Source organism: Rodentibacter pneumotropicus DSM 21403 (genome assembly GCF_000379905.1).
GTDB classification, from domain to species: Bacteria; Pseudomonadota; Gammaproteobacteria; order Enterobacterales; family Pasteurellaceae; genus Rodentibacter; species Rodentibacter pneumotropicus.
Map to the genome: position 1 here is coordinate 57672 of NZ_KB904041.1, position 57671 is coordinate 115342.

The window sequence follows — 57671 nt, forward strand, 5'->3', positions numbered from 1 at the left end:
TTGGGCAAATTCTTCATCAAGTTCCAATGTATTCATAAATAAATTCAATGCTTTATTATCTTCTGCTTGATGTTTTTCATTAAGTTCTTCCGTTGTCATCACATTCAGTGACCAACCGGTCAATTGGGTGGCTAAACGCACATTTTGACCATTACGTCCGATTGCTTGTGCAAGATTTGCTGCATCAACGGCAATATCCATCGAATGGTTATCTTCATCAACGATGATAGAATTTACATCTGCTGGTGCCATAGCATTAATGACAAATTGTGCCGGATTATCATCCCAAAGTACGATATCGACACGCTCCCCGCCCAATTCATTGGTAATCGCTTGAACACGTGCCCCCCGCATACCTACACATGCACCAACAGGATCAATGCGTTTATCATTGGATTTCACCGCAATTTTTGCACGGGAACCCGGATCACGAGCCGCACCACGAATTTCAATCATCTCTTCACCAATTTCCGGTACTTCAATGCGAAATAATTCAACGAGCATTTCCGGTTTCGCACGTGTAACGAATAATTGTGCGGTTTTGCTTTCAGGAACAATTTTATAAAGTACCCCACGTACTCGGTCTCCCGGTCGGAAGTTTTCACGTGGTAGCATATCTTCTCGAGCAATAACCGCTTCGGCTTTATTGCCTAAATCTAAGATAATATTCTCGCGATTTACTTTTTTTACCGTACCGGTAACGATTTTACCTTCTTCGGAACGAAATTGTTCTATGACCTTTGCACGCTCCGCTTCACGAATCTTCGTACTAATAACTTGGCGTGCGGTTTGCATTGCAATACGGTCAAAAGCAATAGATTCAATTTGATCTTCCACATAATCGCCAAGTTGGATATTAGGATCATCAAATTGAGCCGCCTCTAAAGTAATTTCTTTTGTCGGCACTTTGACTTCATCGACCACCAACCAACGGCGGAAAGTATCAAACTCCCCATTTTTTGGATTAATTGAAACACGAATATCGGTTTCGTATTCGTATTTTTTCTTGGTTGAAAGTGCAATTGCACTTTCTAAGGCTTCAAAAATTTTTTCACGTGGTAATAATTTTTCATTAGACACCGCTTCTGCTGCTAATAAAATTTCTTTACTCATTTTTCCTTTTTCTCCTTTTAGAATTTTGCAATAACATTTGCTTTTTGAATATTACCAAAAACAAAGGTTTGTTCCTGATCATCAACTTTTAACGTGAGCATATCATTTTCAATACGCTCTAATTTTCCTTGCCATTTACGACGTTCCATCATTGGGATACGTAAATGAATGAGAATTTCTTCACCAAGATAGCGTTTGTATTGCGCCAATGTGAATAATGGACGATCCAAACCGGGAGATGACACCTCAAGATTATATTTGTCGGCAATCGGATCTTCTACATCCAAAATTGCACTGACTTGGCGACTTATATCCGCACAATCATCTATAGTGACACCGCCCTCTTTATCAATGAATACACGCACAGTCATAAAACGACCGGAACGTTGACACTCAATACCCCAAAGCTCGCAACCTAAATCTTCTATCGAACCTTGCAATATTTCTTGTAAATTCTGTTCTAAGGTAGCCAATATCTACTCCTCTATTTAATTATTGCCTTCATTCTTATGTATATAGCAGAACGCCGTCTATATTGAATTTTAGGCGTAAAAAAAGGGTTAGGTTCATTGAACCTAAGCCCAGTTTTTAAAATTTCTCGTACAAAAAAACCCCAAATTTGGGGTTCTTTTACTGAACTTGTATTGGTTGCGGGGGCCGGATTTGAACCGACGGCCTTCGGGTTATGAGCCCGACGAGCTACCAAGCTGCTCCACCCCGCGTCCGAAAGATGTGGCGTATTATAGTGGGCTATATCGAAAGATCAAGCATTTTCTTAAAAATCTAAAAAAACACTACAATTTTTGACCGCTCTTAAAGGTTAGAAACCAAATCCGGTACCTAATCCCACCCCGACACCAACACCGTTACTACCGCCACCAACACCAATGCCTCCTCCAACAGAACAAGCACTAAGCAAAACGGATAGTATTAAAATTAAGAAAGCTTTTTTCATTATTTTTCCTTACTATACAATAAGTTGAATAAACGATAAATCGAAATGAGATCTTTCTTTGCAACCGGTTTAAAAGGCAGTAATAAGTAGTATACCCATCTAAACTTTGATAAATAATTTTGCATTATTTCCCAGTTTCGGGAATCACAATGTGTTTGATAATAAAGCGCTATTTCTTTTATTAGTTCATCAGAAATTGTGTTTTTATGGCATAAACTATCGAAGAAAAATAACATATCACGCACAATTAACCAATCTTTATTTTGGCTCTTTGAACGAGATTCAAAATCTAAAAAAATAACTTTACTATTATTCCATATAATATCGCGTATTGCCGGACGGCCATGTACCAATCCTTTTTTGTGTAATCCGATTAAAGCTTGGCTTGCATCAGAGAGAATTGAAAATTTTTGTTCCTCAGAACAGCTTGGATCGTCCGTCCATTGAGAAATGCTCATTCCAACATCTTCTAAGACAAAAAAATCTTTTCCATGATAAACAACTTTAGGAACTGGCACACCTTGTTTAGATAAATACAAAAGAGTCATTAATTCATTTTTAAAAGATTTTTTGGGATAAGGTTTTAATAATAACCAAACTCCTGATAATCTTTCCGGTTGTTTCAACCAATATTCTTTACCTTGATAGCTAAATTTATATACTCGTTTACCTTTCTGCTCTTCTAAAATACGCTTAACATGAGCCTGAAATTCGGCATTGACGCAAGATTTCGTCACAATATTACTCCAGATCATTTATACTACATAATAGTTTTACTATATAAAAACCGTACGTATTCTACGGAATTATTTCAATCTTTCAACTTAATAGGTATTTTATGAAAAAACTCAAAATTTCCCTCTTTACTCTGTTACTTGGTTTTTCCACCTGTCTCCCAGCACAGTCTTCACCTTTTAGTCTTACTGAAAAACAAATTAATCAATATTTACAGGAAAAGGGGACGATTAAAGATAAATTTAACTTCCCCGGTTTGTTTTCTTTAGATTATCAGTTAAAAGATCTCACCACTAAAATTGGACGAGGAACAGAAAAACGCGTTGAAATAAATGGAACTGCTGAGGGATTGTTCAGACTGGGAAATAAACAATTCCCGGCTAAGTTAAATCTCACTTTTGATACCGTTCCTTATTATAACCCGGAAAAAGGTGAGATCTATCTACGTAACTTACGCATTTTACAATGGTCCGGTGAGCCTAAAGAATATATGGAGCAATTACAAACTGCGATGCCATTTTTAAGTGAAAGTATTGCGATGTTACTTTCTTCAATGCCAATTTATACTCTTGATGAAACAAATATCCGAGATGTTTTAATCAAAAAATTTGCTAAAGGGATTAAAATTGAGCCGGGTGTTTTGGAGCTTGAGGCTAATGTTCTATAAAACTTTTCAGAACAAATCCCATTGTTGATGAGGAATCTCATCAACTTGGGTTTTCATTTCAAACCCCAAAGGTCGTAACATATCCTTGAGCATCGCAATATTATAAAACGAATGGCTTTGTGTTGTATTTTGGAAATAAATAAACAATCTTTCAAACCTATCTTTTTGTTGAAAAATCAAATTTGCGATTTCGACAAGTTCATTTTCAGAGTAACGATAATTGTGTCGCGCCTGAGCAGAACTTTCACGCCACCAGTTCCCGTTGCGACCATGTAAGCGCAAATAGCCTGTATTTTGATTAATTTTTAGTTGAAACATCGGCAACCCGATATTAGTCGGATAATCGACATTCCCCCAAATTAAATTGGGTTGTTGGCAAAATGTCTCAAACACCGTTTCACAATGCCAGCTAGGATGACGGAATTCGATCGCCATCGGATAATCCGTAAACCATTGAGTCAATTCCGCTAAATAGCGGCGATTATTGAGATTACGTTCAAACCGATGAGGAAATTGCAAAAATAATGCAGCAAGTAGTTGTTTTTCAACTAACGGTTGTAACACATTGAGAAACGCTTTAGCGTTTTCTTTTGTCGCAACCCGAGTATGGCTAAAATCTTGATGCAATTTAATTGAGAATTGCAATTCTCCGTTCGATTTTTCCAACATTCCTTGCACGGCTTTCAGCCCAATAGGCGCATGAAAACTACTATTGATTTCTACGGTGTCATAATGGCGGCAATAATGAGCCAAAAAATCCTCTTTTGCTGTCCCTAAAGGATAAACAGTGCCGAGCAAATCGCTATCGGCGTAACCGCCTGTACCAATGTAAATATGAGGCATTTAATATTTTTGATAAAAATTGAGATGTGTATTGTAAGAGAGAAAATAAACTTTTAAAACAGTGGTGAACGGTATTGAACCGAATCACCTCAAATATATTTCTACAGCAAGCCGATAATGGCTCTAAATCCAATGATTTTTCCGGAATCCGTCACATTTTCTAACCGCACTTTATAATGATGAAGTTCTGCAATACGAAATACAATAGATAAACCTAAACCACTCCCCTTTTCATTTTGTCCTTCATTTTGTCCTGCCGGACGATAAAATCGTTGCCCTAATCGGACTAACTCGCTTTCACTAACCCCACCGCCGTTATCTTCTACAATAATGTTGTTTTTAGATAAAACAATTTTTACCGAAGCCCCTGATTTTACATATTTAATCGCATTATCAATAAGATTTCTCAACATTAGTGAAGCCAAAATAGGTTGCCCGCTCTTTTCGAAGGGAATAGAGTTTTCTTCAAATGACAACTCAATATGTCGTTTTTGTGCATGAATATAAAGCTCACTAATTAAAGAAGGGATAATTTCTTGCCATTTTATCGGCTGTAATTCATCAAGCTCTCTCAAATTATCTAATCGGGATAAGATTAAAAGTTGCTCAATTAACTGACTGGCATGATCAATCCCCTGCGTTAAATTGTTTAAGGCTTGCTCCCGCACGGTTTTATCATCACCGGCAAGCTGGACCACTTCAGTTTGAATACGCAATGCGGCTAATGGACTACGTAATTCATGGGCTGCATCGGAAGTAAAACGACGTTCTCTTTTTAACATTGCAGAAGTGCGGTCAAAAAATTGATTCAAATTTATCACCAACGGCAGAATTTCTGTGGGAACATTTGAGATATCAAGAAGTGATACATCCCCCGGTTTTCTTCGTAACACTTCACGACTTAATTGATTAATCGGTTTTAATGCTTGGTAAATCAAATAAAAAACCACTGCTAATAAAATAGGTAAACTTCCAAACCAAATGGCAGTTTGACCAAATACCATTTTATTCACCAACTCTTCCCGATATTCTATTTCTTGACCAACAGCGATTCGCAATTCCCCTTGCGCTACCGGCAACCAATAAATTCGCCATTTATCATCATCGTTTTTGATATAGGCTGAACTAAACCCTTCCTTATCACTAAAGATAAAATGATCACCGTTATCGCCGTCGCTTAATAACCGCTCTCCTGTTTTGGAAAATATCGCAAAAGCAAGAGCATCGTCGTCGTATTTCCGTTTTAGCGGTTTAAATCCACCACGATTAAAATGGGTATTATCAAGTAAAATATTCTGTAAATCTGAGGTAGCGAGACGTTCGGCAAACAGTACTTGTTGTGCATCAAACACTTCATAGGCTTCTTTTTTGGCGACTATCCAAGCGACAAAGGTTGAAATAAGCCACACTAACAGTGCAATCAAAAATAATCCGCTCATTAAGCGAAATTTTAAACTCTTATTTTTCATCATTTTGCCCTAATGCATAGCCCACGCCGTGAACGGTACGAATAAATTGTTTTCCCAATTTTTGGCGTAAATTATAAATATGAACATCTAAGGCAGCGCTACTAATTTCCTCCTCCCACGTCGATAATTTTTCTTCAATGGTTAAACGGGAAAGGACACGATCTTTATTCAACATAAAAAGTTCCAATAACTTATATTCTCGTGTCGTGAGAGAAAGCGGCTTATCATTTAGCCGCACACTTCGTTGATTAGGATCAAGCGTGACATTTAGATGGGTGAGAACAGGCGTGGTGTGCCCATAACTGCGGCGAATTAACGCCTGTAAACGCGCGACAACCTCAACTAATGCAAAGGGCTTACAAAGATAATCATCCGCCCCTTTTTGCAGCCCTTTTATACGTTCATCCAAGGTGTCTCGAGCCGTCAAAATAAGAACAGGAATAGACTGATTGTTTGCTCGCCATTGTTGCAAAATATCCAGCCCGTCCATTTTCGGTAAGGTAAGATCTAATACGACGGCATCGTAGGGCGCAGAATCAAGTGCATTTAACCCTGTTTTACCGTCCGTAAACCAATCCACCACAAATCCGGATTTTGATAGTCCGATTTGTAAACCGTTACCGATTAATGCATTATCTTCAATTAATAAAATTCGCATAAAATTATTCACAAACTCGTTCACTCGTTTGTTCATCTCTAACGAGATTGTTGGCAAAGCCAACGTTCAAAAAAACATTGTTTTTTGTGACCGCTCTTTCAAAACCAAATGGTGGCAAAACCCCACCATTTTCAATGATTAATTAACTTTCTCAATACTATATCAACATCTGCTTTTTCAAAAGCTTCGTTATCCAGTTTACCGCTGATACGGATTTTATTTTGTGGTCCCACATTCAAACCATTCCATATACGATCTTTGATTTGTGCAGAACCGTCATCAGTGAAAAGATAATCATCATTGCCAATTCCTATAATGCCTGTTTTACTCAAATAACTTGCACTGTTCCCCAGTTTAAACCTATCAGTACTTCCATTAAAACCAGCAAATGTAGTTGAAGCCGCAATCGCGAGATGTGTGGATAACACTAATTTGTTGAAATGTATTAAACAATATAAATCTTAAGAAAAACTTAAGAAGATGATATTTTTCTTAAAATTTATAAAAAAGGCTAGTATATACCTAGCCTTTTGTTATTTATTGCCGTAAAGTGCGGTCACAAAAAACAATGTTTTTTGAACCTTGGCTTTGCCAACAATCTCGTTAGAGATGAACAAACGAGTGAACGAGTTTGTGAATAATTTTGAACGCGTTTTTACTCTTCATTTAGTAATTTTAATTGACGGTTTCTCACTTGTTTTTTCAAGATTTCCGCAAATTCCTCTACGCTGAACGAGCCAAGATCGACACCTTTACGGGTACGTACCGCGACTTTACCTTCTGCAATTTCTTTATCACCACAAACCAACATATATGGCACACGGCGTAACGTATGTTCACGGATTTTAAAGCCTACTTTTTCATTTCGTAAATCCGTTTTCACACGTAAACCTACATCAGATAACCGTTTTGCCACCTGTTGTACATAGTCTGCTTGGCTATCGGTAATATTCATCACTACTGCTTGTGTTGGGGCTAACCATGCAGGGAAAAAGCCCGCGTATTCTTCAGTAATGATACCGATGAAACGTTCAATTGAACCTAAAATCGCACGGTGGATCATCACTGGGGTCTTGCGTCCGTTATCTTCGGCAACATAAGTTGCCTCTAAGCGAGCCGGCAAGGCAAAGTCTAATTGCACCGTACCGCATTGCCATTCACGACCTAAACTATCACGCAATGCAAACTCAATTTTTGGTCCGTAAAACGCCCCTTCACCTTCTTGAACTTCATACTCAAGATTATTGTGTGCCAGCGCTGCAGCTAAGCCTGCTTCCGCACGATCCCACATATCATCTGAACCAATACGGTTTTCAGGACGGGTTGAAAGTTTCACATAAATATCGGTGAAACCGAAAGTGCTGTAAATATCGTAAACCATTTTAATACAGCTGGTTACTTCACTTTCGATTTGATCTTCCGTACAGAAAATATGGGCGTCATCTTGAGTAAAACCACGTACACGCATTAAACCATGCAAAGAACCTGACGGCTCATTACGGTGGCAAGATCCGAATTCCGCCATACGAATAGGTAAATCACGGTAAGATTTTAATCCTTGATTGAAAATTTGCACGTGCCCCGGACAGTTCATTGGTTTAATAGCATATTCACGGTTTTCCGATTGTGTGGTGAACATTAAATCGGCATAATTTTGCCAATGCCCTGTTTTTTCCCACAACACGCGATCCATCATAAACGGACCTTTTACTTCTTGATAATTGTATTCTTTTAATTTAGTACGCACAAAAGTTTCAAGCTCACGGAAAATCGTCCAACCGTCATTGTGCCAAAATACCATTCCCGGCGCTTCTTCTTGCATATGGTACAAATCTAAGGCTTTGCCGATTTTACGGTGATCGCGTTTTGCAGCTTCTTCCAAGCGTTGTAAATATTCCGCTAATTGTTTTTTATCCGCCCAAGCCGTGCCGTAGATACGTTGTAACATTTTATTTTTGCTGTTACCACGCCAGTAAGCTCCCGCCACTTTTTGTAATTTGAAATGATGACAGAAACGCATATTTGGCACATGTGGTCCACGACACATATCAATATATTCTTCGTGATGATATAACGCCGGTGTTGCCGTACGTTCAATGTTTTCATCTAAAATTGCCATTTTATACGGCTCACCACGCTGCTCAAAGGTATCGAGTGCCTCTTTCCAACTTACGCGTTTTTTCACCACATCATAATTGGTTTTCGCTAATTCAAGCATACGCTTTTCAATCGCTTCTAAATCTTCTTGGGTTAAAGAGCAATCTAAATCCACGTCATAATAAAAGCCATTTTCAATGGTTGGACCGATAGCCATTTTCACATCAGGGAATAATTGTTTGATGGCATGACCTAATAAGTGGGCACAAGAATGGCGGATAATTTCTAAACCATCTTCATCTTTTGCAGTAATGATTTCCAGTGTGGCATCTTGCTCGATAATATCACAGGCATCACGGCGTTCACCGTTTACACGACCTGCAATGGTTGCTTTGGCAAGACCTGCACCAATATCTTGAGCCACTTCAAGCACAGAAACAGGGCGATCAAATTGACGTTGGGAACCGTCAGGTAAAGTAATAATTGGCATAATTTTTCCTTATACAGTGGTCACCCATACGAAAGGCGACATGTTCGTTTAAAAATTCAATAAAAATTAACCGCACTTAGCTTCATTCCTACCATTGAATGAGAAAAGTGCGGTCGCAAATTCTACCACTTTCTTATAATCTTGTTAAATAGAAAACTACCTTGATATTTTCATAAAAAGAAATAATGTTTTTCTTAAAAATAGCTTTATCAATGAAAAAATAAATCCTAGAATCGCACCCCTTATTTTACGCAAGTCAAAGGAAATAAAATGAGCAACGTATTGGTGTTAAAATCAAGCATTCTTGCTGACAATTCTCAGAGTAACAAATTAGTGAATTATACGATCGAAAAACTACAAGGTTACAATATTGTGGTTCGGGATTTAGCCAAAGATCCTCTTCCCCTCTTTGATGCGACCGCCGCTATTGCTGTGCGTGGCGAGCCTAAAACAGAGGATGAAAAGCAACTTCTCGCACTTTCCGATGAACTCGTTTCTGAATTAAAAAATGCGGATACCTTAGTCATCGGTGCACCGATGTATAACTTAAATATTCCCACTCAGTTAAAATCCTATTTTGATTTCATTGCCCGTCCGCGTATAACATTTCAATATACGGAAAACGGTCCGGAAGGTTTATTGAAAGGTAAAAAAGCCATCGTATTATGTGCATTTGGCGGATTATATGATGATGAGAATCTCGTCACACAATATATGAAAGCCATTTTAGGTTTTGTGGGAATTACTGACGTACAGTTTGTGTATGCCCAAGGTATTGGCTTTGGTGCAGAGGCTGTTGAAAAAGCATTACAGTCTGCCAAAGTAAAAATTAATGATATTTTGACCGCACTTTAATCCTTTCTTAAGCCATCTTTCAAGATGGCTTTCTTTTTTTCCTTGTCGATATGTATTTTGTAAAATGAAATAGAATTTTTAAATCTCCTCTTGACTTATTTTCATTGTACTAGTTTAATAGTGCAAAAATTTTGAGAAGGATTTAAAAATGCAAAACAATGCTTTTATTGCGGTTACCATACAACCTGTTCCTTATCATTCAGATACCACCGCAATTTTTAACACATTATGTCATCATCCTAATACGCTACTACTCGACTCTGCTGAAATTGGCAGCAAAAATAGCTTACAAAGTCTGATATTTATCAATACGGCAGTAAAAATTACCTGCATAGGTCACAACGTCACATTTAAAGCATTAAACGAAAATGGTAAGCAGGTTTTGAAAGAGATTTTTCCTGTTTTCACCGAGCTTAGTCCGCTAAGTGCGGTCGATTTTAGTGATGAATTTTCTGTTGATTTCCCTCCGCTTGATAATCATTTGGATGAAGACAGAAAATTACAATCAACGACAATTTTCGACGGATTACGAGTCATTTCTAATCTTTACCAACACAGCGATACGGCGGTTTTTTTAGGCGGTTTATTTGCTTATGATTTGGTCGCTAATTTTATCCCGATGAATGATATCACATTAAAAGATGACGGTATTGCTTGCCCTGATTACAGTTTTTATCTCGCCGAGCATCTCATCACGATCGATCATCAAAGCCAGCAGGCTACACTTAAAAGTTACTGTTTTTCACAAGAAGAACAAGTTAATGTGGCAAAAACTGCACTCGCTATCGCACAAAAATTAAAAAATATTGATCACATCTTATCCATTAAATCGGCGAGTAATGAGGTGAAAACGAATTTTGACGATCCTGAATTTATCAATGTGGTGAAATCCTTAAAACACCATATTAATATTGGTGATGTATTCCAGATCGTACCTTCCCGTCGCTTTTCTCTTGCTTGCCCGAATGCACTTGCCAGTTATGCTCAGCTTAAACAAAATAATCCAAGTCCTTATATGTTCTATATGAACGATGAAGATTTCATTTTATTTGGTGCCTCGCCGGAAAGTGCGCTCAAATATACGCCGAAAAATCGCCAATTAGAAATTTATCCAATTGCTGGCTCACGTCCGCGAGGCCTTGATGCGCACGGTAATATTGATCCTGAATTGGATACCCGTTTGGAACTGGAATTGAGGTTAGATCACAAAGAGCAGGCTGAACACCTGATGTTAGTGGATTTAGCACGCAACGATATCGCTCGAGTTTGTCAAAGTGGTACACGTAAAGTCGCAGAATTGATGCAGGTGGATCGTTATTCGCATATTATGCATCTTGTGTCACGTGTGGTGGGTAAACTTCGCCCTGAATTAGATGCGCTTCACGCCTATCAAGCCAGTATGAATATGGGCACGCTCACTGGTGCACCGAAAATTAAAGCAATGCAGCTTATTTATCAATATGAACAACAAAAACGCCATAGTTACGGTGGTGCGGTAGGTTATCTCACCTCCGATGGCAATTTAGACACATGTATCGTGATTCGCTCTGCCTTTGTGCAAAAGGGTATTGCACATGTGCAGGCGGGCTGTGGTGAGGTGTTAGATTCCGATCCACAAATGGAGGCAGACGAAACCCGACACAAAGCCGCTGCAGTATTAAAAGCAATTCGTCAGATCAACACGCAAGCCAAATAAAGGATACGTTATGGCAAATATTCTTTTTTTAGATAACTTTGATTCCTTCACTTATAATCTTGTGGATCAATTTCGTGTCTTAGGGCATCAAGTTAAAATTTACCGCAACGATTGCGATTTAGAACAATTAATCGAAACCGCATTAAATACGCCTGAGACTATTCTTGCCCTCTCCCCCGGTCCCGGCACACCGACCGAAGCCGGTATTTTATTACCCTTGATTGAACGTTTAAAAGATAAAATACCTATTATCGGTATTTGTTTAGGTCATCAAGCTTTAATTCAAGCCTTTGGCGGAAAAGTCATTCATGCTGGGGAAGTTCTGCATGGAAAAGTCTCTAAAATTACTCACGATGAAAGAGCTATGTTTAAGGATATTGTCAATCCTATGCCGGTTGCCCGTTATCATTCCCTTATGGGACAAGATTTACCTCAGGAATTTGTCATCAATGCGGAATACAATGGTATTATTATGGCTATTCGCCACCGAGAGTTACCTATTTGCTCATTCCAATTCCATCCGGAAAGTATTTTAACAGTACAAGGAGCACAGTTATTACAACAATCCATTGAATGGTTACTCAATCACTAAAAAATAATGATAGGCACTAGCCCATCCAACCTAAAAGGAAAACAATATGATTACTGTATTTGGACTTAAATCTCAACTCATGCCACGCAGAGAAATGTTAGCTGATGTGATTTACAACAGCCTCTATTTAGGCTTGGACATTCCCAAAGGGAAACACGCGATTCGTTTCTTGTGCCTAGAAAAAGAAGATTTTTACTACCCTTTTGATCGTAGTGATGATTACACCGTCATTGAAATCAATTTAATGGCAGGACGAATGGAAGGGACAAAAAAACGCCTGATCAAAATGTTATTCAGTGAACTGGAATATAAACTCGGTATTCGTGCGCATGATGTGGAAATTACTATTAAAGAACAACCGGCTCATTGCTGGGGATTCCGTGGGATGACCGGTGATGAGGCGCGCGATTTGGATTACGATATTTACGTCTAATGACTATGTGCCATTTACGACACTATAATAAATTTCAAGCCCAAGAGCAGTAAATAGCACAACAAATCAAGGAACAAATTATGCAACACAACCTCTTATTAGAACAACTTTACAATGGTCATCAATTAAACCGATCAGAAAGTACCGCACTTTTTAATACCGTCATTCAAGGTCATCTTTCGAATGAACAAATTGCGGCAATGTTGATCGCCCTAAAGGTTCGTGGTGTATCCATTGAGGAAATTAGTGGTGCAGTATCAGCATCACTGCAAAATGCGAAACCTTTTCCTCGCCCTGACTACCCTTTTGCAGATATTGTTGGCACGGGTGGCGATGGTCAAAATACCATTAATATCTCTACGGCAAGTTGTATTGTGGCAGCGACGATGGGTGCAAAGGTAGCTAAACATGGTAATCGCAGCGTGTCCAGCCAATCCGGAGCGAGTGATGTATTAACAGCATTAGGTGTCAATATCAATATTTCTGCACAATCGGCACGTCAAGCCTTAGATGAAATCGGCATCTGTTTTTTATTTGCACAACAGTATCATTCCGGCTTTCGCCATGTTGCCCCTGTTCGCGCAGCGCTAAAAACACGTACTGTTTTTAATATTCTTGGCCCATTAATTAACCCCGCCCGCCCAAATTACCATTTACTCGGTGTTTATGCGCAGGAACTCGTGAAAACCTATGCTGAAACCGCCGTTAGCTTAGGGCATGAACACACCTTCGTTGTTCACGGTTCAGGATTAGACGAAGTGGCGCTACATGGCGATACACAAGTGGCGGAAGTGAAAAAGGGTAAAATTGACTACTTCACGTTAACTCCTGAAGATTTTGGTTTGAAAAGCCAATCCATTGAAAGCCTACGAGGTGGCGAACCACAAGAAAATGCCAAAATATTGACCGCACTTTTACAAGGCAGAGGTAAAACGGAACACGCCAATGCTGTTGCCGCCAATACAGCGTTATTACTTAAGTTATTCGGCTACAATGATCTCAAACAAAATACCCAAAATGTATTGGAAACCTTAGCCAGTGGCAAAGCGTTTGAAACATTGCAAAAATTAACGCAATATTAACCATGAAATCCACCTGAATTTATATTTAGTAGAAAAAGATGATTACTCAAGACTTCTCAAAACCAATTAATTCGGCTACCGTACTGCAAAAAATTGTCCTTGATAAAGCCGCATGGGTAAAAGCCAAAGAAGCGGAATTTCCGCTTAGTGCATTTCACCAAAATATCACAAAATCCGACCGCTCTTTTTATGATACCCTATCAAAAGGCACGCACCAAAAGCCTGCTTATATTTTGGAATGTAAAAAAGCCTCTCCTTCGAAAGGATTAATTCGGGCTGAATTTAATTTAGATGAAATCGCCAATGTCTATAAACATTATGCCTCTGCGGTTTCGGTGCTGACGGATGAAAAATATTTCCAAGGGGATTTTGAATTTTTGCCTCAAGTGCGACATATCGTGAGCCAACCTGTACTTTGCAAAGATTTTATGATTAGTGAATATCAGGTATATCTTGCCCGTTATTATCAAGCGGATGCCATTTTATTAATGCTTTCCGTGGTCAATGATGAAACTTATCAGGTGTTGGCAAATCTTGCTCATTCGTTGGGAATGGGCGTATTAACCGAAACCAGCAACGAAGAAGAATTCGAACGTGCTTTATCGTTAGGAGCAAAAATTATTGGAGTGAATAATCGCAATTTGCATGATTTAACCGTGGATTTAAATCGTGTTGTCGAATTAACGAAGAAATATGCTGATCGCATACCGGCAGATGTTCGCATTATCAGTGAATCCGGTATTTACGATCATCAGCAAATTCGTCAGCTACAAAAGGTGGCACAGGGGTTTTTAATCGGCAGTAGTTTAATGGGAAGTGCTGATTTAAACAATGCCGTTCGTGCCATGATTTTTGGTGAAAACAAAGTATGTGGCTTAACACGCACTCAAGATGTTAAAACCGTTTATGCAAACGGTGCACTTTACGGCGGATTAATCTTTGCTGAAAAGTCAAAACGCTGTATCAGTTTGCGTCAAGCGCAAGAATTAGTGACAGCTGCGCCACTCCGCTTTGTTGGAGTGTTTCAAAATCAAGAGATTGATTTTATCCTAAAAATCGCTCAACAATTACGCCTTTATGCCGTGCAATTACATGGTGCGGAAACACCGGAGTTTATCGCCGATCTTCGTCGTCAATTACCTGAAACCTGCCAAATTTGGAAAGCCCTATCAATCGATACAAATGAAAAAAGTGCGGTCAATTTTGCCGATGATTTAAATGTTGCCCGCTATATTTTCGATAGCCAAACAGCAAATCAACAAGGGGGGACAGGTAAAACCTTCGATTGGTCGTTAATTCCTGAAAAGCTTAAATACAAGACGATTTTAGCCGGTGGTATTTCACCGGAAAATATTGAATTGGCAACAGCTCAAGATTGTTTAGGCGTAGATCTAAATTCCGGCGTAGAAAGCACTCATGGAGTGAAAGATGAGGCAAAAGTGCGGTCAGTTTTTGAGAAAATTTTTAATGCGATATAGTTTCTTTTAATTAAACAATACCAAGTGTGTAATATAAATATTCTGATCCCTACTAGGAGGTAATTATGTCTAGAATAGCATTTGTCACCGGTGCAACAGCCGGATTTGGTGCGGCGATTTGCCGTACATTAATTGATGCAGGTTACCATGTCATTGGTAGCGGTCGCCGTACTGAACGTTTAACACTCCTTCATGCCGAACTTGGCGAACAATTTCTTCCTCTTGCTTTCGATATTTCTGATCGTGAAAAAACACAACAAGCCATCCAATCCTTACCAATTGAATGGCGTAATATTGATTTGCTCGTTAATAATGCCGGTCTCGCCCTCGGTTTAGAAACAGCAGATCAAGCAAACCTTGACGATTGGGAAAAAATGATTGATACCAATATTAAAGGTCTTGTCACAATCACTCGTCTTTTACTGCCTCAAATGGTTGAACGCAATACGGGGCACATTATCAATTTAGGTTCTATTGCCGGAAATTACCCTTATCCGGGTGGAAATATCTACGGTGGCACAAAAGCTTTCGTTAAACAGTTTAGTTTAAATCTGCGTGCCGATCTTGCCGGGAAAAATATCCGTGTGAGCAATGTTGAGCCGGGACTTTGTGGTGGGACTGAATTTTCCAATGTGCGCTTTAAAGGTGATGACGAGCGTGCGGAAAAACTTTATGAGAATGTTCAATATGTTACCCCGCAAGATATTGCAAATATTGTCTTATGGCTTAATCAACAACCTGAACATGTCAATATTAATCGCATTGAAGTCATGCCTACGGCACAGACTTTTGCTCCTCTCAATGTCGCAAGAAATTCAAACTAATAACGATAAGGGAACACGATGTCAGAAATGTTATTAAATCCGTATTTCGGTGAATTTGGCGGGATGTACGTGCCGGAAATTCTCGTACCGGTGCTTAAACAATTGGAAAAAGCCTTTGTTGAAGCTAAAAGTGATCCGGAATTTCAACGGGAATTCCAAGATTTACTGAAAAATTATGCCGGCAGACCAACCGCACTCACTCTTTGTCGTAACTTGACAAAAGGCACAAAAGCTAAAATTTATCTTAAACGTGAAGACCTTTTGCATGGTGGTGCGCACAAAACCAATCAAGTTCTAGGCCAAATTTTACTCGCAAAACGTATGGGGAAAAATCGTATCATTGCTGAAACCGGTGCCGGTCAGCACGGTGTAGCAACAGCCCTCGCTTGTGCAATGCTTGATATGCCCTGCCGTGTTTATATGGGTGCAAAAGATGTTGAACGCCAATCTCCTAATGTATTTCGTATGCGTTTAATGGGCGCAGAAGTTGTACCGGTACAGAAAGGTTCTTGTTCCTTAAAAGATGCTTGTTGTGAGGCAATGCGTGATTGGTCAGCAAATTATGAAAATACCCACTATTTGCTCGGTACGGCAGCCGGTCCCCACCCTTTTCCAACGATTGTACGTGAATTCCAAAAAATGATTGGTGAAGAAACCAAACGCCAAATTCTGGAAAAAGAAGGTCGTCTGCCGGATGCGGTCATCGCCGCTGTTGGCGGCGGCTCCAATGCGATAGGTATGTTTACCGATTTTATTGATGAACCAAATGTGCGTTTAATTGGTGTAGAACCGGCAGGCAAAGGTATTGAAACAGGTGAACACGGTGCGCCGCTAGGTCATGCGAAAATCGGTATTTATTTCGGTATGAAATCCCCTTTAATGCAAACGGAAGATGGGCAAGTAGAAGAATCCTACTCCATTTCTGCGGGATTAGACTTCCCTTCTGTAGGTCCTCAACACGCTTATTTGCAAAGTATCGGACGGGCAGAATATCCTTCTATCACCGATGATGAAGCCTTAAATGCCTTCCAAGCACTCGCTAAGCATGAAGGGATCATTCCAGCGTTAGAAAGCTCACACGCCCTTGCGCAAGCACTCAAAATGATTCATCAAGCTCCCGATAAAGCACAAATTCTCGTTGTCAATTTATCCGGTCGAGGTGATAAAGATATTTTCACTGTAGACAAAATTTTAACTGAAAAAGGAATGAAATCATGAGTCGTTTTGACACTAAATTTGCCACCCTTAAGGCAAAAAATGAAGGCGCATTTGTTCCTTTCGTAACGCTATGCGATCCTACTTTTGAGCGTTCTTTTGAGATTATTTGCACGCTTGTTGATAATGGTGCTGATGCCCTTGAGTTAGGCTTTCCTTTTTCTGATCCGCTTTTAGACGGCCCCGTTATTCAAGCTGCTAATAATCGTGCATTAAATGCCGGACATAGCACGGAGGACAGTTTTAAATTACTAAAAAAAGTGCGGTCAAAATATCCTGAGATTCCCATTAGTTTACTGCTTTGTGCCAATCTTATTTTTGCTAAAGGGCTTGATAAGTTTTATCAGTATTGTGCTGATGTCAGTGTGGACGCGGTGCTGGTCGCAGATATCCCCCTTTTAGCCAAAGAGGATTATATTCAGGCTGCTAAAAAATACGGTATTCAACCGGTCTTCATTTGCCCGCCAAATGCCGATGAAAAAACCGTGCAGGGTGTAGCAGAAAATACTAAGGGGTATACTTATCTGGTTTCCCGTGCCGGTGTGACCAGTGCTGAAAATCAAGCTCATGCAGTAAATTTAGATAAACTTGTGGAACAATTGAAAAATCACAATGCCCCTCCTATTCTACAAGGTTTCGGTATTGCACAACCAAATCAAGTGAAAGAGGCCTTGCGATTAGGCGCTAGCGGAGCAATTTCCGGCTCTGCAACCGTAAAAATTATTGAGCGTAATCTAGACAATCATACAAAATGTCTAATTGAACTTGCTGAATTTGTTCAGCTGATGAAGTCCGCAACCAAACAATAAAAAAATCACCCGCACCTTCCCAAATGCGGGTGATTTTTTTATTCTTAATTTAATCTACAATCCTTAGATGAGAAGCCGATTTTACCGGAGCTTTTTTATCTGTTTTTGATTTATCAACTGCTTCAGTAAAGTTAGTTGGTTGATCAGTTTGTGGTTCATGATTTAATTCATTATAAAACGTTTCTGGTTCAAACATCACACCATCACCATTTTCCCGAGCATAAATGGCAAGTGCAGCGCCCATGGGAATATAAAGCTCTCGGGCCACGCCATTAAAACGTGCATTAAATTGAATAAAATCATTCGTAAGCTGCAAATTACCCGTAGCACTTGCAGAAAGATTCAGCACAATTTGCCCGTCTTTGACATATTCAGTAGGCACATCCACGCCCCAATATGTGGCATCCACAACCAAATAGGGCGTAAAATCGTTATCAACCAACCAATCATAATAAGCCCGCAATAAATAAGGTCTTTTTGGAGAAGGTTTGTATTCCATTATTTATCATCCATCAGATTTTTAGGTGCCGCTTCACCCACTGATTGTAAAAAGGAATCTCGACTAAATACGCGATCCATATAACTTTTCAACGCTTTACTACCTGCACCGCTAAATTCCACGCCAAATTGCTTTAATTTCCATAATAATGGCGCAATATAGCAATCAACCAGACTGAATTCCTCACTCATAAAATAAGGCATTTGTTGGAAAATAGGCGAAACGGCTAGTAATTCTTCTTTTAATTGTCCTAATGCTTCTGCACGTTCTGATTCTCTGCCTTTTTCCGCTTTCATTAAAGTTGGATACCAGTCTTGCTCAATACGTAGCATTAAAAGACGGGTTTTACCTCTCGCAATAGGATAAACCGGCATAAGTGGAGGATGAGGAAAACGTTCGTCAAGATATTCCATAATAATACGTGAATTAAATAATACTAAGTCACGATCAACCAACGTTGGCAAAGATCCATAAGGATTTAATTCCATTAAATCTTCCGATAATGCTTGTGGGTTAACTTCTTCATTTTCATAAGCGACGCCCTTTTCTGCCAATACAATTTTCACTTGATGACAGTAAATATCATCTCTATTTGAGAAAAGAGTCATGACAGAACGTTTACTTGATGCATTAGACATTGATTCCTCCGAAGATCCAAAGTTCTATATTATTTTTTATTAAAAAAGGTCGTACATTCTAACATAAAGTCACTTTATTTTGCTAAAGAAATCTGAGTTTTTCTTTAATTTCATAGAGTTACGTGATTTTATAAATACAAAAAAAGCAGGGAATTCCCTGCTTCTGAAACGAAAATAAAAAATTAACGTTTTGAGTATTGTGGACGACGACGTGCTTTGTGCAAACCCACTTTTTTACGTTCAACGCGACGTGCGTCACGAGTAACGAAACCGGCTGCACGAAGTGCAGGACGGAGAGTCTCATCGTATTCAATTAATGCACGAGTGATACCATGACGGATTGCACCCGCTTGACCAGAAATACCACCACCTTTAACAGTGATATATAGGTCTAATTTATCTGTTAATTCAACCAATTCTAACGGTTGACGTACAATCATACGTGAGGTTTCACGACCGAAATAAACGTCTAATTCACGTTGGTTGATAGTGATTTTACCACTGCCCGGTTTGATAAATACACGAGCTGAAGAGCTTTTGCGGCGACCTGTGCCGTAGTTTTGATTCTCTGCCATATCCTAAACCTCGTGATTAAATGTCTAATACTTGTGGTTGTTGTGCAGCGTGTTGGTGTTCATTACCCGCATACACTTTTAATTTACGGAACATTGCGCGACCTAATGGGCCTTTTGGCAACATACCTTTAACCGCAATTTCAATCACCGCTTCAGGACGGCGAGCGATCATTTCTTTAAAAGTCGCTTGTTTGATACCACCTACATAGCCGGTGTGCCAGTAATAAAGTTTATCTGTTTCTTTACGACCGGTTACCGCCACTTTATCTGCATTGATAACGATGATGTAATCACCGGTATCTACGTGTGGAGTGTACTCTGCCTTGTGTTTACCACGAAGACGACGTGCTAATTCAGTAGCTAAACGACCTAAAGTCTTACCTGTCGCATCTACTACATACCAGTCGCGTTTTACCGTTTCTGGTTTTGCTACAAAAGTTTTCATTAATTAATTACCAAAAATTAAGTTTGATACCCAGTGTTCTTATTGAACACAACCAGTAATCTGAATCCTCACCCCTTCGAGTGTGATATCGATAAAATAATGCACGGTGGGAATCCGTGCATTTACAGGGTCGGCACATTATACATACTTTTCTATCAAATGCTAATTTTTTGTGTGAAAAATCTTCATTTTGATAGTAATTTTATGAATATTAATATAATTAATGTTTTTAATGAATTTATTCAAATTGACTCATACATTAAGTTGATTTATCGTGCCATTACACCGTCATTTTGTAGGAAGAAATGTTATGAGCTATGCAAAAGAAATTAATAATTTGAACCAAAATATTGCTGACTTTAATAAGAAAATTAACGTATCTTTTGAATTTTTCCCACCTAAAAATGAAAAAATGGAAAATATACTGTGGGACTCAATTCATCGTTTAAAAGTGCTAAAACCTAAATTTGTTTCTGTAACCTATGGTGCAAATTCAGGTGAACGGGATCGCACACACAGTATTGTAAAAGCGATTAAACAAGAAACGGGGTTAGAAGCAGCACCACATTTGACCGGGATTGACGCAACCCCTCAAGAATTGAAAAAAATCGCTCAAGATTATTGGGATAGCGGTATTCGCCGTATTGTTGCATTACGTGGAGATGAACCGAAAGGTTATGATAAAAAACCGTTCTATGCTTCGGATTTAGTCGCTCTTCTCCGCTCTGTGGCTGATTTTGATATTTCCGTTGCCGCTTATCCGGAAGTCCATCCGGAAGCAAAATCGGCACAAGCCGATTTAATTAACTTAAAACGTAAAATTGATGCGGGCGCAAACCATATCATCACACAGTTTTTCTTCGATATTGATAGTTATCTACGTTTCCGTGATCGTTGTGCCTCTATCGGTATAGATACGGAAATCGTACCGGGCATTCTACCCGTAACGAATTTTAAGCAACTTCAAAAAATGGCATCATTTACCAATGTAAAAATTCCAAATTGGCTGGCAAAAGCCTATGACGGATTAGATGAAGATCCGACAACCCGCAATCTTGTTGCCGCAAGTGTTGCTATGGATATGGTGAAGATTCTATCCAGTGAAGGTGTGAATGATTTCCACTTTTACACGCTTAATCGTAGTGAATTAACTTATGCAATTTGTCATATGTTGGGTGTTCGTCCATCAGTCTAGAATACAAAAGTGCGGTTAATTTTAACCGCACTTTTTACCTTTAAATTCGTCTCACTTGCCAAAAAGTTTTTGTCCAGTAAGGCGTATTCATTGAAGAATAAATGACACCACCTTTCGTAGAAGCATGAAGAAATTTATTGTCTTTTACATAAATTCCAACATGATAGCCGTTTGGTCCTCGTCCTGTTTTAAAGAAAATTAAATCACCGGTTTGAATATCTTCTTTACGAATAAGTTTCCCATACTTAGCCTGCTCTTTTGTCGTCCTTGGCAAGGTAATATTAAAACGATCAAAAAAAGTTTTTTGAACAAATCCGGAACAATCTACCCCATGTCTGGATTTTCCGCCTAATACATAAGGTGTTCCAGCCCATTCATACTGTTGTTCGCTCAACAAAGTGATTGCCATAATAGGATCATCAATTTTCCCTTTATAGTTAATGGAATACTCTTCCTTTACGGAATAGCTTGAAGAGCAAGCAAACAACAGCATTATAGTAGAAATGAAAAATAAGCATTTAATAATTAATTTCATTTTAGATCTCAAAAGACAAAAGTGCGGCTAAAAATGACCGCACTTTCTACTCAATTTCGACATTATGTAGCAGTGCAAAACCTGATTTTAGTTTTATTTGTAGAGACACTCCGAGTGTACCCGTTATAAAATCAAGCTATTTGAATATAAGATGACACACGCAGTGTATTCCCATATTTCGTTGAAATTCCTGTTTTGTGTATTTGCTACATACCGCTAAATTTATCGACTTATTTTCGTTTTTTCAACTCTCATACGTAATTTTTGTCCCGGTTTGAATGCCACCACACGGCGTGCTGAAACCGGTACACTTTCCCCAGTTTTAGGATTACGCCCTGGACGAGAAGCTTTATCACGTAATTCAAAATTACCGAATCCCGATAATTTCACATCACAGCCCGATTCAAGAGATAAGCGAATTTCTTCAAAAAAATCGTCCACTAAGTTCTTAGCTTCTAATTTTTGCAACCGATATTTTTCAATTAGAAATTCGGTAATATCAATTTTTGTAAGCGTCATAAGTTTAGTCTCTTAATTCAGCGTTAAAACGTCGTTTAACTTCATCTAACACAGCGGAAATTACAGCATTGATTTCATCGTCTTCCAAGGTTTTTTCATTGTCTTGAATGGTTAAGCTGATAGCAAGGCTTTTTGTGCCTGAGGGCACGCCAATACCTTTATATACGTCAAATAAATTGACTTGAGTGAGTTTATCCCCACCAGCTTGCTTACATGCATCAATGACATCACCAGCAGCAATTTCATCCGCTACCACAAGAGCCAAATCTCGGCGGTTAGCCGGGAATTTGGAAATTTTCCTTGCTTGTATGACATTCCGATTTGCAATTGCGTTCCATAAAATTTCAAATACAACTACTTTTCCGTTTAAACCTAATTTTTGAGAGATAGAAGGATGGAGTGTACCAATATAGCCAATTTCTTCACCATCCAATTCAATTACGGCAGATTGTCCCGGGTGCAATGCATCAAAGGTTTTTGCAACAAAGCGAACTTTATTTCCCACTCCGGTTAAAGAAAGTAAACTTTCTAAATCGCCTTTCAAATCAAAGAAACCCACTGATTCCGGTTTACCATTCCAACCTTCGTTACTTGCCGTACCGCTAATTACCGCACTTAGTACAAATTCTTGGCGTACACCGAATTCAGCATTAGCATCAGGAATAAAACGTAATCCTGTTTCAAACAAACGAATACGATTTTGTTGACGGTTTTGGTTATACAACACTGCACCAAGTAAGCCGCTTAATAACGAAGTTCGCATTACCGACATTTCGCTGGAAATAGGATTTGGTAGCGCTAAAGCCTCTTGATGAGGATGTAATAAATTTTGTATTTTCGGATCAACAAAACTATAAGTAATCGCCTCTTGATAATCTGAATCCACAAGTGCAGTCTTGATTCGAACCAAATCTAGCACGGCTTCTTTATGATCACGTATACGTAAATGTGCCAGTGGTGCATTATTTGGAATACTGTTATAACCGTAAATACGGGAAACTTCTTCAATTAGATCTTCTTCAATATCAATATCAAAACGCCAACTTGCAGAAGTTACCGTCCATACATTATTTTCGAATTGAACATCAAAACCTAGGCGATTAAAAATATCAGTAACAATTTCGGTTTCAATATGATGACCGAGTAAAGCATCTAATTTCTCACGACGAAGCTGAACTTTTTTTACCTTCGGTAAAAATTCTTCATTTACAGCTTCATTAATTTCTCCGGCTTCACCGCCACAGATTTCGAGTAATAATGCGGTTGCACGTTCCATCGCATTACGTGCCAATTCAAAATCAACTCCTCGTTCAAAACGGTGTGAAGCGTCCGTATGTAAACCATATTGTCTTGCTCGACCAGCAATAGCCAATGGGGCAAAAAAAGCGGCCTCTAAAATAACGTCTTGAGTTTCAGACGTCACTCCACTGGCTTGTCCCCCAAAGATTCCTGCCATTGCAAGCGGACCATTGGCATCTGCTATAAGTAAAGTATTTGATTGTAATTTTGCCGTAGTCCCATCTAGTAAAACAAGTTCTTCATCATTTTTTGCAAAACGTACCTGTACCGGCTGTATGACTTTTGATGCATCAAATGCATGCATCGGTTGACCTAATTCAAGTAAAATATAATTCGTAATATCAACAACAGGATCAATGGAACGAATACCGCAACGACGCAATTTTTCTTTCATCCAAATTGGGGTAGCTGCTTTTACATTCACATTTTTCACGACTCGAAGTAAATAACGTGGACAGGCTTCCGAGGCAACAAGTTCAATATCAATTTTATCTGAAATCGTTGCAGGCACTACGTCAAAGTGCGGTTGATTTACCGATAGTTTATTAACAACTCCAATTTCACGGGCAATCCCTGCGATACTTAAACAGTCCGCACGGTTTGGTGTTAAGCTGATTTCAATCGCTTTATCATCTAAATTCAAATAGTTACGAAAATCTGTGCCAATCGCTGCATCTTGCGGTAATTCAATAATTCCTTCAGACTCAATATCAATACCCAATTCAGAAAATGAACAAAGCATACCTTCCGACGGTTGACCTCGTAATTTCGTCTTCTTAATTTTAAAATTCTCCGGTAACACTGCACCTTCTATCGCACAAGCAACCTTTAACCCTTTTCGGCAATTTGGTGCACCACACACGATATCTAATAATCTATCTCCACCAACATCCACTTTAGTTACACGTAATTTATCTGCATCAGGGTGTTGCGCACACTCAACCACTTCTCCGACAACGACACCTGTAAAATCACCTGCCACATTTTCGACGCCATCTACCTCCAATCCAAGCATGGTGATTTGATCGCATAATTGTTCTGTAGAAACAGCCGGATTAACCCATTCTCTTGCCCACTGCTCGCTAAATTTCATTATTCTTTACCTTTTAAAATTTGTTATATAACCTCGTTTGAGGATGAATCCGAAAAATAATTTATTTGAATTGTTTTAAAAACCGTAAATCGTTTTCAAAGAATGAACGTAAATCTGTGACGTTGTAGCGCAACATAGTTAATCGTTCAACCCCCATTCCCACTGCAAAACCTGAATATTCATTCGAATCTATTCCTGCATTACGTAATACATTTGGATGAACCATACCACAGCCCAATACTTCAAGCCATTTGCCATTTTTACCCATGACATCCACTTCTGCTGAAGGTTCGGTAAATGGAAAATAAGAAGGGCGAAAACGCACTTTTAAATCTTCTTCGAAAAAAGCACGCAAGAAATCATGTAATAACCCTTTTAATTCGGTAAAGTTTACTTTTTTGTCGACATAAAGTAATTCAACTTGATGGAACATAGGTGTGTGTGTTTGATCATAGTCATTTCGATAAACACGACCAGGTGCCATAATACGAATTGGAGGTTGCATTTTCTCCATAGTACGGATTTGTACTCCTGATGTTTGGGTACGTAGTAATAATTCAGGATTAAACCAGAATGTATCATGATCGGCACGTGCCGGATGATGTTTTGGAATATTTAACGCATCAAAATTATAATAATCACTTTCAATTTCAGGACCATTTTCCACCGAAAAGCCAAGTTCCGAGAAAAATTGGGTGATGCGATTAATTGTCATGGTAACTGGGTGTAATCCGCCTTTTTCTATCTTTTTTCCCGGTAAAGTTACATCTATACGCTCTTTTTCAAGTTTCGCATTAAGCTCGGCTTGTTCCCACTCTGCTTTTTTCGTATTCAAAAACTCAAGCACTAGCTGTTTAACTTCATTAATTTTTGCCCCAACTATCGGGCGCTCTTCTGCTGCAATATTTCTTAATTCTTGCATCAATTGTGTGAAATGGCCTTTTTTACCAAAATATTCAACGCGAATCTCATCTAGTGCTACTAAACTATTATTCTCGATCGAATTAATCGCTGATTTTGCTTTATCAGCAAGCTCTTTCAGATGCTGCATAGTTTCCTCTGATTTACTTTTATCTAAAAAATTCTTCTAATAATAATACCAACACATTAAAAAATCACGTTTTTATTTGTGTTTAAGGTATCTTCTCCAATTAGAGTCAAATGACAATTTTTAAATACTAGGTGTTATCAAAAGTTTTTTAAACGAAAGGTTAAATTTGCCGTAATTAGGGCTGTTACAGTGTATGAGCTTGTTCTTATAAATTCTACGTAAATTATGACCGCACTTTTACAGGCTATTGGAAAGGATAACGATACAATTAATTGCAGTTAGCTATTGCTTTTAGGAAATTCTGAAATCTTAGAAAATTAATTAACATAAAAAAATAGCATAACCAAAGTTATGCTATTTTTTAGTCAAAATTATTATTTTTTATAAAGTGGTGCAGGACCTTGTGTACCACCATTCATGTGGCTTGCTTCTTGATGCAGCTTTCTTAAAGCTCCTGAAGAAGAGATTTCTACACGACGGTTAGGACGTAAACAATCTTTTTCTTCTTGACTTGCGTGGCGGAAACCTTCACAAGCTTTCACTTGTGGATTTTTACCATAACCAATAGCTGTGATCTGTGCGGTTATGCCATCTTCAATTAAACGTGCTTTCACACGGTTTGCACGACGTTGAGAAAGATCCATATTGTAAGCGTCAGAACCTAAACGGTCAGTATAACCTGCAACTTTAATTTCTTTAGCATCAGCTGATTTCAATTGTGCAGCAACATTATCAACTACTTCTTTACCACGTGGAGTCAACACATCTTTATTAAAGTCAAATAAGAAATCACCGCTTAGTGTATATGCTGCCTGACCATTACATCCGTTTGGATACCAGAAGAAACTTTGGGCATTATGATTTTTGTCAAATAAGATTTTATATTGGCAAATTTTATGCACACCGTTTTCACGATAATTAAATGCGTAGTCCCATTCTTCCACACCGTATAAACCTTCAGAGAAGTGTGGACGACCGATCAAATTATACAGTTGATCTTTGTTCATACCACGTTCGATCATACGAACATTATCCCAGTTTGGCCATGAACCAAATTGACTACCATCATGGTTGAAACCGGAGTTATCAATTTTTGGCCACACAAGTTGAGGTACTTGAACACCATCAACATCTTTATATTCAGGCATACCTGCGGAAGTAACTTTGCTTAAATTACCACAAGCTGTAACCGTTGCAACGGCAACAGCAGACAATAAAATACGAGATAATTTCATGTTTTTACCTTTTAATCGTTAAAGTGTCATCCTTGTAATTAAGAAACACACAAACTAAACTTTACTAATTCCAAGTGAGAAAACTATAAAAGTTTCGGGAGGTTATACTAATAGTAAAAGCCAACTTTGTAAATATTAATATTAGACTATGAGTAAAGTATTCCACTATAATCATTTTTGTAAAGTAATGTAAATATAAAAAATAAAAAGCTTAATGAATAAAATCCTGAGAAGTCTTATTCATATAGCGCTGAATAAGTGCATCAACACTCTCTTCCACCTGTTGTCCCAACTTTTTTAAGAATGGCGTTTTAATCTTATAGTTCACACCAATAACTAATTTATCTTTCATCATATCAAGCAAAAGATCATCACTGGTAGAAATACCGTCTATCAATTGTAATTCCAGAGCTTGAGTACCAAACCAATGTTCACCGGTAGCAACTTTGTTAACATCTAAGTGCGGTCGATTTTGCTGAACAAATTGTTTAAATAATCCATGAGTTTCTTCCAATTCTTGTTGGAATTTTTGTTTACCCTTCTCTGTATTTTCGCCCAACATCGTCACCGTACGTTTAAATTCTCCCGCTGTCATTACATCGACATCAACATCATGTTTTTTTAATAGTCGATGAATATTTGGTACTTGAGCAACCACCCCAATCGAACCAATAATAGCAAAAGGTGCTGCAATGATTTTATCAGCGACACAAGCCATCATATAACCACCACTTGCTGCAACTTTATCGATCGCAATAGTTAATTTGATTCCCTTTTGTTTTAAACGCGCCAATTGTGAAGCAGCCAAACCATATCCATGCACGACGCCACCAGGGCTTTCTAAACGTAACAATACTTCATCATCGGGCTTAGTTACATTCAAAATAGCTGAAATTTCCTCACGAAGTGCAGTTGTTTGTGAAGCAGAAATATCCCCTTTAAAATCTAAAACATAAACGCTCGGTTTAGACTTCTCGAGCGGTTCTCCCTTTTTCAATTTTGCCTTTAAATCTTTTGTTTTTTGTTTTTCCGCTTTCTTTTCCACTTTTTTTTGCTGTTTCAATTCTTCATCTGATAAATGAAAATCACGCAAATATTTGACTCTCTCTTCAAGCTCCTCAGATAAATTGGTAATCACCAATTCGCCTTGTGCCGCTTCCTTAGTCCGGCGAGCGGAAATAATAAATGCGGCGATCGCTGCGATGACAAGCAAAATTGTTAAAATTTCTAAAATAAAAATACCGTACCCGGTTAAAATATCTAACCACATAAATACTCTCCTCTAATTATTTATGGTCTGGATATTCTACTTGAGTCCCGCGTCAAGCTCTAACTTTTTATGGAAAATTTCGGGATTTAAGGTAAACTAAGCGCACTTTTTTATCTCATATTTTTACGCTTAGAGGTTTATATGTCTAAAATTGCATCAATTGTTGATGTGCTACAAGGAAAAGTCTCGATAGGTGAAACCGTTACAGTACGCGGTTGGGTTCGTACTCGTCGCGATTCTAAAGCCGGACTATCATTCTTAGCTGTATATGACGGTTCTTGTTTTGATCCTATCCAAGCAATTATTAACAACGATATTGAAAATTATGAAAGCGAAATCTTACGTCTCACAACCGGCTGTTCCGTGGTTGTGACAGGTAAAGTCGTTGAATCACCAGCAGAAGGCCAAGCTGTTGAATTACAAGCCGAAAAGGTCGAAGTAGCAGGTTTTGTTGAAGATCCTGATTCCTACCCAATGGCAGCGAAACGCCATTCTATCGAATATTTGCGAGAAGTCGCACACTTACGCCCACGTACCAATATTATCGGTGCCGTAGCACGTGTACGCCATTGTTTAGCGCAAGCTATTCATCGTTTCTTCCATGAACAAGGGTTTTATTGGGTTGCCACCCCACTTATTACAGCCTCAGATACGGAAGGTGCGGGAGAAATGTTCCGAGTTTCTACGTTGGATCTTGAAAATCTTCCACGTGATGAAAAAGGTGCGGTCGATTTTAGCCAAGATTTTTTTGGTAAAGAATCTTTTTTAACAGTTTCCGGTCAGCTAAACGGTGAAACTTATGCTTGTGCATTAAGTAAAATTTATACTTTCGGTCCAACTTTCCGTGCGGAGAACTCTAATACCACCCGCCATCTTGCAGAATTCTGGATGGTCGAACCGGAGGTTGCCTTTGCTACATTAAAGGATAATGCAAAACTGGCTGAAGACATGTTGAAATATGTTTTCCGTGCGGTGTTAGACGAACGCAAAGATGATCTTACTTTCTTTGAGAAACACGTTGATAAAGATGTCGTTACCCGTTTAGAAAACTTTGTGAAATCAGATTTTGCTCAAATTGATTACACCGATGCCATTGATGTGTTATTAAAATCTGGTAAGAAATTTGAATTCCCGGTTTCTTGGGGAATCGATCTTTCTTCTGAACATGAACGCTATTTAGCAGAAGAATATTTTAAATCTCCGGTTGTCGTGAAAAACTATCCGAAAGATATCAAAGCCTTCTATATGCGTTTAAATGACGATGGTAAAACTGTTGCCGCAATGGATGTGTTAGCCCCGGGAATCGGTGAAATTATCGGTGGTTCACAGCGTGAAGAACGTCTAGAAGTGCTTGATAAACGCATGGAAGAAATGGGCTTAAATCCGAAAGATTATTATTGGTATCGAGATCTTCGTAAATATGGTACTGTGCCTCACTCCGGCTTTGGACTTGGGTTTGAACGCTTAATTGTGTATGTCACAGGGATACAAAATATCCGTGATGTTATCCCATTTCCTCGTACACCGCGTAATGCGAATTTTTAATCAAAAAAGATAATTTGACCGCACAAAAAGTGCGGTCAAATTTTTATTATTGTAAGGAAAGCAAAATGAACAAAATTGAACAGCTTTTTGCCAATAATTTAAGCTGGGCACAAAGAATGAAAGAGGAAAATTCCACTTATTTTAAAGAACTTGCAGATCACCAAACTCCCCATTATCTTTGGATTGGCTGCTCTGATAGTCGTGTTCCTGCAGAAAAACTGACAAACTTAGAACCGGGTGAATTATTTGTTCATCGAAATGTGGCAAATCAAGTTATTCATACTGATCTCAACTGTCTTTCAGTTGTACAATATGCGGTTGATGTATTAAAAATTGAGCATATTATCATTTGTGGACATACTAATTGCGGTGGTATTAAAGCCGCAATGGCAGATCAAGATCTCGGTTTAATTAATAATTGGTTACTCCATATTCGTGATATTTGGTTTAAACACAGTCATTTACTTGGAAAACTTTCACCGGAAAAACGTGCTGATATGCTGACTAAAATTAATGTCAATGAACAAGTTTATAATCTTGGTCGCTCTTCCATTATAAAAAGTGCTTGGGAACGAGGGCAAAAACTTTCTTTACATGGCTGGGTGTATGATGTAAATGATGGATTTTTAGTTGATCAAGGTGTGATGGCTACAAGTCGTGAAAGCCTTGAAATTTCCTATCGTAACGCCACTGCCCGCTTACTTACCTTGGGTGAAGAAGATATCCTTAAAAAGGAACACATTGAATAAAAAAGTGCGGTTAAAATTGACCGCACTTTTTTATAATTTCAGCATTATGTAGCTGTTGCAAAGACCTAATTTAGGATTTATTTGTAGGAACACACTGCGTGTTTTCGCTTATAACATATTGAAATAATTTGATTTCATAACAGATAAATGCAAGTGTGATCCTACCTACGTTTTATTGAAATTCCTGTTTATGCGTTTGTTGCATAATGTCGTACATTTTCGTTTCCGGATAATCAAAAGTTATTTGATTTCACTCAAACTATTAAATAATCCATCATCCTGTTTTGGTATTTGTAAATAAAAGCCCTGTGATCTAATTTTTTCCTCGACTTCATTTTTATTGGCATGATAAAGCGGCTTATTGCCGGATAAATTAAATATCATCACAAGCTCCGGTTTACCAAAATATTCTAATAAATTACCGGGAACAGCAGAAAAATCATCACGTTTTTGAATATAAAGGTAACTCCCCGGTTTTTTCTTACTTTTATAAATTGCGCATAGCATCTGATTGCTCCATAAAGAAAATCCCCACGGGATAACACCTATGGGGATCTCTTTAATTTATATAAGACTATTTTGTTGCGTCTTTCACTGCATCCACAGCTTCAGCCGCTTTTTCAGTTGCAGATTCTTTCATTGAAGACATTGCATCTTTTGCTGAATCCACTTTTTCTGCCGTAGCTTCTTTCACTTCAGATGCTTTGTTACTTACTGCATCTTTCATTTCTGCCATTTTCTCCATCGCAGAATCCTTCACTTCTGCAACTTTAGCTTTTGCAGCCGCTCCGGCCTCTTCAGCTTTATTTACTGCTGCATCTTTCATTTCAGCTGCTTTTTCCACAGCTTTATCTTTTGCATCTGCTACTACGGATTTTGCAGAATCCACGGCATTCATTGTTGCCTCTTTCGCATCAGAAACGGCTTGCTTTGCTGCCTCTTTAACATCTGAAGCAGCTTGTTTTGCCGAATCTTTAACATCTGATGCCACACTTACTGCCGCATCTTTTACTTCAGCTGCTGCATTGGCAGTCGCCTCTTTTGCAGCTTCAACTTTTTGTGTTGTTTCTTGTTTATCAAAACAACCTGTGACGGCTAAACTTGCGCCTAACACTAATGTCGCTAATACTGTCTTTTTCATTTTACCTCCTAATTGAGTATACAAATTAGCAAAGCATACCTACTTTGCGTGAAACATAGTTTACGAAAAAATAAAATAGTCGAAAACAAAATTTACACTTTATAAAAATAAAAAACTGTTTTCAATCTTAGCCAGGCTCCCTAATTAATTGAAATTAAAATATTTTTTAAAAGTTCCAATTTTAAAATTTATTTTTTGTAAAGAAATCAAAAAATATAGAATGCCTATCTTTTATACAAATCAAAGCATTTCCGGGGGATAGCTATAGCTCATGATCTCTCCTTTTCCATCCTGCCAACCAATTTGAGCAATCGTGGCCGGATAAAAACTAATCGGATTTCGTTTACCATAAAGCTCTGCAACAATCTCCCCGACTAATGGTAAATGGGAAATAAGAAGAACGGAATCAACGCTTTCCTTTTCCTGCACTGACAGATAATCTATGACTAATTCTGCCGAGCCATAAGGTGTAATCCCTTCCCAAATTTCTAAGTGAGGTTGTAGCGCTGAATCAAATGCTAAATTAACCTGTTCAAAAGTTTCCAAAGCACGTTGATAGGGGCTTACTAATATACGGTTAAATGGAAGTGTGGTTGATCTTGCATTATTTTTCAACCACTCACCTTGGGCAAAAGCTTGTTTTTTTCCATATTCTGTTAAACAACGATCTTTGTCTGTCTTCGCCATCACTTCTGCTTCACCATGGCGCATAATAAAAATTTTCATATTGCTTTCCTAAATTAAGATAAAAACTGACCGCTCTTTTTTAGAGCGGTCAATAAAACTAGTTTGTTTTCACTGCCTCAGCAATTTCTTCTGCACATTGCTGTGCAAGTTCTCCGTCTTGGCATTCTACCATCACACGAATTAAAGGCTCAGTACCGGATTTACGCAATAGAATTCGTCCTTTGCCTTCTAAACGTTTTTCAACATCTGCTGCAACAGCTTTCACTGCCTCGCTCTCTAATGGATTTTCCCCTCCAGTAAAACGCACATTAATTAATACCTGAGGGAATAATTTTACCGCACTGGCTAATTCATTGAGTGAAAGTTTATGTTGAACCATTGCAGCCAACACCGCTAATGAAGCAACAATTCCATCCCCTGTCGTGTTTTTATCGGAAATAATAATATGACCGGAATTTTCACCACCAAGCGTCCAATTATTTTCCTGCATTTTTTCAAGTACATAACGGTCGCCTACATTTGCACGTAGGAACGGTACACCTAGCATTTTTAATGCAATTTCAAGACTCATATTACTCATTAATGTCCCTACTACACCACCCTTTAATTGACCGGAACGCAGTGCTTCACGGGCAATAATAAAGAGAATTTGATCACCATCGACTTTATTCCCAAGGTGATCCACCATCATAATTCGGTCACCATCCCCGTCATAAGCTAAACCAATATCCGCTTTCACTTCCAAAACTTTTTCTTGTAATACCCGAACATCCGTTGCACCACATTTTTCATTGATATTGACCCCATTTGGTTCAGTACCAATCTCAATCACTTCTGCACCGAGTTCACGCAATACGTTAGGTGCAATATGATAAGTAGCACCATTGGCACAATCTACCACAATTTTGTAGCCTTCTAATCCTAAATGGGCGGGAAACGTACCTTTACAAAATTCAATATAACGCCCTGCCGCATCATTAATACGGCGAGCTTTACCCAATTCAGCCGATTCAACACAATCCATTGGCTGTTCAAGCATAGCTTCAATTGCTTCTTCAATTTCGTCTGGTAATTTCGTTCCCTGCGCAGAGAAAAATTTAATGCCATTATCATAATAAGGATTGTGAGATGCTGAAATAACAATACCTGCTTCCGCACGAAAAGTTCTGGTTAAATAAGCAATTGCCGGAGTTGGCATTGGCCCCGTAAAAGCAGCGGACAAACCGGCTGCGGCTAAGCCCGCCTCTAACGCAGACTCCAACATATAGCCGGAAATACGTGTATCTTTACCAATTAAGACTGTTTTTGATCCTTGTGAGGCTAGCACTTTACCTGCCGCCCAACCTAATTTTAATGCAAAATCCGGCGTAATCGGATAAGTACCGACTTTACCACGTACGCCATCCGTACCAAAATATTTACGATTTGCCATAATAAATTCCTTTATTTATCAATTTTTCTAAAAAATTAGGCGTTTTTTGTCGCCTGCCAAATTTTTAGCATATCGGACGTTGCCGCCACATCATGCACACGTAAAATCCTTGCCCCTTTCTGAGCCGCAATTAATGCCCCTACAACGCTCCCGACCATTCTTTCATCAACAGATTTATCCAACACCGCGCCAATCATTGATTTGCGTGATAACCCGGCAAGCACAGGATATTCCTCTTCACAAAATCTACTTAATTGTTGCAATAGCTTATAATTGTGTTGAACGGTTTTTCCAAAACCAAATCCCATATCCCAAATTAAATTTTCCTTTCTTATTCCTGCTGTAATACATTGTTCCGAGCGTTGGTGTAAAAAAGCCAGCACGTCTTGCACCACATCTTGATATTGGGGATTGGCTTGCATCGTTCTTGGTTGCCCTTGCATATGCATAATACAAACGGGCAAATCCAATTCTACCGCAACTTCTAACGCATTCGGTTCTTGCAACGCACGAATATCGTTAATTAAATCCATACCCACTTTTGCTGCTTCTTGCATTACTGTGGCTTTTGATGAATCTACGGAAATCCAACAATCAAAACGTTGTCGCACGGCTTCTACTAAGGGCACAACCCGTTGTAGCTCTTCTTGTTCCGATACTTCATCCGCCATTGGGCGTGTGGATTCACCACCAATATCAATAATACTTGCCCCTTCATTTAGCATTTTTTCTACTTGAAATAATGCCTTATCAAAGCTAAAAAACTTTCCGCTGTCTGAAAAAGAGTCTGGTGTGAAATTTAAAATTCCCATAATCTGTGGGAATGATAAATCAAGAGATTTGTGATTGGCGTAAAGTTTCATAAAGTGCGGTCAATTTTTAGGGTAAATTTGAAGACGAAATTATAACGAAATATGCTAAGAAAAAAAATCATTCGATAACAATCCGCACGTAAAACGGCGGTTTTTAGGCTACCCTATAAGGGCCTAGTGCTTCACAATAACTCTATAGCTTACCCCGTAAAGACGTCCACATATTCTCTCTTTGATAAATTATCCGAAATCATATCTTTATTCTCTTTGACACATATCTTTCGTAAACTCAAATACTAATTTTATATACAAGTTAATGGTTTTAATTTTATTTGCAAGCCAATGAAAATAAAGGATTTTTAGGCAACAAAAAAGCCGCTATTAAAGCGGCTTTCTATGTTTAAAATTCTGTTTGGTGCCTAGGGTCGGACTCGAACCGACACGGTTATTCACCGGCGGATTTTGAATCCGCTGCGTCTACCAATTTCGCCACCCAGGCAATGGGTATGTGGGGAATTATACGGATATAAAATGTCGTCGCAAGTAAAAACTCTACTTTTTAAAATCATTTGATTTAAAATTAATCAAACTTATCCTTTTACTATTATTAACAGCATTTTAAGACAAAAAATATCGCCAAATAAATACGCCTCCCAGAACACATAGTGTCACCAAAATTTGAACCAACCTTTTCTTTGTTAATTTTTCTACTACCACCTTCTGAAAATCCCTATTTAGTGTTAGAATCTTTGAGCTAGATCAATTTTACACTATTATTTATTATTTAAAAATCTGAGGGTTAAATGAAAAATTTCATTTTGGAAACTAAGACTGGATCTCGAACTCAACCAACAGGTGGAGCTATTCATTGCCAGGATTGCAGTATTAGCCAACTTTGTATTCCTTTCACATTAAATGAGCATGAACTTGACCAATTAGATAACATTATTGAACGCAAAAAACCTATTCAGAAATCACAAATATTATTTAAAGCTGGCGACAAACTGAATTCTATTTATGCTATCCGCTCCGGCACGATTAAAAGCTATACAGTCAGTGAAACAGGTGAAGAGCAAATTACTTCTTTTCATTTACCGGGCGATGTCGTAGGTTTTGATGCAATTACTAATATGAAGCATCCTAGTTTTGCGCAAGCCTTAGAAACCTCTATGGTATGTGAAATTCCTTTTGATATTTTAGACGAACTTTCAGGAAAAATGCCCAAACTTCGTCATCAGATAGTCCGTTTAATGAGTAGTGAAATCAAAAGAGATCAAGAAATGATTTTATTACTTTCTAAAATGAATGCCGAAGAACGTCTTGCCGCATTTATCCATAATCTCTCCAAACGCTACTCTCTCCGTGGTTTCTCCGCAAAAGAATTTCGTTTAACTATGACACGTGGTGATATTGGTAATTACCTTGGTTTAACGGTTGAAACCATTAGTCGCCTCTTAGGTCGATTCCAAAAATTAGGTGTACTTTCTGTCCAAGGAAAATATATTATTATAAATAATATCAATGAGTTAATAAAACTTTCCGGTATACATAAAACAAAAATCACGATGACAGAATAAAAGTTGGATATGATTTTCAGATGCTTTATTAATTTGCACTCTATCTGTTTTTTTAAAGTTATTTTCTTGTCATATCATAAATTCTTTTTTATGCTATAAGCATAACCAAGGAGATTGTCATGAAATTTAAAAATATCCTAGTTGTTCTTAATCCGGATAATGAAAAACAATATGCTCTAGCTCGTGCTGTTCGCTTGGTAAAAGAGCAAGAAAGTATTGAAAAAGTCAGAATCACAACGTTACTAACCGTTTACGATTTATCTTATGAAATGACAGCCTTACTGTCTTCTGATGAACGTGAGGAAATGCACAAAACAGCGATTGAGCAACATCGTCAAGCTGTTCAATTTTATCTAGACAAATACGCAGATCCACAGATTGAATTTGAATCCCATATTGTTTGGAACAGTAATGAAGCGGAAGGTATTCGTGAAGAAGTTGAAAAAAACCAATATGATTTAGTTGTGAAATATACCAAAGATGAGGAAAGTTTAACCTCTCTTATTTTTACTCCGGTGGATTGGCAGTTATTACGCAAATGTCCGATTCCTGTACTTATGGTTCGTGATGGTAATTGGAAGCATCAACGTCGTATTCTCATTGCTGTCAATGTATCCGGTGAACAGGATTATCAGGATCAGTTTAATCAAGAACTTGTCGCAACCGGTATTTCTCTCGCGGAAAGACTAAACCGTGGTAATGTTCATCTTGTTGCAGCCTATCCTGTCACACCAATTAATATGGCAATTGATTTGCCTGAATTTAATACAATGGGCTATGAAAATAGCATTCGTGGACAACATTTAATTAATATGAAAACCTTACGTCAAAAATTCGGTATTGATGAAGATCATACACACGTGTATGAAGGTTTTCCTGAAGACGTTATCCCTGAAGTGGCACAAAAAATTGAAGCAGAGCTAGTGATACTCGGTACAGTCGGTCGCACCGGTTTATCTGCGGCATTACTTGGTAATACTGCAGAACACGTTATCAGCAAATTAAATTGCAATTTACTCGCTATTAAACCTTCCAAAAAAGAAGATTAATTGTAAAAACTGCGGTCAGTTTAAAACATCCATTTTTCTGACCGCACTTTTTTTGTGATCTACCTCACAAATTTAAAAAAAATTACTCGCTCATCCTTCACTTTTCTTCTATATTCCCCTCCCACTTTTTAAGAATAATTTTCATTTAAAGGAGAAGTAATGAAAAAAAATCTAATCCTAGGGTTAGCCCTTTCTGTCGCTAGTGTACAAGCACACGAAGTTTGGATATCCGCACCACAACAATTAAAAGCTGAAAATATTTTAAAAGCAGAGCTTGCTTATGGAGACTACCCTTACGTTGAAAAAATTCCTGATGCCCGCTTACATATTTTTTCACCGATGGAAATCATCAACCAAGATGGCGAACATCAAACCTTGATCCAAAAAGGTGAAAATTATCAATATCAATCTGAAAAACCTTTAAAGTCAGGTTCTTATTGGATCACTGCAACCTACAAACCAACTTTTTGGTCACAAAATGCCGAAGGTTGGAAGATGGATAATATGCAAGGTACAGCAAATGCCACTTACTGTGAGCAAACCCAAATGTTCGGTAAAGGTCTGGTTACAGTAGGAAAAAAACCTTTAAACGCCGAACTGGCAATGACTCGAGTAGGATTACCTCTTGAAATCGTCCCGTTGAAAGATCCAAGTAAAGCAAAATCAGGCGAAGCCTTCCCTGTTCAAATTTTCTATAATGAAGTGCCATTAGCAGGGGAAACAGTGATTGCAACGGCTGATACGGTTATTGTGAAAGATTTGGAAGCAGCAACGAGTCATCGTGAACCCCAAGGTTTTTCCGGTAAAACGGACAACCTGGGACGAGTAAATATCATCCCGTTAATTGACGGTATTTGGAAAATCAAAGTCGTTCATAAAACGCCATTTGCCGATCAAAATATTTGCCAACAATCGGCAAGTTATTCAACGTTAATTCTTCCCGTAGGAAAAGGTTTAGATAAACTCCCTGCAAAACCGGAACATCATCATTAAAAGAGACATAATGCCGATTAAAAACAAAAGTGCGGTTAATTTTAACCGCACTTTTTATCTTCTATTTTTTCCGCTCAACCCATTTTCCGTCAATAAAATCAACAATCCATTTTGTTGCTTTGCCGTCTTTTTCTGAAGTTACATATTGTTTTTTCTCCTTACGGCTAAAACGGATAATGGCTTCATTCCCTTCTGGATCTTTTGTTGGGGCATCGGCTAAATATGCCAATTTTTCCGGCAAACGATCCCGATATAATGCTAATTCAGCGACTTTTGCAGGGCGTGTTTCGCGTGATTTTGGGAAATTATGGGCTGACATAAATACCCCGCTTGCACCATCACGTAATACAAAATAAGCATCGGATTTTTCGCATTTCAGTTCAGGGAAATGTACCGGCTCTTCTTTTGGTGGTGCAACTTCGCCATTTTTCAAAATTTTGCGTGTATTATCACATTTAGTACAAGCCATATATTTGCCGAAGCGACCTAATTTCAAGTGCATATCCGCACCACATTTGTCACATTCAACAACAGGCCCGTCATAGCCCTTAATTTTGAAAGAACCTTCTTCAATCAAATAACCATCACAATTTGGATTGTTACCACAAATATGAATTTTACGATGAGTATCAATCACATAACTATCCATAGCGGTATCGCATTTTGGACAACGTTTACGCTCCATTAAAGCTTTTGTTTCGGAAGATTCGTCCAATACGTTCAATAATTCGGATTCTGGAATTAAATTGATCGTCGTTTTGCAGCGTTCCTTAGGCGGTAAAGCATAACCGGTACAACCTAAAAATACTCCTGTGCTTGCAGTACGAATAGCCATATTTCTGCTACAGGTCGGACACTGAATGCCGGTCTCTACTAAACTATTTGGGCGCATTCCGCCTTCAAGTTCATCCAGTTCCGCTTTTGATAACTGATTAGAAAAATCTTTGAAAAATTGATTTAATTCTGTTTTCCAATTTGCCGAACCTGAAGCGATTTGATCAAGCACATTTTCCATATTGGCAGTGAAATCATAATTCATCAAATCACCAAAAGATTCATTGAGGCGATCGGTGACGATTTCCCCCATTTTTTCGGCATAAAAACGGCGGTTTTCCGTTCTCACATAGCCACGTTCTTGAATCGTCGAAATAATCGCCGCATAAGTAGAAGGGCGGCCAATTCCCCGCTTTTCTAATTCTTTTACTAATGCAGCCTCGGTAAAACGAGCCGGTGGTTTAGTAAAATGTTGGCTTGGTTGTACTTCTTTCAGACTTAATTTTTCAGCAACCACCACTTCCGGCAACACTTGATCTTCAGGATTTTTTCCCATTTGCGGTAAGACTTTCGTCCAGCCATCAAAACGTAAAATTCTACCCTTTGCTTTCAATGTATAATCACCGGCGGTAACAGTTAGTGTGCTGCTATCATATTGCGCCGGCGGCATTTGGCAGGCTAAAAATTGACGCCAAATTAAATCATAAAGGCGCACCGCATCTTTATCCATTCCTTCCAAATAATCCGGTAATGTATTGATATCTGATGGTCGAATTGCCTCATGGGCTTCTTGTGCATTTTCCTTACTTGAATAAAAATTTGGTTTTGTCGGTAAATATTGTGCACCAAAGCGATTTCCGATATAACTACGAGCCATATTGAGCGCATCTTGGCTCAAATTTGTCGAGTCCGTACGCATATAAGTGATATACCCCGCTTCATAAAGGCGTTGTGCGAGCATCATGGTTTTTTTCACCCCAAAGCTCAAACGGGTACTTGCGGTTTGTTGCAATGTCGAAGTAATAAAAGGGGCCCGAGGGCGTGAAGTGGTTGGTTTGGTTTCCAGATCTGTGACAACGTAATCAGAAATATTCAGAAAATCGACCGCACTTTGGGCCTCCTTCTGATTTTTAGGATCAAATTTTTTTCCTTGATAGTCAGTCACATCCAAACGGATACTTTCTTTGCCTAAAGTTTGAGTTAGAACGGAAACTTCCCAGTACTCTTCCGGTTGGAATGCTTTAATTTCCCGTTCACGTTCTACCAACAATTTCACGGCAACAGATTGTACGCGTCCGGCAGACAATCCACGAGCAATTTTTTTCCATAAAAGCGGTGAAACCATAAAGCCTACAACACGATCTAAGAATCGACGTGTTTGTTGAGCATTTACGCGATCCATATTTAAATGTTCCGGTTTATCAAAAGCTTGTTTTATTGCATTTTTGGTAATTTCATTAAATACCACGCGGCTAAAGCGCTCATCACCACCACCAATTACCTCACGTAAGTGCCAAGCTATGGCTTCCCCTTCTCTATCCAAATCGGTGGCGAGGTAAATGTGATCCGCTTTTTTGGCAAGAGATTTTAATTCTGATACGACTTTTTCTTTACCGGGCAGAATTTGATAATTTGCTTTCCAGCCATGATAGGGATCAATCCCCATTCGTTTTACTAGGGCATTACGTTCCTTCTCTGCTTTCACTTTCGCCTTTTCGTCAGCATTCATCCCCTTCGTTGAAATAGGTTTGGCTTTTTCACCGGTACTTGTACCCACAGTCGGTAAATCGCGAATATGTCCCACACTGGATTTCACCACATATTGATTACCTAAATATTTATTAATGGTTTTCGCTTTTGCCGGTGACTCGACAATCACCAAAGATTTACTCATTTGATTACCCAATTTTGCTAGCATTTTGTAAAATTGGCGGTATAGTGCAAAGTTACGCTAGCAAAATCAAGTTTTTTTTGAAAAAAGGGATATAAATGGACAAACTCAATGCGATTTCTATTTTTTGTAAGGTTGTCGAAACGCAAAGTTTTACACAAGCGGCAACGCAACAAAATATTTCCGTCGCGATGGCAAGTAAATTGGTTTCTCAGCTGGAAGAACATCTCAAAACCCGTTTGTTACAACGTACCACAAGAAAAATTATGCCCACTGAAGCAGGTATAATGTATTACCAACGTTGCCAAGGGATCTTACAGGATTTGGATGAAGCGGATGCAAGTATTAGCAATATGACAACGAGTTTACAAGGTAATTTGCTTATTTCCGTACCTCGAGATTTTGGGCTATTATTCATCTCCTCTAATCTCCCTATGTTTATTGCCGCACACCCGAATTTACACGTTGAAGTGGAATTTAATGATAAAAAAATAGATTTACTTGCAGAGGGTTATGACCTTGCTTTACGTATTGGCTATATGCAAGATAGTTCTTTAGTGGCACGTAAAATCAGTACATCTACTATTCACTTTGCCGCATCTCCCCGGTATCTTGAGCGATATGGAATGCCTGCAACCCCTAATGACTTAGAACACCATGAAGGATTACTTTATAAAAGCACATTAAATCAAGTGAATTGGCAAGGTGCACGACCAAATCAAACACAACGTTTTAAAATTAAATCGAAAGTTGTGAGCAATAACGGACTAGCACTATTGGATATGGCAAAGGCAGGACTTGGAATTGTGAATTTACCCCGTTTTATTCTAGCTGATGCCTTTGAAAGCGGCGAATTAGTGGAAATTTTACCGGAATACAAACAGCAAGAATTGGAAATTCACATAGTGTACCCAAACCGCCGACACTTACCGGCAAAAGTACGGGCCTTTATTGATTTTTTGGCTAGTTTAGGGCTATGTTCAGAGATTTGATTTGAAATTAAGTGCGGTTAGTTTTCATCAAAAAATAATTCAAAATCAACCGCACTTTTGACACTATTTAAAATAGTATTCTTTTCTCATAGGGATTCATCAAACATCAACCAAAATCAAAATTGCCGCTTCGCCACCCCATTCTCTCGGAGCTTGATGTAACGCGCGTACTTTTGGATGTTGAACAAACCAGCGTGGAATTTGCTTTTTCAAGGTGAAAGTCCCATAACCGGTCATAATACTGGCACAATTCACACGCTCATTTTCGCAAGCAAGCAGTAAAGCGGCGAGTTCCATTTTTGCCTGTTCACGCGTTAAACCGTGCAAATCCAAAAAGAATTCGGGAGAAAAATCCCCTCGGCGTAATTGTTTCAACAAATGAGAATCCTCACTCTCACGAAGGTATTTTACGATCCCGTCATTTTCATTGAGTAACGGTTCATATTCATCGGAAAAATAAAATAAGGTATCCTCTTTTTCACGAATATCACGCAAATTAGACTTTTTTTGACCGCTCTTTTGACGTGGGGCTACAAAAGTATCTTGTTTAATTGGCTTAATACCTTTCATTTCAGCACGGAATAACTCAAATTCGTCTTGCATTTTTTCTCACTCATTTCAAATTTTACGTATCATATCATAGTTATAAACCGCCTTATGTGGTATAACTACGCAAATTTTTTCACAAGGAAAATATGATGGAAACCACATATAACCAAGAATTAGTGGCAACAATTTTAGAAGATAACGTTGCCCATGAACTTCATACCATTCAAGATTTTCTCCGTTGGACGTATAGCATTTTTAACCGTTCCGATATTTACTATGGGCAGGGCTATGATAATGCTTGGGATGAAAGCCTTCAACTGGTGCTTGCCGGTTTACAATTGCCCATTGATCTCCCCACTGAATTATTCCATAGCCGCTTAACCCCGTCAGAAAAAGAAAGCCTCATTCAATTGGTTTTAACCCGTATCGAACAACGTGTTCCCGTTGCTTATCTAACAAATAGTGCGTGGTTTTGCGGTCATGAATTTTATGTGGATGAACGCACAATTATTCCACGTTCGCCAATTAGCTCACTCATTCAGGATCGCTTTGACGGATTGGTGGAACAAACACCACAACACATTCTTGATCTTTGTACCGGCAGTGCTTGTATTGCGATTGCCTGTGCTTATGCTTTCCCAGATGCAGAAGTGGATGCAGTGGATTTATCCTTTGATGCCCTCAATGTTGCAGAAATCAATATTGGTCGTCATCAAATGGAACACCGTGTTTTCCCGATTCAATCAAATTTATTTGAGAATATTCTTGGTCAAAAATACGATCTTATTGTGACAAATCCGCCTTATGTAGATGAAGAAGATCTTGCCGATATGCCGGAAGAATTTCATTTTGAACCTGAGCTAGCCTTGGGCTCAGGTAAAGACGGTTTGGACATTACCAAACAAATTCTAAAACAAGCGCCTGATTATTTAACGGAAAACGGTGTATTGATTTGTGAGGTGGGAAATAGCATGGTAAGCCTAATTGAACAATATCCTGATGTGCCATTCAAATGGGTTGAGCTTAAAAATGGTGGTTTAGGAGTATTTGCCATCACTCGGGAAGAATTGGTGAAATACCAAGATTTGTTTTAACTTAAAGAGCGGTCAAAATTCTCTTTGAATTTCAACCGCTCTTTCTTTCCGAAAGTGGCTACTTTACTTCCAATTCCACATTATCAAACAATTTTTTCACGGCATTATTATCACGTAGCTGCTCGGCTTTTTCCACCATTGGGCGTGTCAGATGTGGTGAGAAATATTCGATAAAATCATACATATAGTTACGTAGAAACGTGCTTTGTTTAAAAGCGATTTGTGTCATACTGGAACGGAATAAATGACTGGCATCAATAGCAACAAGATCATTATCAAGCTCGGTATGTGCCATACTTGCCATAATCCCTACTCCCAACCCTAAACGTACATAGGTTTTTATCACATCTGCATCGGTAGCGGTAAAAACAATATTAGGCAAAATTCCGGCAGCATTAAAGGCGTAATCCAAATCCGATACCCCTGTAAAACCAAAAGTATAGGTGACAAGTGGGTATTTCCCGAGTTCTTCAATCGTTAAATTTTTTACTTTTGCCAAAGGATGATCCAATTTCACGATAGCCGAGCGATTCCATAAGTAACAAGGTAATTGAATGAGATCGTCAAACAAATAGGGAGCCTCAGTGGTAATCGCCAAATCCACTTCACCGGACATTAGGGCATCATGAATTTGTGTCGGTGAGCCTTGATGAATATGTAAACTTACATCGGGATATTGTTTAGAAAAGCGTTCAACGACCGAAGGTAACATATAGCGTGCTTGCGTGTTTGTGGTCGCAATACGCAACACACCATGATCCGGACGGGTATATTCATTGGCGACAGATTTAATACTTTCCGCTTTTACCAACAATTCCCGAGCTATGGAAATAATTTTTTTCCCAGCCGGAGTAACGGATTTTATATGTTTTCCATTTCGCTCAAAAATTTCTAAACCTAATTCATCTTCCAACAAGCGCACTTGTTTGCTGATGCCCGGTTGTGACGTATAAAGTGCATTTGCCGCATCCGTCACATTTAAATTTTGATTCACTATTTCCACAATATAGCGAAGTTGTTGCATTTTCATCGCAGATACCTATTTTTTATTTTTATAGCGTTTTCCTAATTCAGTGTAACGTTTCACTGCTTTACGAATTTGTCCGGATTTTGGTCGGCGGCGAGACTTTGTCACATCAAGTTTGCTTTCCGTCTCCGGCGGTAATCCCACTAATTCACGCAGATAGTTCACGTTCTCAAGCGCCATTTCTTCCCATCCGCCCCGTGGCAAACCTTTCATTAATTTAATATTTCCGTAACGGATACGAATCAAACGGCTGACTTGGATTCCTTGAGATTCCCATAAACGGCGTACTTCGCGATTTCGCCCTTCCGTTAAAGTGACGTCATACCATTGATTCATCCCTACACCGCCTGTAAATTTAATTTCCTTAAAATTTGCCGGCCCGTCTTCAAGCTGAACACCTTTGCGTAAACGTGCCAACATGGCATCGTCCACTTGCCCGAATACGCGTACGGAATATTCACGCTCCACTTCACGGCTAGGGTGCATGAGACGGTTTGCCAACTCGCCGTCTGTGGTAAATAATAATAAACCGGAAGTATTAATATCCAAGCGCCCCACCGCAATCCAACGGGCACCATTCAAGCGTGGTAAACGATCAAATACGGTTGCACGCCCTTCCGGATCGCTACGGGTGCAAAGTTCACCTTCCGGTTTGTAATACATCAACACACGACAGATTTCTTTTTGTGCTTGTTGGAGATTAATAATGCGACCGTCAATACGCACTTTTACACCGGAATGGACATCAATGCGATCACCCAGTGTTGCCATTTTTCCATCTACACTTACCCGATTTTCCGCAATCATGGCTTCAATTTCACGGCGTGATCCTTGCCCTGCTCGCGCTAAAACTTTCTGTAATTTTTCCCCTTCAACTTTCGGCTGTATTTTTTTGGGGGAAGCTTTTCCTTTCGTGGGAAATTCTCGTCCCAAAATAACCGCACTTTGGGCTTCTTCGCGCTCAAAGTGCGGTCGGTTTTCGCGCTGTTTTTCACTATGTTTATAGGTGTTTTTTCTTGATTGATTGGTTTTCATTTTGTTTCCTTTGTCGCTTTCACAAGCGTCTTTGTATAAATTAAATAAATGGCTCTGCAGAACCGCTTCCTTCACGTAAAATAACCGGTGTGTCTTCCGTTAAATCCACTACGGTTGTAGGATCTTGTCCCAAATATCCACCATGAATAATTAAATCCACTTGGTGTTCTAAACGCTCCCGAATCTCTTCAGGATCAGATTGTGTGATATGCTCTTCCCCCGGTAACATAAGCGAGCAAGAAAGAATTGGTTCTCCCAATGCGCTTAGTAAATCTAAAGCGATTTGATTATCCGGCACCCGTAAGCCAATGGTTTTACGTTTTGATGTCATTAAGCGACGTGGTAATTCTTTCGTCGCTGTCAAAATGAAGGTGTAACGCCCCGGTGTATTATTCTTGATTAAGCGGTAAGCAATATTGCTCACCGTTGCATAATTAGAAAGTTCGGATAAATCACGACACACCAAGGTAAAATTATGCCCCTCCGGCAATTTACGAATCGAGATAATACGATCCATCGCATATTTATCCCCGAGCATACAACCTAAGGCATAACCAGAATCTGTGGGGTACACGATCACGCCACCTTTACGCAAAATTTCTACCGCTTGATTGATTAAACGCACTTGTGGGTTTTCAGGATGAATATAAAAAAACTGGCTCATAATTTTTTCCTTAGAATAAGGCTGAGATTATACACCTTTTAATCATTACGTTATAAAAACTTGTTATAAAAAACCGCACTTTGAATACATTATCAAAGTGCGGTCATTTCTCAATGCGTTTTTATTTTAGCAATGTTCTCAATGCCGAACCAATATCCGCTAAGCTTCTTACTGTTTTTACCCCTGCAGCTTCAAGGGCAGCAATTTTATCCTCTGCCGTCCCCTTACCGCCACTGATAATTGCCCCGGCGTGTCCCATGCGCTTGCCTTTTGGCGCGGTGACGCCAGCAATATAGCCAACCATTGGTTTGGTGATATGAGCTTTAATATAAGCGGCAGCCTCTTCCTCTGCGGAACCGCCTATTTCTCCAATCATCACGATAGCTTCAGTTTCGGGATCATCTTGAAAACGTTTTAAAATATCAATGAAACTTGAACCCGGAATCGGATCGCCACCGATCCCTACACAAGTGGATTGCCCAAACCCTTCATCAGTAGTTTGTTTTACGGCTTCATAAGTCAGTGTACCGGAACGGGAAACAATGCCGATTTTCCCTTTTTTATGAATATTTCCCGGCATAATACCAATTTTACATTCATCGGGTGTAATCACTCCCGGGCAGTTAGGACCAATCATGACTACACCGGTTTCATTTAATTTTTGCTTTACAGTCAGCATATCAAGTGTAGGGATACCTTCGGTGATACATACGATAAGTTGAATTCCTGCGTCAATGGCTTCTAAAATCGCATCTTTACAAAATGGAGCGGGAACATAAATCATCGTGGCTGTCGCACCGGTAGCATTAACTGCCTCGCGTACGGTATTAAATACCGGTAAACCTAAATGTGTCGTTCCCCCTTTATTTGGAGAAATGCCCCCCACTAATTTTGTACCATAGGCAATCGCTTGTTCGGAATGAAATGTTCCCTGTGCACCGGTAAAACCTTGGCAGATGACTTTGGTCTCTTTATTAATTAATATCGACATAATTATTCTCCTTTCGCTGCATTCACCACTGCTTGTGCGGCTTCTTGCAAACTGTTGGCGGCAATTAAATTTACCCCGCTTTCCGATAAAATTCTACGCCCTAATTCAACGTTTGTGCCTTCTAAACGCACTACAACCGGAACCTTGATCCCGACTTCACGGATAGCGGCAATAACACCTTCGGCAATTAAATCACAACGAACAATCCCTCCGAAAATATTGACCAAAATGGCTTTGACTCCTTTATCGGTCAAAATAATTTTGAAGGCTTCAGTAACACGTTCTTTTGTCGCACCGCCTCCGACATCAAGGAAATTGGCCGGCTCACCACCGTAAAGTTTAACAATATCCATTGTTCCCATGGCAAGCCCCGCGCCATTTACCATACAACCAATATTGCCTTCCAGTGCCACATAATTTAATTGGTGCTTTTCTGCTTCTGCTTCACGTAAATCACTTTGGCTTAAATCTCGCAGAGCAAGCAAATCTTTATGACGAAACAGAGCATTATCATCAATAGACATTTTGGCATCCAAGCAAACTAAATTTCCTTGTGATGTAATCACAAGCGGATTGACTTCCAAAAGAGAAAGATCTTTTTCAACAAATAATTTTGCTAATTGTACAAATGCGTGGGTAAACTGTTTATTTTGCTCCCCATTTAAACCTAACTTAAACGCCAATTCTCTCCCCTGGTACGGCATACCGCCAAACAATGGATCAATCTCAACCTTATGAATTAAATGAGGGGTTTCCCGTGCGACATCTTCTATATTCATACCTCCGGCAGAAGATGCCATAAAGATAATTTGCTGTGATGAACGATCGATTACTGCGCCAAGATAAAGTTCTTGCTCAATATCACAAGTTTCTTCAATATAGATGCTATTTACCGGCTGACCTTGCTTATCGGTTTGGAAAGTGACCAAACGATTTCCCAACCACTTATGAGCAAAAGCCCGTACTTCTTCCGCATTATTTACCAGTTTTACTCCTCCGGCTTTACCACGCCCTCCCGCATGGACTTGGCATTTTGCGATCCAACGATCACCGTTAAGTTGGAAAAGAGCCATAGCTGCCTCATCAGCAGAATGACAAATAATCCCTTCACTTATCGGTAAGTCATATTCTTTAAAAAGCTGTTTTGCTTGATATTCATGTAAATTCATAGGGTTACCTGCATTTTCTCGTTATTTATAAGATAGTGTAACGTGTTGCCTTTTCATAGAAAAATAAAAGTGCGATCAAAATTCACCGCACTTCTTTTCTAAATTTCCAATAATAATCTTGTTGGATCTTCCAATAATTCTTTAATAGCGACAAGGAAGCCAACGGATTCTCTACCGTCAATTAAACGGTGATCATAAGACAATGCCAAATACATCATTGGTCGAATGACAACTTCTCCATTCAATGCAATTGGACGTTCTTTAATGGCATGCATACCAAGAATCGCACTTTGTGGCGGGTTAATGATTGGAGTGGACATGAGTGAGCCGAATACACCGCCATTAGTAATAGTGAAATTACCACCGGTTAAATCTTCCACTGTCAATTTGCCATCGCGACCCTTTTCCGCCAATGCTTTAATTTGTTTTTCAATTTCTGCCATACTCAGTTTATCGCAGTCGCGTAATACCGGCGTAACCAAGCCACGAGGAGTAGAAACAGCGATACTGACATCAAAGTAATTATGGTAAACAATATCATCACCATCAATGGAAGCATTGACTTCAGGATAACGTTTCAACGCTTCAACTACAGCTTTAATATAGAACGACATAAAACCTAGACGCACGCCATGTTGTTTTTCAAATTTTTCACCATAAGCTTTACGCAGACCCATTATCGGTTGCATATCTACTTCATTAAATGTGGTGAGCATTGCCGTGCTGTTTTTGGCTTCAAGTAAACGTTCCGCAATACGTTTACGTAAACGAGTCATTGGCACACGTTTTTCGGAACGGGACTGATATGCCACAGTGCTAATAGTGTTTTGCTCTGTTGCAACTTGCTGTTTTGCTTTTTGTGCATCTCTTTTTGCGATTTCACGTTCAATATCTTCACGGGTTAATCGACCACCCACACCGGAACCTTGAATTTGAGCAGCATCAAGCTCATGTTCTGCTAACAACCGTCTGATTGCAGGCCCATGATCATCGGCATTATGATGACTATTTTCAATAGCTGAATGATGGCGATCTGCCGGTGTCGGCTCATTTGATTCATTGAGCGTTGCCTTACTAATATCGCCCGCTTGAGCTTTGGAAAGTTTACCGAGCAATTGCTTGCTGACTACGGTTGCCCCTTCGGTTTCTAAAATTTCTGTAATCACACCATCGGACTGAGCCGGTACTTCTAACACGACTTTATCCGTTTCGATTTCAACTAACACTTCGTCACGTTTTACTGCATCCCCTACTTTTTTATGCCATGTTGCCACGGTGGCATCCGCAACGGATTCGGGTAAATCTGGAACAAGAACTTCGATTGTCATGGTCGTTTTTCCTTTACTATTTTTTCTCATGTGGGTTTTAGCCCACCATTTTGGTTACTCTTATTAGTGGATTATTCCACTCATGAAAACATGCAAATTTTGCACCGCACTTTACAATGTCAATGCCTCTTCAACCAATTGTTTTTGCTGTTTAACATGTAATGACATATATCCAACAGCCGGTGAAGCCGAAGCCGGACGCCCTGCATATTTCAGTTTAATATCCTCAGGAATGGAACTTTCAAAATTATGTTTGCAGCTATACCACGCCCCCTGATTAAGGGGTTCTTCTTGACACCATACATAATCTTTTACATGGGCATAAGGTTCAAGGGCTTTTTTCATATCTTCATGCGGATAAGGATAAAGTTGTTCGATTCGGATAATTGCTACATCAGTTTGATTATTGGCTCGACGCTGTTCCAGCAAATCGTAATAGACTTTTCCTGAACACATCACAATACGTTTAACCCCTTTCGGATCTAGTTCGTCCATTTCACCAATTACCGTTTGGAATGAACCATTAACAAGTTCATCTAAACTTGATACGGCTAACGGGTGGCGCAATAAAGATTTTGGTGAAATCCCAATTAACGGACGACGCATTTTACGCAAAGCTTGACGACGTAACATATGATAAACCTGTGCCGGTGTAGAAGGGATACAAACCTGCATATTTTGCTCTGCACAAAGTTGCAGATAACGTTCTAAACGAGCGGAAGAATGTTCCGGTCCTTGACCTTCATACCCATGCGGTAACAACATCACCAAACCGCACATTCTGTTCCATTTTTGTTCTCCCGAACTGATAAATTGATCAATCACGATTTGTGCACCATTAGCAAAATCACCAAATTGCGCTTCCCAAATCGTTAGGGTTTTCGGATCGGTGGTTGCATAACCATATTCAAAAGCAAGTACTGATTCTTCAGATAGCACCGAATCCCACACTTCAAAACGCCCCTGGTTGGCATGCAAATGTGTGAGCGGTACATAGCCTGTTCCATCATTTTGGTTATGTACTACAGCGTGACGATGGAAGAACGTCCCCCTTCCCGCATCTTCTCCTGATAAGCGAACGTTTACCCCCTCATCAAGTAAAGTTGCATATGCCATAGTTTCAGCCATTCCCCAGTCAAGCAATTTTTCGCCCTGATACATGGCTTTGCGATCATTATAAATTTTTTCAACACGCGGGTGTGCACGTAAACTTTCCGGATATTCACATACACGTTTTGCCAGCGTGATAAAACGATCTTGCGGGAATTTACTTTCATAAGGCGATGTCCAGTCATAATTAAGATATTGCAACCAATCCATTTTCGCCGTATCCATTTCACGCCATTCTGCCACTACACGTTCGCCATTATCTAGACTGTCACGATATAAATTCATCATTTCAATGACTTGTTCTTCAGTAATCACACCTTCTTTTACTAAACGAGCAGCATAGACCTCACGTGGTGTCGGATGTTTCTTAATGATGCTGTACATCATTGGTTGTGTAGCCAAAGGTTCGTCGGCTTCATTATGTCCATGACGACGATAAGAAATCAAATCAATGAAAATATCCCGTTTGAATAAACTGCGATATTCCACTGCCATACGGGCAACAAAAGCAACAGCTTCCGGATCATCACCATTGACGTGAATTATCGGCGCTTGGATCATTTTTGCAATATCAGTGCAATATTCTGTGGAACGAGTGTCATTTGGATTAGATGTGGTAAAACCGATTTGGTTATTGATCACGATGCGAATAGTGCCACCTACCGTATAACCACGGGCATTCGACATATTTAAGGTTTCTTGTACAACACCTTGCCCCGCTACCGCTGAATCACCATGCACCGTCACGGCTAACACTTGTGAACGTTCTGCATCATTTTTCTTAGTTTGGCGTGAACGTACAGCGCCTATCACCACAGGGCTAACAATTTCTAAATGAGACGGGTTGAAAGCGAGAGTTAAATGAACATGCTTTTCACCGACAGCAAAATCGGATGAAAATCCCTGATGGTATTTAACGTCACCGGTACGGTCGCCCGAATGTTTACCTGCAAACTCATCAAAGAGATCCTTCGGTTTTTTACCCAGCACATTCACCAGCATATTTAAACGCCCTCGGTGTGCCATCCCCATCATTACATCTTTCACACCTTGTTTGCTGGCGTGGCGAATAATTTCTTTCATTAACGGGATAAAAGCATCACTTCCCTCTAAAGAGAAACGTTTTGCCCCTGGAAATTTCGCACCAAGATAACGTTCCAATCCATCAGCAGCGGTTAATTCATTAAGAAAATTCTTTTTTTCTTCATGGGTAAAGAGCGGTTGATTTAAGCGGCCTTCCAATTTATTTTGAAGCCACATTTTTTGTTCCATATCCTGCACGTGCATAAATTCTAAACCGATAGAACCACAATAGGTTTCTTTAAGCATATTATTTAAATCGGCAAGTGTAATGGTATCGCGTTGATAAACATAGTGGTTAATATTGAAGGTTTCATTGAGATCTTGTTCGGTAAAGCCGTGATAACGGTAATCTAGCTCCGGCACACTGGAAACCTTCCAACGATAATAGTTCAGAGGATCAAGTTTCGCCTCCAAATGACCTCGGAACCGGTAGGCGTTAATGAACTGTAATATTTTCACTAATTTTGCACTTGCTTCCGGATCAATAACAGTGACGGTTTCCGAGTTATTTTCCCGAGCTAAACGGCGAAAATAATCACGCACCGGCGAATGCGGTTGCTCAACAGCAGTTGATTTCGGTAAAGAATCAAAGGTGGTTTTCCAGCTATTATCAATAGAATTCGGATCGTCTAAATAACGTTCATATAATTCTTCGATATAGGCTTGGTTTGCGCCACCGAATGCGGTTGTTGCCAACCATTCATCAAAAGCCTTATTTGGTTGCATATTCACCTCAAATAATATGATCTATTAAGTTCGCTGCCCATTATACATAGGATTGAATTAGAAAAATGCCTCATTTACAAGTTTGTTGCAAATTTGTGATCTAGCTCAACAATATTTTTAACTTAAAACAAAAAGCCCGACAAATTTGCCGGGCTTTAGAAAGAGCAGTCGATATTGACCTTGTTTTTAGAAAGTTAGATAAGGTGCAATTTTTTCAATGGTTGTCTCCCCTAAACCATCAATTTTTGATAATTCCGCCACATTTTTGATTTTGCCCATCTTATTACGATAATCAACGATCGCTTGCGCCTTTTTCTCACCAATGCCGGAAAGTTTTTGTAAGGTTTCAGCATCCGCTTTATTAATATTTACTTTGGCTCTTGAGGCAATTTTTTCTTTTTCTGTTTTAACCTGCTCTTTCGCTGAATTAAATTTCTCAGAGGCTTTATCTTTTATTGATGAAGTCTCTGATGATTTCATTGATTTAGCTTTTTCTTTCGCTATATCCATTTTTTCTTTTGTCGCTTCTTTTGCAGACTTCACTGCATCTTTAGATTTTTCTTTTGTCGTAACTACCTTTTCTTTCAGACTATTTTTATCTGCGATAACATTTTCTTTTTGATTTTGAATCATTGAATTTACATTGGTTACGGCTTCTTTTTTAAAAGTAGTCACCGTACTTTCATTTGCAAATGCCGCCCCGGAAACAGCCATAGTAAGTGCGGTCAAAGTTAATAAAGATTTTAAAGATTTCATAAAAAACTCCTATAAATAATGATTTTGTCAAGGGACGATACGTAAGATTCTCATTTAGAAAATTAGTTCAATTCTATTGTATTTATAATAAAAAAAGTGCCTCAAAAGAGGCACTACTCGGAAAGCAAAATAGATGTCGGCTATTTAGGATAGCACTTGTTTTTAGTGAGGCTAGGTTACTCTTATCAAGATAGTTATGCAAATACCTGTTTTCAAATTTGTGAACTAAGTCACGGTTTTTCTTAATTTTTTTGTTTTTTATAAAAAAAGCGTCTATTATTTAGACGCCTTTTCTCCAAAGATTTAGAATTAACCGGTAATAAATTTTTCGCCTAATTCAATATCAGCACGCAATGTTGGTAACATCGCTTCCAGTGCATTTTGTTCAAATTCACTTAATAAACCGATTGGCAGGATTTCTTCCACACCTTCTTTTCCTAAACGAACAGGCTGAGCAAAGAAACGGGCATATTTTCCATCGCCTTCCACATAAGTGCATTCAACAACCGTTTCACCTTTTAGACCTTTTATTAAAGAACGAGCAAAACGAGCTGCAGCTTGTGCCATAGAAAGTGTTGCTGATCCACCACCGGCTTTAGCTTCGACAACTTCGGTACCAGCATTTTGGATGCGTTTTGTTAATGGTGCGATTTCTTCAGTCGTAAATTCTGCATAAGGAACTTGAGAAAGTAATGGAAGAATAGTAACACCGGAATGCCCCCCAATAACAGGCACTGTCGTACGAGAAACATTTAAGTTTTTCAATTCTGCTACAAAGGTTTCTGAACGAAGAACATCTAAGGTTGTTATGCCGAATAATTTGCGTTTGTCATAAACACCGGCTTTTTTCAATACTTCTGCCGCAATTGCCACTGTAGTATTTACCGGATTGGTAATGATACCTACGCAAGCTTTTGGACAAACCGCTGCAACTTTTTCAATTAAACTACGGACAATACCTGCATTAATATTGAAAAGATCAGCACGATCCATACCCGGTTTACGTGCTACACCCGCAGAAATTAATACTACATCTGCCCCCTCAAGTGCAGGGCTTGGGTCTTCACCGGAAAATCCTTTTACTTTTACTGCGGTTGGAATATGGCTTACATCAGCAGCCACACCGGGTGTGATCGGCGCAATGTCATAGAGAGACAGTTCTGTTCCTGCCGGTAATTGTAATTTTAATAATAATGCTAATGCCTGGCCGATACCGCCGGCTGCGCCTAATACTGCAACTTTCATGTGTACTCCTTATTAAGTAGATTAACTAACTCCATAAATTTTAAAAGGTAAACTGATAAATTACAAATACAGAAATCCAATAATGAGATCTAGCTCAAATTTCTTGATAAAACTTGTTACTTTTTTTACTCAAATTTTCATTTTAGTTGCATATTTTGAATTTTTATGCAACGCTTATGCAAATTAATTCCACTATACAATAAACAAGATGGATAATTTAATAAAAGCATTTAAAGAATTGCTGAGTCAAGAACATTTCTCCTCTCAAAGCGAGATTGTTGAAGCATTAAAAAATCAAGGTTTTCCGAGCATAAATCAATCAAAAGTTTCACGGATGCTAAGCAAGTTTGGCGCAGTGCGTACGCGTAATACCAAAATGGAAATGGTCTATTGCTTACCAAATGAATTAAGTGTGCCTGCCACCAGTAGCCCATTACGAAATCTCGTATTAGATATTGATCATAATGAATTTTTAATCGTGATTAAAACAACTCCGGGCGCAGCACAATTAATCGCTCGTCTGTTAGATTCCATTGGTAAATCAGAGGGGATTCTTGGGACGATTGCAGGCGATGATACAATTTTCGTGTCACCAACACGTACAACCTCAATTTCAACCCTTATTGAACACATTAAAAATTTATTTGAAAACTCACTTTAATGAATATTTTTATCACCGGTGGGACAGGCTTGATTGGGAAAAAATTAATCTCCTCCCTTCTACAAGATCAGCATAAAATTACACTTTTTACTCGCAATGAAGAAAAGGCACGTTCCATTTTCCCTCAGAAAACATTGAAGTTTTTGACCGCACTTTCCACTCTTAACAATTTAGATGAGTTTGATGTAGTAATAAATCTTGCCGGTGAACCTATTTTTGCTAAACGCTGGACAACCTCACAAAAAACAAAACTGTTTGATAGTAGGATAAACCTGACAAAGCAATTAGTCTCATTGATTAACGCAGGTGTAAATCCTCCACGCTTAATTTCCGGTTCGGCAACCGGCATTTATGGTGATCAACCCGCTCAAGTTCTCACTGAAACAAGCCCGATCGATCCTCATACTTTCACAGCAAAACTTTGCCACACTTGGGAAAGCATAGCATTACAAGCCAAAACAAAGGTTTGTATTCTTCGCACCGGTATGGTGTTTTCGCTAGATGGCGGGGCGTTAGAAAAAATGCTCCCGTTATATTATTGGAATGTAGCCGGCCCATTAGGCTCGGGAAAACAATATTGGTCGTGGATTGCCTTGGAAGATATGGTAAGCGGAATTTTATTTTTACTTTCTCATACTGAATGTCAGGGTATTTATAATTTCGTTTCACCTCAACCGATTACCAATCAAGCATTTAACCAGCAATTATCCCAAGCATTAAAACGCTGTGCGCTTTTCCCTGCACCCAAATTTGCTTTAAAACTTGCCTTGGGTGAGCGCGCCAATATGTTATTAGAAAGCCAATATGTTTTTCCAAAACGACTTATTGAAGCGGGTTTCTCTTTTCTATACGAAAATTTAACCCAATATTTGACCGCACTTTTCCCACAGAAATGACATAAAAAACGCACCTTGATGATCACCAAGGTGCGTTTTATTTTCTTCAAATTTAGTCGTTACTACTTGAGAAAATTGAAAGCAATCTTAATAAACTTAAGAACAAGTTATAAATTGCTACATAAATACTCACTGTGGCACGAATATAATTTGTTTCGCCGCCATGAATAATATTGCTGGTTTCATACAAAATTGTCATTGTGGAAAACACAACAAATAATGCACTAATCGCAATGGCTAATGCCGACATTTGGAAGAAGAAACTTGCAACCATACCGAGTAAAAGCACAATGAAAAGAGCAAACATTGCGGTTGCAAGAAATGACATATCTTTTTTCGTCGTCAATACATAAGCCGAACAGGCAAAGAAAACAATCGCGGTGCCGGCAAATGCCAACATGATTAAATCTTCCATACCATTTGCCACATACATATTGAGAATCGGTCCAATGGTGTAACCCATAAAACCGGTAAAGGCAAATGCCGCCAAAATACCCGCCGGGCGATCAGCTAAACGGTGTGTAATGAAAAGTAAGCCGTAAAAGCCTACAAGTAAAACAATAATATTTGGATAAGGCAAATTCATCGCCATAGAAATATAGGCGACCACTGCCGAAAATGCCATTGTTAGACCAAGCAAGAAATAAGTATTACGAAGCACTTTATGGGTGCTTAATAAGGATTCATTTCTTGAGTCAACAATAATGCGTGATTGCATAAAAGCTCCTTAATAACGTTAGTTAGCATCAAACCGTAAAGTAAGGGCGCGTATATAAAAAGTCAATGGCTGAGCAAAAATTATTTCCCATTTTGGCTAAAAAGAAAACAAAATGAATAAATAAACATCGGCTAAATAGATTTCACTCGTTTTTTATTTACATCGGAAAATTTTGAATTATACTACGCACCGTCAAGTACGGAGGAATGGTCGAGTGGTTGAAGGCACCGGTCTTGAAAACCGGCGAGGGTTTACGCCCTCCGTGAGTTCGAATCTCACTTCCTCCGCCATCGAATTAAAGAAATCCCTTAGTAAAAAAACTAAGGGATTTTTGTTTTTACCAACAGAACCTTTCATTTACATGATTTTCTAACCGCTCTTGTTGCCAATTCGCTTTATTTTGTGGATCAGCAAAAAATTCATCCTGTGCTTTTAAACGAACCTTCAATTTTTCTTCTGCTTCTTTTAAGGCAATTTTACGATCTTGAAATTTAGCGGGTAATTCTTTCATAAAAACGATCTCATAGGGATGAGAGATTACCCAGTTTACGGCATCTTCTGCTAATTGACGTTGTTTATTTAAATCACAAAAAGCATAAGGATTCACAAACT

At 38.9% G+C, this 57671-nt stretch carries 57 protein-coding genes and 3 tRNA genes (2 of these 60 cut by a window edge); 21 read left to right on the forward strand and 39 right to left on the reverse strand.

Annotated elements, in window-relative coordinates:
* The 5 genes from nusA to A3GE_RS0101765 all read right to left on the reverse strand — a co-directional run.
* Window positions 1-1113, reverse strand: the 5' portion of a protein-coding gene (nusA, locus tag A3GE_RS0101745; RefSeq protein WP_018355563.1) for a transcription termination factor NusA. 375 nt of this gene lie to the left of the window's left edge; the window shows 1113 of its 1488 coding nt (coding positions 1-1113); it begins with the start codon at window positions 1111-1113; its stop codon lies beyond the left edge, outside the window.
* A 17-nt stretch (window positions 1114-1130) separates the two neighbouring features.
* Window positions 1131-1586, reverse strand: a complete 456-nt coding sequence (rimP, locus tag A3GE_RS0101750) for a ribosome maturation factor RimP (RefSeq protein ID WP_018355564.1) — start codon at window positions 1584-1586, stop codon at window positions 1131-1133.
* 172 nt (window positions 1587-1758) lie between these two features.
* Window positions 1759-1835, reverse strand: a tRNA-Met gene (locus tag A3GE_RS0101755).
* A 98-nt stretch (window positions 1836-1933) separates the two neighbouring features.
* A complete protein-coding gene (locus A3GE_RS12420) occupies window positions 1934-2068 on the reverse strand; it encodes a hypothetical protein (protein ID WP_018355565.1) in 135 nt (44 codons plus the stop codon).
* On the reverse strand, window positions 2068-2805 hold the full coding sequence (locus A3GE_RS0101765) for an RIO1 family regulatory kinase/ATPase domain-containing protein (protein WP_018355566.1): 738 nt from the start codon (window positions 2803-2805) through the stop codon (window positions 2068-2070). The genes A3GE_RS12420 and A3GE_RS0101765 overlap by 1 nt, the downstream gene beginning before the upstream one ends.
* Window positions 2806-2906: 101 nt before the next feature.
* Here A3GE_RS0101765 and A3GE_RS0101770 point away from each other — a divergent pair, with 101 nt between their 5' ends.
* A complete protein-coding gene (locus tag A3GE_RS0101770) occupies window positions 2907-3470 on the forward strand; it encodes a YceB family lipoprotein (protein WP_018355567.1) in 564 nt (187 codons plus the stop codon).
* Between the two features lie 6 nt (window positions 3471-3476).
* Here the strand turns inward: A3GE_RS0101770 and A3GE_RS0101775 are convergent, their stop codons facing one another.
* The 5 genes from A3GE_RS0101775 to thrS all read right to left on the reverse strand — a co-directional run bounded on the left by A3GE_RS0101775 (window position 3477) and on the right by thrS (window position 9027).
* Window positions 3477-4313 (reverse strand): DUF72 domain-containing protein, encoded by an 837-nt coding sequence (locus A3GE_RS0101775; protein ID WP_018355568.1) that lies wholly within the window; start codon window positions 4311-4313, stop codon window positions 3477-3479.
* A 101-nt stretch (window positions 4314-4414) separates the two neighbouring features.
* Window positions 4415-5782, reverse strand: a complete 1368-nt coding sequence (gene qseC / locus A3GE_RS0101780; protein WP_018355569.1) for a quorum sensing histidine kinase QseC — start codon at window positions 5780-5782, stop codon at window positions 4415-4417.
* A complete protein-coding gene (locus A3GE_RS0101785; RefSeq protein ID WP_018355570.1) occupies window positions 5772-6440 on the reverse strand; it encodes a response regulator in 669 nt (222 codons plus the stop codon). Before A3GE_RS0101785 ends, qseC begins: the two co-directional genes overlap by 11 nt.
* A 131-nt stretch (window positions 6441-6571) precedes the next feature.
* Window positions 6572-6772 carry a NirD/YgiW/YdeI family stress tolerance protein gene (locus tag A3GE_RS12310; RefSeq protein WP_235181348.1) on the reverse strand — a complete coding sequence of 67 codons (201 nt, stop codon included), beginning with the start codon at window positions 6770-6772 and terminating at the stop codon, window positions 6572-6574.
* Between the two features lie 323 nt (window positions 6773-7095).
* Window positions 7096-9027: a threonine--tRNA ligase gene (gene thrS, locus A3GE_RS0101795; RefSeq protein ID WP_018355572.1), complete on the reverse strand. Its 1932-nt coding sequence runs from the start codon at window positions 9025-9027 to the stop codon at window positions 7096-7098.
* 270 nt (window positions 9028-9297) lie between these two features.
* Between thrS and A3GE_RS0101800 the strand changes: the two genes are divergently transcribed.
* From A3GE_RS0101800 to trpA, 9 genes are all read left to right on the forward strand, one after another.
* On the forward strand, window positions 9298-9882 hold the full coding sequence (locus tag A3GE_RS0101800; protein ID WP_018355573.1) for an FMN-dependent NADH-azoreductase: 585 nt from the start codon (window positions 9298-9300) through the stop codon (window positions 9880-9882).
* 148 nt (window positions 9883-10030) lie between these two features.
* Window positions 10031-11578: an anthranilate synthase component I gene (trpE, locus tag A3GE_RS0101805; RefSeq protein ID WP_018355574.1), complete on the forward strand. Its 1548-nt coding sequence runs from the start codon at window positions 10031-10033 to the stop codon at window positions 11576-11578.
* Between the two features lie 10 nt (window positions 11579-11588).
* Entirely contained in the window at window positions 11589-12170 is a 582-nt protein-coding gene (locus A3GE_RS0101810; protein WP_018355575.1) for an aminodeoxychorismate/anthranilate synthase component II, read from the forward strand.
* A gap of 46 nt (window positions 12171-12216) precedes the next feature.
* A complete protein-coding gene (locus A3GE_RS0101815; RefSeq protein ID WP_018355576.1) occupies window positions 12217-12603 on the forward strand; it encodes a tautomerase family protein in 387 nt (128 codons plus the stop codon).
* A gap of 80 nt (window positions 12604-12683) precedes the next feature.
* Window positions 12684-13685, forward strand: a complete 1002-nt coding sequence (gene trpD, locus A3GE_RS0101820) for an anthranilate phosphoribosyltransferase (protein ID WP_018355577.1) — start codon at window positions 12684-12686, stop codon at window positions 13683-13685.
* 38 nt (window positions 13686-13723) lie between these two features.
* Window positions 13724-15163, forward strand: a complete 1440-nt coding sequence (trpCF, locus tag A3GE_RS0101825) for a bifunctional indole-3-glycerol-phosphate synthase TrpC/phosphoribosylanthranilate isomerase TrpF (RefSeq protein WP_018355578.1) — start codon at window positions 13724-13726, stop codon at window positions 15161-15163.
* A gap of 65 nt (window positions 15164-15228) precedes the next feature.
* Entirely contained in the window at window positions 15229-15987 is a 759-nt protein-coding gene (locus A3GE_RS0101830; protein WP_018355579.1) for an SDR family oxidoreductase, read from the forward strand.
* An 18-nt stretch (window positions 15988-16005) separates the two neighbouring features.
* A complete protein-coding gene (trpB, locus tag A3GE_RS0101835) occupies window positions 16006-17205 on the forward strand; it encodes a tryptophan synthase subunit beta (RefSeq protein WP_018355580.1) in 1200 nt (399 codons plus the stop codon).
* Complete coding sequence (trpA, locus tag A3GE_RS0101840; RefSeq protein WP_018355581.1) at window positions 17202-18011, forward strand: tryptophan synthase subunit alpha; 810 nt, start codon at window positions 17202-17204, stop codon at window positions 18009-18011. The genes trpB and trpA overlap by 4 nt, the downstream gene beginning before the upstream one ends.
* Window positions 18012-18060: 49 nt before the next feature.
* Here trpA and A3GE_RS0101845 read toward each other — a convergent pair whose 3' ends face one another.
* The 4 genes from A3GE_RS0101845 to rplM form a co-directional block, all read right to left on the reverse strand.
* Window positions 18061-18510, reverse strand: a complete 450-nt coding sequence (locus A3GE_RS0101845) for a ClpXP protease specificity-enhancing factor (RefSeq protein WP_018355582.1) — start codon at window positions 18508-18510, stop codon at window positions 18061-18063.
* The gene (gene sspA / locus A3GE_RS0101850) at window positions 18510-19148 is read right to left on the reverse strand and encodes a stringent starvation protein SspA (RefSeq protein WP_018355583.1); all 639 of its coding nucleotides are present in this window, start codon (window positions 19146-19148) and stop codon (window positions 18510-18512) included. Before sspA ends, A3GE_RS0101845 begins: the two co-directional genes overlap by 1 nt.
* A gap of 182 nt (window positions 19149-19330) precedes the next feature.
* Window positions 19331-19723, reverse strand: a complete 393-nt coding sequence (gene rpsI / locus A3GE_RS0101855; protein WP_017806615.1) for a 30S ribosomal protein S9 — start codon at window positions 19721-19723, stop codon at window positions 19331-19333.
* A 16-nt stretch (window positions 19724-19739) separates the two neighbouring features.
* A complete protein-coding gene (gene rplM, locus A3GE_RS0101860) occupies window positions 19740-20168 on the reverse strand; it encodes a 50S ribosomal protein L13 (RefSeq protein WP_018355584.1) in 429 nt (142 codons plus the stop codon).
* Between the two features lie 310 nt (window positions 20169-20478).
* On the opposite strand from rplM, the gene metF reads away from it, so the two are divergent.
* The gene (gene metF, locus A3GE_RS0101865; RefSeq protein WP_018355585.1) at window positions 20479-21363 is read left to right on the forward strand and encodes a methylenetetrahydrofolate reductase; all 885 of its coding nucleotides are present in this window, start codon (window positions 20479-20481) and stop codon (window positions 21361-21363) included.
* Between the two features lie 40 nt (window positions 21364-21403).
* Here metF and A3GE_RS0101870 read toward each other — a convergent pair whose 3' ends face one another.
* The 6 genes from A3GE_RS0101870 to sohB all read right to left on the reverse strand — a co-directional run bounded on the left by A3GE_RS0101870 (window position 21404) and on the right by sohB (window position 28365).
* Window positions 21404-21898: a C40 family peptidase gene (locus A3GE_RS0101870; RefSeq protein ID WP_018355586.1), complete on the reverse strand. Its 495-nt coding sequence runs from the start codon at window positions 21896-21898 to the stop codon at window positions 21404-21406.
* A 222-nt stretch (window positions 21899-22120) separates the two neighbouring features.
* Entirely contained in the window at window positions 22121-22417 is a 297-nt protein-coding gene (locus A3GE_RS0101875; protein ID WP_018355587.1) for an integration host factor subunit alpha, read from the reverse strand.
* A gap of 4 nt (window positions 22418-22421) precedes the next feature.
* The gene (gene pheT / locus A3GE_RS0101880) at window positions 22422-24809 is read right to left on the reverse strand and encodes a phenylalanine--tRNA ligase subunit beta (RefSeq protein ID WP_018355588.1); all 2388 of its coding nucleotides are present in this window, start codon (window positions 24807-24809) and stop codon (window positions 22422-22424) included.
* Window positions 24810-24870: 61 nt separating this feature from the next.
* Window positions 24871-25860 (reverse strand): phenylalanine--tRNA ligase subunit alpha, encoded by a 990-nt coding sequence (pheS, locus tag A3GE_RS0101885; protein WP_018355589.1) that lies wholly within the window; start codon window positions 25858-25860, stop codon window positions 24871-24873.
* A gap of 374 nt (window positions 25861-26234) precedes the next feature.
* On the reverse strand, window positions 26235-27095 hold the full coding sequence (locus A3GE_RS0101890; RefSeq protein WP_018355590.1) for an OmpA family protein: 861 nt from the start codon (window positions 27093-27095) through the stop codon (window positions 26235-26237).
* A gap of 211 nt (window positions 27096-27306) precedes the next feature.
* A complete protein-coding gene (gene sohB / locus A3GE_RS0101895; RefSeq protein ID WP_018355591.1) occupies window positions 27307-28365 on the reverse strand; it encodes a protease SohB in 1059 nt (352 codons plus the stop codon).
* 141 nt (window positions 28366-28506) lie between these two features.
* Here sohB and asnS point away from each other — a divergent pair, with 141 nt between their 5' ends.
* Both asnS and can read left to right on the forward strand, forming a co-directional pair.
* On the forward strand, window positions 28507-29910 hold the full coding sequence (asnS, locus tag A3GE_RS0101900; RefSeq protein WP_018355592.1) for an asparagine--tRNA ligase: 1404 nt from the start codon (window positions 28507-28509) through the stop codon (window positions 29908-29910).
* A gap of 65 nt (window positions 29911-29975) precedes the next feature.
* Window positions 29976-30659 carry a carbonate dehydratase gene (gene can, locus A3GE_RS0101905; protein WP_018355593.1) on the forward strand — a complete coding sequence of 228 codons (684 nt, stop codon included), beginning with the start codon at window positions 29976-29978 and terminating at the stop codon, window positions 30657-30659.
* Window positions 30660-30899: 240 nt separating this feature from the next.
* Here the strand turns inward: can and A3GE_RS0101910 are convergent, their stop codons facing one another.
* From A3GE_RS0101910 to A3GE_RS0101935, 6 genes are all read right to left on the reverse strand, one after another.
* Complete coding sequence (locus A3GE_RS0101910) at window positions 30900-31166, reverse strand: YcgL domain-containing protein (protein ID WP_018355594.1); 267 nt, start codon at window positions 31164-31166, stop codon at window positions 30900-30902.
* A 67-nt stretch (window positions 31167-31233) separates the two neighbouring features.
* The gene (locus A3GE_RS0101915; RefSeq protein ID WP_018355595.1) at window positions 31234-31800 is read right to left on the reverse strand and encodes a hypothetical protein; all 567 of its coding nucleotides are present in this window, start codon (window positions 31798-31800) and stop codon (window positions 31234-31236) included.
* A gap of 240 nt (window positions 31801-32040) precedes the next feature.
* Window positions 32041-32526, reverse strand: coding sequence for a phosphohistidine phosphatase SixA (sixA, locus tag A3GE_RS0101920; protein ID WP_018355596.1), 486 nt, complete (start codon window positions 32524-32526; stop codon window positions 32041-32043).
* A gap of 58 nt (window positions 32527-32584) precedes the next feature.
* A complete protein-coding gene (glmM, locus tag A3GE_RS0101925; RefSeq protein WP_018355597.1) occupies window positions 32585-33919 on the reverse strand; it encodes a phosphoglucosamine mutase in 1335 nt (444 codons plus the stop codon).
* A 35-nt stretch (window positions 33920-33954) separates the two neighbouring features.
* A complete protein-coding gene (gene folP, locus A3GE_RS0101930; RefSeq protein WP_018355598.1) occupies window positions 33955-34782 on the reverse strand; it encodes a dihydropteroate synthase in 828 nt (275 codons plus the stop codon).
* A 362-nt stretch (window positions 34783-35144) separates the two neighbouring features.
* Window positions 35145-35230 (reverse strand) — tRNA-Leu (locus A3GE_RS0101935).
* A gap of 304 nt (window positions 35231-35534) precedes the next feature.
* Between A3GE_RS0101935 and fnr the strand changes: the two genes are divergently transcribed.
* From fnr to A3GE_RS0101950, 3 genes are all read left to right on the forward strand, one after another.
* Window positions 35535-36308, forward strand: a complete 774-nt coding sequence (gene fnr, locus A3GE_RS0101940; protein ID WP_018355599.1) for a fumarate/nitrate reduction transcriptional regulator Fnr — start codon at window positions 35535-35537, stop codon at window positions 36306-36308.
* A gap of 119 nt (window positions 36309-36427) precedes the next feature.
* Window positions 36428-37357 (forward strand): universal stress protein UspE, encoded by a 930-nt coding sequence (gene uspE, locus A3GE_RS0101945; protein ID WP_018355600.1) that lies wholly within the window; start codon window positions 36428-36430, stop codon window positions 37355-37357.
* Between the two features lie 159 nt (window positions 37358-37516).
* On the forward strand, window positions 37517-38350 hold the full coding sequence (locus tag A3GE_RS0101950; RefSeq protein ID WP_018355601.1) for a DUF4198 domain-containing protein: 834 nt from the start codon (window positions 37517-37519) through the stop codon (window positions 38348-38350).
* Window positions 38351-38411: 61 nt separating this feature from the next.
* On the opposite strand, the gene topA is transcribed toward A3GE_RS0101950, so the two are convergent.
* Window positions 38412-41018: a type I DNA topoisomerase gene (gene topA, locus A3GE_RS0101955; protein ID WP_018355602.1), complete on the reverse strand. Its 2607-nt coding sequence runs from the start codon at window positions 41016-41018 to the stop codon at window positions 38412-38414.
* A gap of 95 nt (window positions 41019-41113) precedes the next feature.
* Between topA and A3GE_RS0101960 the strand changes: the two genes are divergently transcribed.
* Window positions 41114-42007, forward strand: coding sequence for a LysR family transcriptional regulator (locus A3GE_RS0101960; protein ID WP_018355603.1), 894 nt, complete (start codon window positions 41114-41116; stop codon window positions 42005-42007).
* A gap of 99 nt (window positions 42008-42106) precedes the next feature.
* Here A3GE_RS0101960 and smrB read toward each other — a convergent pair whose 3' ends face one another.
* Window positions 42107-42610, reverse strand: coding sequence for an endonuclease SmrB (smrB, locus tag A3GE_RS0101965; protein ID WP_018355604.1), 504 nt, complete (start codon window positions 42608-42610; stop codon window positions 42107-42109).
* A gap of 95 nt (window positions 42611-42705) precedes the next feature.
* Between smrB and prmB the strand changes: the two genes are divergently transcribed.
* Window positions 42706-43650 (forward strand): 50S ribosomal protein L3 N(5)-glutamine methyltransferase, encoded by a 945-nt coding sequence (gene prmB / locus A3GE_RS0101970; RefSeq protein WP_018355605.1) that lies wholly within the window; start codon window positions 42706-42708, stop codon window positions 43648-43650.
* 58 nt (window positions 43651-43708) lie between these two features.
* Here the strand turns inward: prmB and cysB are convergent, their stop codons facing one another.
* The 9 genes from cysB to mdh all read right to left on the reverse strand — a co-directional run bounded on the left by cysB (window position 43709) and on the right by mdh (window position 54784).
* Window positions 43709-44680, reverse strand: coding sequence for an HTH-type transcriptional regulator CysB (gene cysB / locus A3GE_RS0101975; RefSeq protein ID WP_018355606.1), 972 nt, complete (start codon window positions 44678-44680; stop codon window positions 43709-43711).
* Between the two features lie 9 nt (window positions 44681-44689).
* Window positions 44690-45712: a 23S rRNA pseudouridine(2605) synthase RluB gene (rluB, locus tag A3GE_RS0101980; protein ID WP_018355607.1), complete on the reverse strand. Its 1023-nt coding sequence runs from the start codon at window positions 45710-45712 to the stop codon at window positions 44690-44692.
* A 40-nt stretch (window positions 45713-45752) separates the two neighbouring features.
* A complete protein-coding gene (locus tag A3GE_RS0101985; protein WP_018355608.1) occupies window positions 45753-46376 on the reverse strand; it encodes an L-threonylcarbamoyladenylate synthase in 624 nt (207 codons plus the stop codon).
* Between the two features lie 121 nt (window positions 46377-46497).
* Window positions 46498-47367, reverse strand: coding sequence for a succinate--CoA ligase subunit alpha (sucD, locus tag A3GE_RS0101990; protein ID WP_018355609.1), 870 nt, complete (start codon window positions 47365-47367; stop codon window positions 46498-46500).
* Window positions 47368-47369: 2 nt separating this feature from the next.
* Window positions 47370-48536 (reverse strand): ADP-forming succinate--CoA ligase subunit beta, encoded by a 1167-nt coding sequence (sucC, locus tag A3GE_RS0101995; protein ID WP_018355610.1) that lies wholly within the window; start codon window positions 48534-48536, stop codon window positions 47370-47372.
* 98 nt (window positions 48537-48634) lie between these two features.
* Complete coding sequence (gene odhB / locus A3GE_RS0102000; protein WP_018355611.1) at window positions 48635-49864, reverse strand: 2-oxoglutarate dehydrogenase complex dihydrolipoyllysine-residue succinyltransferase; 1230 nt, start codon at window positions 49862-49864, stop codon at window positions 48635-48637.
* A gap of 111 nt (window positions 49865-49975) precedes the next feature.
* Window positions 49976-52783 (reverse strand): 2-oxoglutarate dehydrogenase E1 component, encoded by a 2808-nt coding sequence (sucA, locus tag A3GE_RS0102005; RefSeq protein ID WP_018355612.1) that lies wholly within the window; start codon window positions 52781-52783, stop codon window positions 49976-49978.
* A gap of 186 nt (window positions 52784-52969) precedes the next feature.
* Window positions 52970-53539, reverse strand: a complete 570-nt coding sequence (locus A3GE_RS0102010; protein WP_018355613.1) for a ComEA family DNA-binding protein — start codon at window positions 53537-53539, stop codon at window positions 52970-52972.
* A gap of 309 nt (window positions 53540-53848) precedes the next feature.
* The gene (gene mdh / locus A3GE_RS0102015) at window positions 53849-54784 is read right to left on the reverse strand and encodes a malate dehydrogenase (RefSeq protein WP_018355614.1); all 936 of its coding nucleotides are present in this window, start codon (window positions 54782-54784) and stop codon (window positions 53849-53851) included.
* Window positions 54785-54992: 208 nt separating this feature from the next.
* Here mdh and argR point away from each other — a divergent pair, with 208 nt between their 5' ends.
* A complete protein-coding gene (argR, locus tag A3GE_RS0102020) occupies window positions 54993-55445 on the forward strand; it encodes a transcriptional regulator ArgR (protein WP_018355615.1) in 453 nt (150 codons plus the stop codon).
* On the forward strand, window positions 55445-56341 hold the full coding sequence (locus tag A3GE_RS0102025) for a TIGR01777 family oxidoreductase (protein WP_018355616.1): 897 nt from the start codon (window positions 55445-55447) through the stop codon (window positions 56339-56341). Before argR ends, A3GE_RS0102025 begins: the two co-directional genes overlap by 1 nt.
* 52 nt (window positions 56342-56393) lie before the next feature.
* On the opposite strand, the gene A3GE_RS0102030 is transcribed toward A3GE_RS0102025, so the two are convergent.
* Window positions 56394-57059, reverse strand: a complete 666-nt coding sequence (locus A3GE_RS0102030; RefSeq protein ID WP_018355617.1) for a Bax inhibitor-1/YccA family membrane protein — start codon at window positions 57057-57059, stop codon at window positions 56394-56396.
* Window positions 57060-57259: 200 nt separating this feature from the next.
* Here A3GE_RS0102030 and A3GE_RS0102035 point away from each other — a divergent pair.
* Window positions 57260-57349: transfer RNA gene (locus tag A3GE_RS0102035), tRNA-Ser, on the forward strand.
* Window positions 57350-57396: 47 nt separating this feature from the next.
* On the opposite strand, the gene A3GE_RS0102040 is transcribed toward A3GE_RS0102035, so the two are convergent.
* Window positions 57397-57671, reverse strand: partial view of a hypothetical protein gene (locus A3GE_RS0102040; RefSeq protein WP_018355618.1) — the final stretch only. It continues 412 nt past the right edge of the window; the window shows 275 of its 687 coding nt (coding positions 413-687); the start codon falls outside the window, past its right edge — the gene reads right to left on this strand; its stop codon occupies window positions 57397-57399.

Bases quoted from the DNA above. Each gene is read 5' to 3' on its own strand.
- A3GE_RS0101890 (WP_018355590.1), bottom strand. From the start codon at position 27,095: ATGAAATTATCTCGTATTTTATTGTCTGCTGTTGCCGTTGCAACGGTT.
- A3GE_RS0101775 (WP_018355568.1), bottom strand. From the start codon at position 4,313: ATGCCTCATATTTACATTGGTACAGGCGGTTACGCCGATAGCGATTTG.
- sixA (WP_018355596.1), bottom strand. From the start codon at position 32,526: ATGAAAATTTTTATTATGCGCCATGGTGAAGCAGAAGTGATGGCGAAG.
- sucC (WP_018355610.1), bottom strand. From the start codon at position 48,536: ATGAATTTACATGAATATCAAGCAAAACAGCTTTTTAAAGAATATGAC.
- trpE (WP_018355574.1), top strand. From the start codon at position 10,031: ATGCAAAACAATGCTTTTATTGCGGTTACCATACAACCTGTTCCTTAT.
- A3GE_RS0101985 (WP_018355608.1), bottom strand. From the start codon at position 46,376: ATGAGCCAGTTTTTTTATATTCATCCTGAAAACCCACAAGTGCGTTTA.
- A3GE_RS0101800 (WP_018355573.1), top strand. From the start codon at position 9,298: ATGAGCAACGTATTGGTGTTAAAATCAAGCATTCTTGCTGACAATTCT.
- prmB (WP_018355605.1), top strand. From the start codon at position 42,706: ATGGAAACCACATATAACCAAGAATTAGTGGCAACAATTTTAGAAGAT.
- folP (WP_018355598.1), bottom strand. From the start codon at position 34,782: ATGAAACTTTACGCCAATCACAAATCTCTTGATTTATCATTCCCACAG.
- qseC (WP_018355569.1), bottom strand. From the start codon at position 5,782: ATGAAAAATAAGAGTTTAAAATTTCGCTTAATGAGCGGATTATTTTTG.
- A3GE_RS0101830 (WP_018355579.1), top strand. From the start codon at position 15,229: ATGTCTAGAATAGCATTTGTCACCGGTGCAACAGCCGGATTTGGTGCG.
- smrB (WP_018355604.1), bottom strand. From the start codon at position 42,610: ATGCAAGACGAATTTGAGTTATTCCGTGCTGAAATGAAAGGTATTAAG.
- trpD (WP_018355577.1), top strand. From the start codon at position 12,684: ATGCAACACAACCTCTTATTAGAACAACTTTACAATGGTCATCAATTA.
- thrS (WP_018355572.1), bottom strand. From the start codon at position 9,027: ATGCCAATTATTACTTTACCTGACGGTTCCCAACGTCAATTTGATCGC.
- A3GE_RS0101870 (WP_018355586.1), bottom strand. From the start codon at position 21,898: ATGAAATTAATTATTAAATGCTTATTTTTCATTTCTACTATAATGCTG.
- trpA (WP_018355581.1), top strand. From the start codon at position 17,202: ATGAGTCGTTTTGACACTAAATTTGCCACCCTTAAGGCAAAAAATGAA.
- A3GE_RS0101950 (WP_018355601.1), top strand. From the start codon at position 37,517: ATGAAAAAAAATCTAATCCTAGGGTTAGCCCTTTCTGTCGCTAGTGTA.
- A3GE_RS12420 (WP_018355565.1), bottom strand. From the start codon at position 2,068: ATGAAAAAAGCTTTCTTAATTTTAATACTATCCGTTTTGCTTAGTGCT.
- pheT (WP_018355588.1), bottom strand. From the start codon at position 24,809: ATGAAATTTAGCGAGCAGTGGGCAAGAGAATGGGTTAATCCGGCTGTT.
- mdh (WP_018355614.1), bottom strand. From the start codon at position 54,784: ATGAAAGTTGCAGTATTAGGCGCAGCCGGCGGTATCGGCCAGGCATTA.
- sspA (WP_018355583.1), bottom strand. From the start codon at position 19,148: ATGTCTAATGCATCAAGTAAACGTTCTGTCATGACTCTTTTCTCAAAT.
- cysB (WP_018355606.1), bottom strand. From the start codon at position 44,680: ATGAAAATGCAACAACTTCGCTATATTGTGGAAATAGTGAATCAAAAT.
- trpCF (WP_018355578.1), top strand. From the start codon at position 13,724: ATGATTACTCAAGACTTCTCAAAACCAATTAATTCGGCTACCGTACTG.
- A3GE_RS0101810 (WP_018355575.1), top strand. From the start codon at position 11,589: ATGGCAAATATTCTTTTTTTAGATAACTTTGATTCCTTCACTTATAAT.
- sohB (WP_018355591.1), bottom strand. From the start codon at position 28,365: ATGTGGTTAGATATTTTAACCGGGTACGGTATTTTTATTTTAGAAATT.
- fnr (WP_018355599.1), top strand. From the start codon at position 35,535: ATGAAAAATTTCATTTTGGAAACTAAGACTGGATCTCGAACTCAACCA.
- A3GE_RS0101770 (WP_018355567.1), top strand. From the start codon at position 2,907: ATGAAAAAACTCAAAATTTCCCTCTTTACTCTGTTACTTGGTTTTTCC.
- asnS (WP_018355592.1), top strand. From the start codon at position 28,507: ATGTCTAAAATTGCATCAATTGTTGATGTGCTACAAGGAAAAGTCTCG.
- A3GE_RS0102025 (WP_018355616.1), top strand. From the start codon at position 55,445: ATGAATATTTTTATCACCGGTGGGACAGGCTTGATTGGGAAAAAATTA.
- rpsI (WP_017806615.1), bottom strand. From the start codon at position 19,723: ATGGCAGAGAATCAAAACTACGGCACAGGTCGCCGCAAAAGCTCTTCA.
- pheS (WP_018355589.1), bottom strand. From the start codon at position 25,860: ATGCAGCATCTGAAAGAGCTTGCTGATAAAGCAAAATCAGCGATTAAT.
- A3GE_RS0101960 (WP_018355603.1), top strand. From the start codon at position 41,114: ATGGACAAACTCAATGCGATTTCTATTTTTTGTAAGGTTGTCGAAACG.
- A3GE_RS0101785 (WP_018355570.1), bottom strand. From the start codon at position 6,440: ATGCGAATTTTATTAATTGAAGATAATGCATTAATCGGTAACGGTTTA.
- A3GE_RS0101915 (WP_018355595.1), bottom strand. From the start codon at position 31,800: ATGAAAAAGACAGTATTAGCGACATTAGTGTTAGGCGCAAGTTTAGCC.
- A3GE_RS0102030 (WP_018355617.1), bottom strand. From the start codon at position 57,059: ATGCAATCACGCATTATTGTTGACTCAAGAAATGAATCCTTATTAAGC.
- A3GE_RS0102010 (WP_018355613.1), bottom strand. From the start codon at position 53,539: ATGAAATCTTTAAAATCTTTATTAACTTTGACCGCACTTACTATGGCT.
- rluB (WP_018355607.1), bottom strand. From the start codon at position 45,712: ATGAAAACCAATCAATCAAGAAAAAACACCTATAAACATAGTGAAAAA.
- topA (WP_018355602.1), bottom strand. From the start codon at position 41,018: ATGAGTAAATCTTTGGTGATTGTCGAGTCACCGGCAAAAGCGAAAACC.
- can (WP_018355593.1), top strand. From the start codon at position 29,976: ATGAACAAAATTGAACAGCTTTTTGCCAATAATTTAAGCTGGGCACAA.
- A3GE_RS0101845 (WP_018355582.1), bottom strand. From the start codon at position 18,510: ATGGAATACAAACCTTCTCCAAAAAGACCTTATTTATTGCGGGCTTAT.
- uspE (WP_018355600.1), top strand. From the start codon at position 36,428: ATGAAATTTAAAAATATCCTAGTTGTTCTTAATCCGGATAATGAAAAA.
- argR (WP_018355615.1), top strand. From the start codon at position 54,993: ATGGATAATTTAATAAAAGCATTTAAAGAATTGCTGAGTCAAGAACAT.
- sucD (WP_018355609.1), bottom strand. From the start codon at position 47,367: ATGTCGATATTAATTAATAAAGAGACCAAAGTCATCTGCCAAGGTTTT.
- trpB (WP_018355580.1), top strand. From the start codon at position 16,006: ATGTCAGAAATGTTATTAAATCCGTATTTCGGTGAATTTGGCGGGATG.
- glmM (WP_018355597.1), bottom strand. From the start codon at position 33,919: ATGGCAAATCGTAAATATTTTGGTACGGATGGCGTACGTGGTAAAGTC.
- metF (WP_018355585.1), top strand. From the start codon at position 20,479: ATGAGCTATGCAAAAGAAATTAATAATTTGAACCAAAATATTGCTGAC.
- sucA (WP_018355612.1), bottom strand. From the start codon at position 52,783: ATGCAACCAAATAAGGCTTTTGATGAATGGTTGGCAACAACCGCATTC.
- rplM (WP_018355584.1), bottom strand. From the start codon at position 20,168: ATGAAAACTTTTGTAGCAAAACCAGAAACGGTAAAACGCGACTGGTAT.
- odhB (WP_018355611.1), bottom strand. From the start codon at position 49,864: ATGACAATCGAAGTTCTTGTTCCAGATTTACCCGAATCCGTTGCGGAT.
- A3GE_RS0101875 (WP_018355587.1), bottom strand. From the start codon at position 22,417: ATGACGCTTACAAAAATTGATATTACCGAATTTCTAATTGAAAAATAT.
- A3GE_RS0101815 (WP_018355576.1), top strand. From the start codon at position 12,217: ATGATTACTGTATTTGGACTTAAATCTCAACTCATGCCACGCAGAGAA.
- A3GE_RS0101910 (WP_018355594.1), bottom strand. From the start codon at position 31,166: ATGCTATGCGCAATTTATAAAAGTAAGAAAAAACCGGGGAGTTACCTT.